Source organism: Lonsdalea britannica (assembly GCF_002111595.1).
In the GTDB taxonomy this organism is placed as follows: Bacteria; Pseudomonadota; Gammaproteobacteria; order Enterobacterales; family Enterobacteriaceae; genus Lonsdalea; species Lonsdalea britannica.
The window spans coordinates 114,470-172,140 of sequence record NZ_LUTN01000005.1 but is presented as its reverse complement, the minus strand read 5'-3'; the positions used below and the strand labels follow the sequence as shown (position 1 = coordinate 172,140).

Genomic DNA, 57,671 nt, shown 5'->3' with positions numbered 1-57,671 from the left:
AGCGGTGATGTCACTCTCGCAAAATGCACTTCCCTTTCGCATGCATTGACCTCCGTGTCGAAGAAATACCCAAGCAATATTGAACAAATCGTTTAATAAAGTTTAGGGTTATGGTCATGTGCTTCGTCGTGTCTTGCTGGCGAGAAAAATAAAAATGGTCAACTTATTGCTGGTTGATTTTTAAACTTTAAACCGCGTTTTTTTAACTTAGATCAAGAAAAAAGCACTGTAAAGCATTTTTAAGGGTGGGGGTATTAAGGATGTGGGTAGGTTTTTATTTTGAAAAATTGGTACTTTATTGGTTTATTTCACTGCGTTTCCATTGTTTGACACCGTTTTGTCAAAACAATATAACAGCCGACAATAATAAAAAGCATCAGAGTATTTCATTATGAAACTTTATGATGAATAAAGGTTTTATCTGTACTTTTTCTCGTTGTTCCAAGGCATCAACACGAAAATGACACGAAATAACATCAATAAAATTGATTAATTAAAATAAGGATTTTCTACGGTATGTAAAATCTCAAAAAGGGTTTTTTTGTTGAAAAAAGTGCGTCTTTTGGAAGCTGAATGCGCAAAAGGAGAAGTTTTGAGAATGGAGTCAGGGAGGGAGGCGGAAACGAGTTGGGAACGGAATGTGGCGCGAGAAGCGATGTGATCAAAGGAAAAAAATCCCGCATAACAACCGGCTATGCAGGATGTGTGGGTGTTGGTAAGCACTTACACTATAAGCCTTACTTGCCGATGCAGAAGCTGGAGAATATGCGTCCCAATAAGTCGTCGGAGGTAAATTCCCCTGTGATCTCGCTGAGCGCCTGCTGCGATAGCCGCAGTTCTTCCGCCAGCAACTCGCCTGCGTAAGCGCTCACCAGCTGTTCGCGGCCTTGTTCCAGGTGTTCAGCCGCACGTTCCAGCGCCTGTAGATGACGGCGGCGGGCCAGAAAGCCGCTTTCGGTATTGCTGGTAAAGCCCATACTCTCTTTCAAATGATTGCGTAGCAGGTCAACGCCTTCCCCGGTTCGCGCCGACAGTTTGATCAGCGAGTGGGTACTTACATCTTCAATACCTAGCGTCTCTCCGGTGATATCTGCTTTATTGCGCACTACGGTGATCGGCAACGTTTTTGGCAGGCGTGCCATAAACTCTGGCCAGATGGCGGCGGGTTCGCTGGCATCAGTGGTGGTGCCATCGACCATAAACAGCACCCGATCGGCCTGCTCGATTTCCTGCCAGGCGCGCTCTATACCGATCCGTTCCACCTCGTCGTTGGCATCGCGCAGACCGGCGGTATCAATGATATGCAGCGGCATGCCGTCGATATGAATATGTTCACGCAGCACGTCGCGCGTGGTGCCTGCGATATCGGTGACGATAGCCGCTTCACGGCCTGCCAGCGCATTCAACAGGCTGGATTTACCGGCATTAGGACGACCGGCAATGACCACCTTCATCCCCTCGCGCAGCAGGCTTCCTTGACGTGCCTCGGCCCTTACGCCGCTCAGATCGGCGATCACCGTGTTGAGCTGCGCTTCGATTTTGCCATCGGAAAGAAAATCGATTTCTTCATCAGGGAAATCGATAGCCGCTTCGACGTAGATACGAAGGTGCGTCAATGCTTCAACCAACTGGTGAATACGGCTGGAGAAAACCCCTTGCAGGGAATTCACGGCGGATCGCGCAGCCTGCTCGGAGCTGGCGTCAATCAGGTCGGCGATAGCCTCTGCCTGGGCTAAATCCAGCTTATCGTTCAGGAAGGCGCGCTCGGAGAACTCGCCGGGGCGGGCGATGCGTACGCCCGGCAGCGTCAGGATGCGTTTCAGTAACAGATCCAGAATCACTGGGCCGCCGTGGCCTTGTAATTCCAGCACGTCCTCGCCGGTGAATGAATTTGGATTGGGAAACCACAGGGCTATCCCCTGATCGAGCACGCTGCCGTCGGCATCCCTAAAAGGCAGGTAGTCTGCATAGCGCGGGCGCGGCAGCTTTCCCAATATGGCTTGCGCGACGGCCGATGCGACGGAACCGGAAATACGCAGGATACCTACGCCGCCGCGTCCCGGCGGAGTGGCTTGGGCGACGATGGTGTCGGTATGGCTCATGGTCATCTCTCTTAATTACATAAAAAAATAAGGCGGTCAGTGACCGCCTTACGTTAGAAATGAGGTTGGCTATCAGCCAGCGTTATTTCTTCTCACGGCTGTGTAAGCCACGCTTCTCCAGCCCGCGGTAGATCAGCTGCTGCTGAGCGATGGTCACCAGGTTGCTGACGATATAGTACAGCACCAGACCTGACGGGAACCACAGGAAGAACACCGTGAAGATAACCGGCATGTAGGTCATGATCTTCTGCTGCATCGGGTCAGTGACCGTCGTCGGCGACATCTTCTGGATGAAGAACATGGTCAGACCCATCAGGATCGGCAGCACGTAGTACGGGTCCTGAGCAGACAGGTCATGGATCCACAGCGCGAACGGCGCATGACGCAGTTCTACCGAGCCCATCAGCATGTAGTACAACGCCAGGAAGATCGGCATCTGAATCAGCAGCGGGAAGCAGCCGCCCAGTGGGTTGACCTTCTCCGCTTTGTACAGCGCCATCATTTCCTGACTCATGCGCTGTTTGTCATCACCGATGCGTTCACGCATCGCCTGCAGTTTCGGCTGCAGCATGCGCATTTTGGCCATCGAGGTGTACTGCGCTTTGGTCAGCGGGTACATGATGCCACGCACGATAAAGGTGATGGCGATAATGGAGAAGCCCCAGTTACCGATGAAGCCGTGCAGGAATTTCAGTAGTTTGAACAGCGGCTGAGAGATAAACCACAGCCAGCCGTAGTCAACGGTCAAGTCCAGGTGAGGCGCGACGGCGGCCATTTTGTCCTGAATTTCCGGTCCGACCCACAGCGTAGCCTGCAGCTGTTGCTGGCTGCCAGGCTGAACGACAACCGGCGCGGCTTTAAAGCCGATGGCCGCCTGACCGTTGCCCAGATTGGCGCTGTAGAACGTGTTGTTGCTGTTGGCCTGCGGCACCCACGCGGTGGCGAAATACTGCTGCATCATGGCGACCCAGCCGCCCTGCGTCGCGATGTTCAGCGGCTCTTTCATGTCGCTGAAGCTGTATTTTTTGTATTTCTCGTCGCTGGAAGAGAACGCCGCGCCGCGATAGGTGTGCAGCGCGAAGTTGCTGCTTCCGGTATCGCGGTGTGAAGGCAGATCGATGGACTGCTTCAACTGGCCGAACAGCGTCAGCTCTAGCGGTTGAGCGCTGGCGTTATTGACGCCGTATTCAACGCCCAGGGCATAGTCGCCGCGCTTCAGCACGAACGTTTTGGTGAAGGTCGCACCGTTGGCGTCGGTATAGGTCAGCGGAATGCGGATTTCACTCTGACCGTCGGTCAGTTCGAAGTGATCCTGAGTGGCTTGATACAGAGGACGCGCACCGTTCGCCGGGTTGTCCGGACCGTTTTTACCGGTCAGACCGCTCTGCGCCTGATAGACGAAGGCCGGTGTCGTTTCCAGCAGCAGGAAAGGCTCGGTGGAGCCCAGCGTTGCCGGATAAGACAGCAGGTTGGCCTGCTCGATATCGCCGCCGCGAGTGTTGATCGTCAGGGACAGTACGTCGGTCTTCACCGTAATCAGTTTACCCTGACCACTGGCGGGGACGCCCTGGTTGGCGGCATCGCCGACTGCATTATTCGTAGACTGTTGCGTGGTCTGTGTCGTGGCTGGCGGATTGTTGTCCGTTTCCCAGGCCTGCCAGATCATGAACGTTACGAATAGCAGAGCGATGAGAAGAAGATTGCGTTGCGAATCCATCGTTAATGTTCTCTGTTATTGTCGGTTTTTGGCGGTACGGGGTCATCACCACCAGGGTTCAAAGGGTGGCATTTTAATACGCGTTTCAGCGCCAACCAACAGCCTTTTATCATGCCGAACCTGCGTATTGCCTCAATGCCATATTGGGAACACGTCGGGTGGAAACGACAGTGCGGTCCCAGCAGTGGACTGATAAAGCGCTGATATCCGCGTATCAACCCGATCAGCAGGCGGGAGCCAATCGACAGTGCCGACGCCATAATTTTTCCAACGCTTCCGTCAGCGCACGGTTATCCAGATCGGCCACGCCTTTTTTCGCGATGATGATAAAGTCCATGGCAGGCAACTGGTGCTGATGCAGGCGGAAACTTTCGCGCGTCAGACGTTTGATGCGGTTGCGTTCATGAGCCCGTTTAACATGCTTTTTGGCGACGGTAAGACCGATGCGGGGATGCCCCAGCGTATTCAGGCGGCCGAGAATGGTGATTTGCGGCGTGCCAGCCCGTTGAGGTTGCTGGAAGACGAAAGAGAAATGGCTGGGAGTTAACAAACGTAACTCCCTGGGAAAAGCGAGCTTAACCACTCGGTGGGTTAGCTTTTATTACTTAGAAACGGACAGACGAGCACGGCCTTTCGCACGACGGCGGGCCAGAACCAGACGACCATTTTTGGTGGCCATACGAGCACGGAAACCGTGGCTACGGTTACGCTTCAGTACGGACGGTTGGAAAGTGCGTTTCATGGCGATTTCTACCTAAACTTGATTAAAACTTCATAGTTAACGCGTTTGGCTACTCGGCGTGAAGAAAATGACCGACGCCTCAATCGCATATACATATATATAAAAAGAGGCGGGATTGTAATAATTGTACAGTCCCGAGTCAATTAACATCCGCGCTTCACCCACCCGATATTTCCCGCTTGAGGAAACATCACCTGTCTAACCGAGCACAGCGTGCAGGCGCCACGCGCAGGGCGGGAATTATACGTACTCCATGATAAAGCGCAAGGATCGAGCACAGATCCTGGTAAGAAGATCATGATCTCCCTCACCGCCAATGGCGAAAAATCCGTCTATCCTTATAGACGCCTTGGGGCAGCCAGCCGGGTGTGGGTAACCTCATCACGACCTTCGTTCTTCTGCGTCCAGGCCGGTAGGGGGAATAAGAATAGCCTGTGGATAAAAAGGATCAAAACTGTGCAGAAGGGGAAGATCTCTGCGGTCGTTTAGGTTATGATCCGCCGTCCCGCTAGCGATCCTCCGTCGGGATCGTCACGGTAAGCCGCATCAATGCGCGGCGCACGCTGGCTCTTCATATCCGGGGAGCGGGTGCCAAAAATCATGAGTTACATAACTAACGATTCTGTTTCTTTTCTTTGTTTTATCTTGTTCGAGTGGAGTCCGCCGTGTCACTTTCGCTTTGGCAGCAGTGTCTTGCCCGTTTGCAGGATGAATTACCTGCCACAGAATTCAGTATGTGGATACGCCCATTGCAGGCGGAACTGAGTGACAACACTCTGGCGCTTTACGCCCCTAATCGCTTTGTGCTGGATTGGGTGCGTGACAAATACCTTAATAATATCAATGGACTGCTGAATGATTTCTGCGGTCTGGACGCTCCTCTGCTGCGTTTTGAAGTGGGCAGCAAACCGGCTATGGCAACGATCGCTCCGGCGGGCAACGCTGCCACTACCGTGATCCCGGCGGCTGCGCCGCAGGCTCGTCCAGTTTCTTCTCCTGTTCGTCCGAGCTGGGATGCGCCGTCTCTGCATGCCGAGCACACCTATCGCTCCAACGTGAATCCCAAACATACTTTCGATAATTTCGTCGAAGGTAAATCCAACCAACTGGCGCGCGCCGCTGCGCGGCAGGTGGCGGATAATCCGGGTGGCGCCTACAACCCATTGTTTCTGTATGGCGGCACCGGTCTGGGTAAAACGCACTTATTACATGCGGTAGGAAACGGCATTATGGCCCGCAAGGCCAACGCCAAAGTGGTGTACATGCACTCGGAGCGTTTTGTGCAGGATATGGTGAAAGCCCTGCAGAACAATGCCATTGAAGAGTTCAAACGGTACTACCGCTCCGTCGATGCGCTGCTGATCGATGATATTCAGTTTTTTGCCAACAAAGAGCGTTCTCAGGAAGAGTTTTTCCATACGTTCAACGCGTTGCTGGAAGGCAATCAGCAGATTATTTTGACCTCGGACCGCTATCCGAAAGAGATCAACGGCGTGGAAGATCGCCTGAAGTCCCGTTTTGGCTGGGGTCTGACGGTTGCGATCGAACCGCCCGAGCTGGAAACCCGCGTGGCGATTCTGATGAAAAAAGCAGACGAGAACGATATCCGTCTGCCCGGCGAAGTGGCCTTCTTTATTGCCAAGCGCCTGCGTTCCAACGTGCGTGAGCTGGAAGGGGCGCTGAACCGCGTCATCGCCAACGCCAACTTCACCGGACGCTCCATCACGATTGATTTTGTGCGTGAAGCGCTGCGCGACCTGCTGGCGTTGCAGGAAAAACTGGTCACCATCGACAACATTCAGAAGACCGTAGCGGAATATTATAAAATCAAAGTCGCCGATCTGTTGTCCAAACGTCGTTCGCGATCGGTGGCTCGCCCACGTCAGATGGCGATGGCGCTGGCGAAAGAATTGACGAATCACAGCCTGCCGGAAATCGGTGATGCTTTTGGCGGTCGAGACCACACCACCGTGCTGCACGCCTGTCGCAAGATTGAGCAGCTGCGCGAGGAAAGTCACGACATTAAAGAAGATTTTTCCAATTTAATCAGAACATTATCTTCCTAATATCATGAAATTTATTATTGAACGCGAGCATCTGTTAAAACCCCTACAGCAGGTTAGCAGTCCCTTGGGAGGCCGGCCGACGTTGCCGATCCTGGGCAACCTATTATTGCAGGTCAGTGAAGGTCGGCTATCGCTGACCGGTACCGATCTGGAAATGGAAATGGTGGCGCACGTGGCGCTGACCCAGCCCCACGAGGCGGGCGCGACCACCGTTCCGGCGCGCAAGCTGTTCGACATCTGTCGCGGTTTGCCGGACGGCGCGGAAATTACCATCATGCTGGACGGCGATCGTATGCTGGTGCGCTCCGGGCGCAGCCGCTTTTCGCTGTCTACGCTGCCGGCGGAAGATTTTCCCAACCTGGATGACTGGCAGAGCGAGGTGGAGTTTTCTCTGCCGCAGGCCACATTAAAGCGCCTGATTGAAGCGACCCAGTTCTCCATGGCGCATCAGGACGTACGCTATTACCTCAACGGCATGCTGTTTGAGACCGAAGGGGAAGAGCTGCGCACCGTATCGACCGACGGCCACCGTCTGGCGGTCTGTTCGATGCCGGTTGGTCAGGAACTGCCGTCCCATTCGGTGATCGTCCCGCGTAAAGGCGTGATGGAGCTGGTGCGATTGCTGGACGGCGGCGATACGCCGCTGCAACTGCAGATCGGCAGCAACAACATCCGCGCGCATGTAGGCGATTTCATCTTCACCTCCAAGCTGGTAGACGGCCGTTTCCCGGATTATCGGCGCGTATTGCCGAAGAATCCTGACAAAACGCTCGAAGCCAGCTGCGACCTGCTCAAGCAGGCGTTCTCCCGCGCGGCGATCCTCTCCAACGAGAAATTCCGCGGCGTTCGTCTGTATCTGAACAAAGATCAGCTGAAAATCACGGCGAACAACCCGGAGCAGGAAGAAGCCGAGGAAATTCTGGACGTCGAGTACGGCGGTACGGAAATGGAGATTGGTTTCAACGTCAGCTACGTTCTGGATGTGCTGAATGCACTGAAGTGCGAAGACGTGCGGATGTTGCTGATCGACTCCGTATCCAGCGTACAGATCGAAGATAGCGCCAGCCCAGCCGCCGCGTATGTCGTCATGCCGATGCGTTTGTAGTTGCGCGAAAGGTGGGAAAACGGCCTGGCGCCGTTTTTAGATATGCCAGTATGTCGGGCGTCCTTGGTTTGCGAAACGCAAACGGAGGTGTTCGACATCCGGCTGAAAGGCAGCGACGCTGAATGGTTGTAAAATGGCACTGACCCGTCTTCTCATCCGCGATTTTCGCAATATTGAATCTGCCGATCTGGCGTTGATTCCCGGTTTTAATTTTCTGGTCGGCGCCAACGGCAGCGGCAAAACCAGCGTGCTTGAAGCGATCTATACGCTGGGCCACGGCCGCGCGTTCCGCAGTATTCAGGCGGGGCGAGTGATTCGTCACGAACAGCCTGAATTTGTGCTGCATGGCAGAATTGATGGGCGTGAGCGGGAACGCTCCGTCGGACTGAGCAAGAACCGTCAGGGCGATAGCAAGGTTCGTATTGATGGCAGCGATGGCCATCGAGTCGCTGAACTGGCGCAACTGTTGCCTATTCAGCTGATTACCCCGGAAGGATTTACCCTTCTCAACGGCGGCCCGAAGTTTCGTCGGGCCTTTCTGGACTGGGGCTGCTTTCATCACGAGCCCGGTTTTTTCCACGCCTGGAACAATCTGAAACGTCTGTTGCGTCAGCGCAATGCAGCGCTGCGCCAAACCAGTCACTATGGGCAGATGCGGGCGTGGGATCAGGAATTAGTACCGCTGGCGGAGCAGATAAGCCAATGGCGAGCGGCCTACAGCGCCGCCATTGTGGACGATATCGGAGCCACCTGCGGCCAGTTTTTACCGGAGTTTTCCCTGAGCTTTTCCTTCCAGCGCGGCTGGGATCGGGAAAGTGATTACGCAGAGCTGCTGGAGCGCCATTTCGAGCGTGACAGAATGCTGGGCTATACCGCCTTAGGCCCGCACAAGGCGGATTTTCGCATTCGTGCCGGCGGCGTCGCGGTAGAGGATATGTTGTCGCGCGGTCAGTTAAAGCTGTTGATGTGCGCTCTACGATTGGCGCAGGGTGAGTTTCTCACCCGCAACAGCGGACTCAAGTGCGTCTACCTCATCGACGACTTCGCCTCGGAGCTGGATAGCACCCGACGACGCCTACTGGCGGAACGGCTGAAAGCCACGCAGGCACAGGTCTTCGTCAGCGCGATCAGCGCTGAACAGATAGGCGATATGGTCGGCGAAAATGGCAAGATGTTCAGCGTAGAACAGGGTAAAATAACCGTTCAATCACAGGACTAAAATGAGCGAGAAACGTTGATGTCGAATTCTTATGACTCCTCAAGTATCAAGGTATTAAAAGGGCTGGATGCAGTTCGTAAGCGCCCGGGTATGTATATCGGCGATACGGATGACGGAACCGGTCTGCATCATATGGTATTCGAGGTGGTGGACAACGCTATCGACGAAGCGCTCGCTGGCTACTGTAAAGACATTATCGTCACCATCCATAGCGACAACTCCGTGTCGGTAAAGGATGATGGCCGTGGGATCCCAACCGGTCTTCACGAAGAAGAAGGCGTGTCAGCCGCTGAAGTCATCATGACGGTGCTGCATGCTGGCGGTAAATTTGATGATAACTCCTACAAAGTCTCCGGCGGTTTGCACGGCGTCGGGGTTTCCGTGGTCAACGCCCTGTCGGAAAAACTGGAACTGACCATTCGCCGCGAAGGCAAAATTCACAAACAGACCTACAATCACGGTGTGCCGTTTGCGCCGCTGAACGTGGTGGGTGAAGCTGAACAGACTGGGACCATGGTCCGTTTCTGGCCGAGCACCGAAACCTTCACCAACGTGCTGGAATTCGAATATGACATTCTGGCCAAGCGTCTGCGCGAGCTGTCGTTCCTGAACTCCGGCGTTTCCATCCGTCTGCGCGACGAACGTGAAAAAGACAAGTCTGATCACTTCCACTACGATGGCGGCATCAAAGCGTTTGTCGATTACCTAAACCGCAATAAAACGCCGATCCACCCGAACGTGTTCTACTTCTCCACGATGAAAGACGATATCGGGGTGGAAGTTGCGCTGCAGTGGAACGACGGTTTCCAGGAAAACATCTATTGCTTCACCAACAACATTCCGCAGCGTGACGGCGGTACGCATCTGGCTGGCTTCCGCGCCGCCATGACTCGTACGCTGAACACCTACATGGATAAAGAAGGCTACAGCAAGAAAGCCAAAATCAGCGCGACCGGCGATGACGCCCGTGAAGGCTGATTGCTGTGGTATCGGTGAAAGTGCCCGATCCGAAATTCTCTTCTCAGACCAAAGACAAGCTGGTGTCGTCCGAAGTGAAGACCGCGGTCGAATCGTTGATGAACGAAAAACTGGTGGATTATCTGATGGAGAATCCGTCAGACGCCAAAATCGTGGTTGGCAAAATCATCGACGCCGCGCGCGCTCGCGAGGCCGCTCGTCGCGCCCGCGATATGACGCGACGCAAAGGCGCACTCGACCTGGCCGGTCTGCCGGGCAAGCTGGCGGATTGTCAGGAACGCGATCCGGCGCTGTCCGAACTGTACCTGGTGGAAGGGGACTCCGCGGGCGGCTCTGCGAAGCAGGGGCGTAACCGCAGGAACCAGGCGATTCTGCCGCTGAAGGGGAAAATCCTGAACGTGGAGAAGGCGCGTTTCGACAAAATGCTGTCGTCGCAGGAAGTCGCCACGCTGATTACGGCACTGGGTTGCGGCATTGGCCGCGATGAATACAACCCGGATAAGCTGCGCTACCACAGCATCATCATCATGACCGATGCCGACGTCGACGGTTCGCACATCCGTACGCTGCTGTTGACGTTCTTCTATCGTCAGATGCCGGAAATCATCGAGCGCGGGCATGTGTATATCGCTCAGCCGCCGCTGTACAAGGTGAAGAAAGGGAAGCAGGAGCAGTACATCAAGGATGACGAAGCGATGGATCAGTACCAGATCGCTTTGGCATTGGATGGCGCGACGCTGCACACCAACGCGCATGCGCCGGCAATGGCAGGCGAACCGCTGGAAAGACTGGTCGCCGAGCATTACGCCGTGCAGAAAATGATTGGCCGTATGGAGCGTCGCTACCCGCGTCCGCTGCTGAACGCGCTGATCTATCAGCCGTCTCTGACCGAAGCCACGCTGTCTGACCGCGAGCAGGTACAGGGCTGGATGGAAACGCTGGTGACGCTGCTGACCGAGCAGGAAAAACACGGCAGCACCTACAGCTTCGTGATCCACGATACGGAAGAAGGCCGCCACGAGCCGCAGCTGCGTGTGCGCACCCACGGTGTCGATACTGACTATCCGCTGGACACCGCCTTTGTAACGGGTAATGAATACCGCAAAATCAATCAGCTGGGCGAAAAACTGCGCGGCCTGATTGAGGAAGACGCTTTTGTTGAACGCGGCGAGCGCAAGCTGCCTATCGTCAGCTTCGAGCAGGCGCTCGAGTGGCTGGTGAAAGAGTCCCGCCGCGGTCTGGCGGTTCAGCGTTATAAAGGTCTGGGTGAAATGAACCCGGAACAGCTTTGGGAAACCACGATGGATCCGGAAGGTCGCCGCATGTTGCGCGTTACCGTGAAGGATGCGATCACGGCCGATGAGTTGTTCACCACCCTGATGGGAGATGCTGTTGAACCTCGTCGCGCCTTTATCGAAGAAAACGCCCTGAAAGCGGCGAACATCGATATCTGATAGCGCTCAGACGCGATGAATCGGTAAACGAAAAAAGCTTCGCCTTGTGCGAAGCTTTTTTATTGGCCGACGTTACCGCTACGGTGCGCGATTCAATAAATAGTCTTTCACCGGGAGCCTAACAACACGGTGATCCGCAACGTCCCCTCGTGATTTCATGGCAGCTTCCTGCTGCATATGCCGACTGCCATAAGAAAGCTCATCCCAGGTGAGTCCTGAGAATAATTTTTATCAGCGATAACAAGGAATATTAGGAAACAAAAAGGAAACTCACTCACAGAGTCTGTGATCGCTCAGCTGACTGGCGGATCCTGAAGATCGCGGCATGAAGCGTACGCGATGCGAACATGGCGTTATTCGATGTGTTATGTCCAGCCTATGGATATTAGCGACAGTTTTTTTATTGGAATAGAAAAAGTATGGCAAAGGAAAAGGGTTATTTCACGTGCGTCGCACAAGAAGCGTATCGTGGTTTTTTATTTTATTTCTGGTCGCTGTTCTGAATTAGCAAATATTAAAAGCATAATTCCACGTATTCCGGGGCATGAAATCATTATTTAATACACGTGTGATACTCTTTCGATGTAAATAATATTACAGGGACGTTATTTAATATGATTATCAAAAAACCGGCAGGTTTTATACTGTCATGCGCCATGCTGTTATTCCCCCTATCCGGCTGGTCTGCGGATACGTTCAAACATCCCGGTATGCTCAGCACTAGCGACGATCTCGCCAGAATAACGGCGCAGGTGAATCAGCAATCCGAGCCTTGGTTCAAGGGATTCCAACAGCTGAAACTTTCGCTCGGTTGGCAGCCCCGCGCCGTCGACATCGTCTATCGGGGAAGAAATAGCGAGCATAGCGAAAATTATCCCCAGCTTTACAGAGACATAGCGGTAGCGTATTCCCATGCGCTGTATTGGAAGACCACCGGAGATGAGGCCTACGCCAAAAGCGCCGTCGCGATTCTGAATGCGTGGGGCGGCACGCTAAAAGAGATCCGTGGCTCCACCGATGCCGCGCTTGCGGCGGGCATTTATGGCTATGAACTGGCGAATACGGCGGAAATTATGCGGGATTATTCGGGGTGGAACGCGAGTGATTTCGATACCTTCAAAACTATGATGGAAACGGTTTTTCTGCCCATTAATCTGGATTTTATCGCTCGTCATAATAATACGAAAATCGATCACTATTGGGCGAACTGGGATTTAGCGCAGTTAAGTTCCATTATGGCCATCGGTATTTTATTAGATAGAAAAGACCTCTACGACAGAGCCGTCGACTATTACAAAAACGGCGATGGAAATGGCGCTATTGGGAAACTCGTCTGGAAACTGTATCCTGAACAAGGGATGGGGCAGATACAGGAAAGCGGCAGGGATCAGGCCCACTCATTATTAGATATCGCGCTGGCGGGCGTCATCTGCCAAATGGCCTGGAATCAGGGCGACGATTTATTCGGTTACGACGATAACCGGCTCATGAAAGGGGCGGAATACGTGGCGGCCTATAATCTTGGCAAAACGGTGCCCTATACCACGTATACCAACAGCGACGTGACCCAAACGCAAATCTCCGCCAGTGCAAGAGGGGAGGTCAGGGCGATTTGGGCACTGATCTATAACCATTACGTTGTTTTGAAAGGCCTCAGCAGCCCCAATATTACCGAGATGGCGACCAAAATTCGGCCTGAAGGCGGTCCCTGGTCGTATGGCGCATCTCCGGGAAGCTTTGACCAGCTGGGCTACGGCACGCTCCTGTTTTCTTTGGGAGAAGAGTAACGGCTTTCCCGTCACACTCGCCAGGGCATGGTGACCCCGCCCTGGCGAACGAGAAGGTTCACGATTATCCGTCGGGAGACGATGTTTGCCCTGAGGAAATCGTGATGTCGTTATTTAAGGAAACTAGTGGGAAACGCTCAGGCTAGCGGTAGATAAAAGTCAAAGCGGTGGCTCTTCGTTTCCAGCATGGACTGGGCGGGAACGCCCGCGAGCGGCGGCGCATAGTCAGGTCGTTTGACCACGATGCGCTTTTTCGCCAGCGAGCGAGCCGGGGCCAATAGCGCGTCAGCATCGTCGTCGGCGCCGACCAGTGTCTGGAAGACCCGCATCTCCTTTTTCACCAGCGCGCTTTTCTGCCGGTGAGGAAACATGGGGTCGAGATAGACGACGTCCGGCGGTGGTTCGATATCTTTCAACGCCTCGGCGCTGGAGGCATGCAGCAGCGTCAGACGCTCTCTCAACCAACCGCCGATTTCCGCATCCTGATAACCTCGTTGCAGACCATCGTCCAACAGCGCCGCAACAACCGGATGCCGCTCCACCATGCGCACCCGACAGCCGAGCGACGCCAGCACGAAAGCGTCACGCCCCAGCCCCGCAGTGGCATCCACCACGTCAGGCAGATAGCCTTTCTTGATGCCGACGGCGCGGGCGACCGCCTCGCCGCGACCGCCGCCGAAACGGCGTCGGTGCGCCAGCGTACCACCGACGAAATCCACGCAGATGGCGCCCAGCTTCGGCTCATCCTGCTTGCGCAGCTCGAGCCGCTCGGGCGTCAATACCAGCGCGAAGGGCTGGTCGTTATCTTCTATCAATCCCCAGCGCGCGGCCAGAGCGTCGAGGGCGCCTTTATCGGCGCCCTCTTCGGTCATCAGGCCTATCTTCATCCCTTGATGCCGTAATGTTTCAGCATGGCGTCCAACTTCGGTTCACGGCCGCGGAAGCGTTTGAATAGCTCCATTGGCTCTTCGGAACCGCCGCGAGACAGGATGTTGTCGAGGAATGACTGGCCGGTCGTGCGGTTGAAAATGCCTCTTCTTCGAACCGGGAGAAGGCGTCGGCCGCCAGCACGTCCGCCCACAGGTAGCTGTAGTAGCCCGCCGCGTAGCCGCCGGCGAAGACATGGCTGAAGGCGTGCGGGAAACGGTTCCAGCTCGGGCTGGGCATGACGGCGACCTGAGCTTTGACGTCAGCCAGCGTCGGCAGAATCTGAGCGCCTTTCGCCGGGTCATATTCGGTATGCAGACGGAAGTCGAACAGACCGAACTCCAGCTGACGCAGGATGAACAACGCCGCCTGATAGTTCTTGGCCGCCAGCATTTTATCCAGCATTTCCTTCGGCAGCGGTTCGCCCGTTTCATAGTGACCGGAGATAAACGCCAGCGCCTCCGGCTCCCAGCACCAGTTTTCCATAAACTGACTTGGCAGCTCGACGGCATCCCACGGAACACCGCTGATGCCGGTGACGCCCGCGGCTTCCACCAGCGTCAGCATATGGTGCAGGCCGTGACCGAATTCGTGGAACAGCGTCGTCACTTCATCATGCGTGAACAGCGCCGGTTTGCCGTTGACCGGACGGTTGAAGTTACAGGTCAGATAGGCGACCGGTTTTTGCAGCTCGCCGTTAGCGAGGCGCATACGGCCCACGCAGTCGTTCATCCACGCGCCGCCGCGTTTGTTTTCGCGTGCGTACAGATCAAGGTAGAAGCTGCCGCGCAGCTCGCCGCTTTCATCGAACAGATCGAAGAAACGCACTTCAGGGTGCCAGACATCGACGTCTTTGCGCTCTTTCGCCGTGATGCCGTAGATCCGATTGACGACTTCAAACAGGCCGTTCAGCACGCGCTCTTCCGGGAAGTAGGGGCGCAGTTGCTCGTCGCTGATGGAGTAGAGATGCTGTTTCTGTTGTTCGCTGTAGTAGCCGACATCCCATGGATTCAGCTCGTCCACGCCGTAATGCTGCTTGGCGAAGGCGCGCAGTTCAGCCAGTTCTTGCTCGGCCTGCGGACGTGCGCGTTTGGCCAGATCGGTCAGGAAGTCCAGCACCTGCTGCGGGTTTTCCGCCATTTTGGTGACCAGCGATTTATCGGCATAGCTGGGATAGCCGAGCAGCTGAGCCTGTTCATGACGCAGCGCCATTTTCTCGGCCATTACCTCGGTGTTGTCCCACTGACCGGCGTTCGGCCCCTGATCGGAGGCGCGGGTGGCGTATGCGCGGTACATCTCTTCGCGCAACGCCGCGTTCGAGCAGTAAGTCATGACCGGCAGGTAGCTCGGCATGTCGAGCGTCAGCAGCCAGCCGTCTTGTTCTTTCGCTTCGGCCTGCGCTTTGGCGGCCGCCAATGCGCTTTCCGGCAGACCGGCCAGCTCATTGACGTCTGTGATCAGCTTGGACCAGCCCATCGTGGCGTCCAGCACGTTGTTGCTGTAGATCGAGCTCAGTTCGGAAAGGCGTGAGGAGATCTCGCCGTAGCGTTTCTGCTCCTCAGCGGGCAGGGCTATACCGGACAGTTCGAAGCCGATCAGCGCATTTTCCACGGCTTTTTTCTGCGCCGTGTCCAGGGAGGCGAAATGTTCGCCGTCGCGCAGGTTACGGTAGGCGCGATACAGGCCGGGATGCTGCCCAACCCAGGTGCCGTACTCGGACAGCAGCGGCAGGCACTGCTCGTAGGCGCCGCGCAGTTCAGCGCTATTCTGCACCGCGTTCAGGTGGCCGATAGGGGAGAAGATACGCTCCAGCCGATCGTCGCTTTCCGCCAGCGGCTGACAAAGGTTTTCCCAGGTAAACGGACCCGGTTGCGCCACAACGTGCTCCACCGCTTTGCGACAGTCATCCAACGCGCTCTTAATCGCAGGAACGATATCGTCGGTCTTGATCTGGGAAAACGGGGGCAGGGTAAACGGGGTAAGTAATGGATTTGTCATGGCACGGTCCTGAATAGTAATGATGATCGATCCCTTGTCCCGGTGGCCGACAAGGCTGACATAACTTGCAGATTACTTTCTAAGATGGGGTCTCAGGCCATGAAAATCAATGTTTGGGCAAGAATGGTGTAGTACCCGCACCCGGCGTAAGGAAACAGTGGGGAAGATTCGTGCAGAATGGTTAAAGGTCGGGCGATAAAGGCATCTCAACCCTGTCAGGGGCGCCTAAAACATGATCTCGATCAGTCCGCTGAATATCGCGTTTTTGACTTGATGATATAACGAAATAAGGTGGAGATGTAGCGCCAAAGTCTGCCCGGGATGCTCAGAATATTCCTTTTTATCATTTTGATTTTAATGTCTAATTTTATTTTTTCCTGTTGAAAAACGGGTTTATCTGCCACGCTTAATGACAAGCGCCGCCCCTTTTTCACCGGCTCCGCGTCCACAGGGTGCGCGCCGTGCCGGGTTGCCGATATCGGCCTGACGACGGGAACGGAATGCGATGATTCAGGCCTGCCGGAATATCGTGTTCGATACAATCTCGCCGTCCTCACAGGCCGTCATGCACGTCAGACAGAGTGAGAACAATGATGAATCATCCCCTCGAGCGCGCCAGCGAGGCGCAGCCGGAATACGCTAACGTTAATCACACCTTCTATCCGACCTTCCATCTGGCTCCACCGGCGGGATGGATGAACGATCCCAATGGGCTGATCTACCATCAGGGCCGCTATCACGCGTTCTATCAGCATTATCCCTATGAACCGAAATGGGGACCGATGCACTGGGGACATGCCGCCAGCGAGGACATGATCCACTGGGAGCATCAACCCATCGCGCTTTTTCCCGGCGGTGAGAACGAGCCGGATCGGGACGGCTGCTTTTCCGGTTGCGCGGTGGATGATGACGGCGTTCTGAGCTTGATTTATACCGGCCATGTCGTCCTGCCTTCCTCTCCCGAAGAGGGCGAGAAATTACGGCAGGTGCAGTGCCTCGCCATCAGCCACGATGGCCTGCATTTCGAAAAACAGGGCGCCATCCTCCTGCCGCCTCCCGGCATCATGCATTTTCGCGATCCCAAGGTGTGGCGCGAGGAGGGCGTCTGGTGGATGGTGGTGGGCGCCCGCAATGAACGGGATCAGGGACAGGTACTGCTCTATCGCGGCGAGAGCCTGCGGGAGTGGACTTTCGACCGCGTGCTGGCGGAGAGCGATGGCGATTTGGGTTACATGTGGGAGTGTCCGGACTTCTTCCCGCTGGGTGATGAGTGGCTGCTGATGTTCTCGCCGCAGGGCGTATCGCCAAACGGCTACCTCTATCGCAATTTATTCCAAAGCGGCTGTCTGCGCGGCCACTGGCGGCCGGGGGCCGACTTCGAGATCACCCAGCCGTTCGCAGAGGTGGATCTCGGTCATGACTTCTATGCGCCGCAGTCGTTCCTGGCGGCGGATGGTCGCCGTATCATCCTGGGGTGGATGGATATGTGGGAATCGCCGATGCCTTCGCAGCAAGATGGCTGGGCTGGCTGCATGACGCTGCCCCGTGAGCTGAGCCTCGAAGACGGGCAGCTGCGGGTGCGGCCGGTGCGGGAAGTCGAGTCGCTGCGGCGCGACGGACAGGTGATTGAACCGCAATGGATCGACTCGCAATCGCTGCCGCTGACGGAAAATGGCGATGCGCTGGAGCTGATATTGCGCTGGGATCTGACCGACAGCACCGCCGAACGTTTCGGTCTGATGCTCGGGGAGGGCATGCGCCTGTTTGTGGACACGCAGTCCGAACGTCTGGTGCTGGAGCGTCATTACCCTGACGATGGCCTGAGCGGCTATCGCAGCGCGCCGTTACCGGCGCAATCGGTGCTATCGCTGCGGATATTTATCGACCGCTCCTCGATCGAAGTGTTTGTCGGGGAAGGGGAGCGCTGCCTGAGCTCGCGTATTTATCCGCAGCCGGATCGGCGGGCGTTGCGGCTGTTCGCCGATCATGGCCGCGCGCATCTCATTGGGGGAGACCGCTGGTCTCTGCTTATGGAGTAGCCGCATAAAGGTCATACGGCCTCAGGACCGCGCTGCGGCTCGTTCTCCGTCTGGAAAGGGAGCCTGTTTTTCAGGTTCCCTGCGGGATTTCTGTGCCGAAGATCTCAACCAATGACCAGAAAAGGGCCAATCTGTTTTATACTCCCCCGCTGCACCCCGATGTTTTTGCCGCTCTGCGGCGAGGGTGGGGTAAAAGACGGCGCGTCTGCCCCACTCACGACTTAATCACTGGATAATCATTACCCATGCTCAGCTACCGCCACAGTTTCCACGCCGGCAACCATGCCGACGTGCTCAAGCATACCGTTCAAAGCCTGATCCTCAGCGCGTTGGCGGAGAAAGACAAACCCTTCCTGTACCTCGATACGCACGCCGGGGCGGGTCGCTACAAGTTGCAAAGCGAACACGCCGAGCGCACTGCCGAATATCAGGCGGGGATTGCCCGCATCTGGCAGCGGGACGACGTGCCTGCCGAGCTGGATGCCTACATGCAGGTGGTGCGTAACTACAACCCGCAGGGCCAGCTGCGCTACTACCCGGGTTCTCCGCTGATCGCCCGCCATCTGATGCGCGATCACGACCGACTGAACCTGAGCGAACTGCACCCGAGCGACTATCCGTTGCTGCGTCAGGAGTTTCAGCGTGATAACCGCGCCCGCGTAGTGCGTGAAGATGGCTATCAGCAGTTGAAAGCCCAGTTGCCGCCGCCGTCCCGCCGCGGACTGGTACTGATCGACCCGCCTTACGAAATGAAGAGCGATTATCAGGCGGTGGTGAAGGGGATTCACGAAGGTTACCGCCGCTTCGCGACAGGCGTCTATGCGCTGTGGTATCCGGTCGTGTTGCGTCAGCAGATTAAACGGATGCTGAAAGATCTGGAAGCGACCGGCATCCGCCGAATTTTGCAGATTGAGTTGGCCGTATTGCCGGACAGCGACCGCCACGGCATGACTGCCTCGGGCATGATCGTCATTAACCCGCCGTGGAAGCTGGAAGCCCAGATGAAAAGCGTGCTGCCGTGGCTGCATCAGGTACTGGTGCCGGAAGGCACCGGGCATACGCGCGTTGAATGGGTCGTGCCGGAGTAAATGCGGCAGCGCCCATGCCCTGCGCCGCAGGGCACTGGGAGCGCGCTACACCCTGAAGGTGGCCAGATCGGTAGCCATGTCCGTGGCCGGGAAAATGGCCCGGCACTCCGCCAGCAGCCGCTTGCTGTCTTCCTGACCATATCGTGCGCTGATATGGGTGATAATCAAACGTCCCGCCCCCGCTTCCAGAGCCAATGTCGCCGCCTGTTCCGTCGTGGAATGACCGCGCTCGCTGGCGCGATCGGCCATATTGGCCTCTACCGTCGCTTCGTGCACCATCACATCCACGCCCGCGGCCAGCAGGCGTCCCGCTTCCGACGGACGGGTATCGCCGAATATCGCGAGCGATCGGCCCGGCGTGGGCGGCCCGAGGTAATCGGCACCGTTTAAGGTCCGCCCATCTTCCAGCGTGACGGATTCGCCGCGCTTCAATGGCTGAAACCATGAACCGGGGCGAACGCCCTCTTTGGTCAGCCGCGCCACGTCCAGCGCGCCGGGTTTGGGCCGCTCTTCGATGCGATAGCCGAAGCAGGTCAGCGTGTGCGACATGGGATAGGCCGTCACGACGCGGTGCTCGTCTTCGCAAACCGGTCCGGAGGTGACTTCGACCACCTCCATCGGATAGGTGAGATAAGAGCCGCTCAGGCTCAGCGCATTGTCGATAAACGTTTTCAGTCCGGCGGGGCCGTAGAGCGTCAGCGGCGCCTGACAACCGGCCATGGAGCGAGAACATAGCAGACCGGGCAGACCAAACAGATGGTCGCCATGCAGATGCGTGATGAAAATTTTCTCGATCTTGCTGGCGCTTAAACGCGTATGCAGTATCTGATGCTGCGTGCCTTCACCGCAGTCGAACAGCCAAAAGGCAGGGCGCGGGCCTTGCAGATCCAGCGCCAGGCTAGCCACATTGCGGGCTTTCGTCGGGACACCCGCGCTGGTGCCTAAAAATATCAGTTCCATGGTGAAACTCTCCGATCAATTAACGGTGCTTGACGTCATCCCAGCATAAATTGAACCGCGCCAGATACTTGCGCAGCCGGTCCGCGTCGTTCGGCTGTTTTTTCTGCTGGCGTGAGACGGCGAAAAGCTGGCGGCCCGCTTCCGACAGGCTGCTGGCCTGACGGCACACGTTCAGCACGCTTTCTAACTGGAAACGGTCAAACAGATCGCAGTCGCCGACGCGCTCCGGCAGAGGCGCTTGCTCAGCGTCGCTGGGCGCCCACTGCCGCTGGAGGCGTAAAATCTCTTCGTCGACCAACGCGGGGGTAATGCGGCCATTATCCGCCAATGTCGCCATTCTGACGACGCTGGCGCTTAATTCTCTGAAATTCCCGCGCCACGGAGCCTGCGGCGAGCTGGCGAATATCAGAAACTGCTGGCGCGCTTCGCGATCAAAGCGGACTTGCAGCTGTTGCGTTTCGGCAAAGCGCTGTAGCTCAAAGTCGATATTGGGCTCGATATCTTCACGCCGCTCCGCCAGTCCGGGAAGAGCAAAGGTCCACATATTAATGCGCGCGTAGAGATCGTCCCGGAAATGACCTGCCGCGACCCAGCGCGGCATATCGCGATGCGTCCCCGCGATCAGTTGAAAATCACTGCTGACTTCCTTATCCGAACCGAAGGGAAAAAAGGTTTTCTCTTCAATCGCTTTCAGCAGCATGGCCTGTTCATCCAGCCCCAATTCGCCAATTTCATCCAGAAACAGGATGCCGCCGTCCGCTTCCCTCAACAGTCCGGTACGCGCCTGCTGCGCGCCGGTAAAAGCGCCCCGGGCGTGTCCGAACAACGTCGACATCGCATTATCTCCTCGCAGCGTCGCGCAGTTGACGGCGATAAAGCGCCCGTCAACCTGATGACGAGCGGCTTTTAATTCGAAGATGCGTCGCGCCAGAAAGGATTTTCCCGCGCCGGTCGGACCGGTGAGCAACAACGGCGCGGAAGAACGCAGCGCGACACGCTCGATTTGGTCGATCAAGGCATTGTATGCCGTGTTGCGCGTCGCAATGCCCGCTTTCAAAAACGAGGCCGATGCCTGTTGCTCTCGTTGAAAGCGGCTCGTCAGCCTCGCGTAGCGGCTGAGATCCAAATCGATTATCGAATAGAGGCCCGCAGGGGAAGGAGGGCCTTCCCGGCGGGAGACCGGACTGGTCTGCAACAGGCTGGCAGGCAGATAGCGCGCCTCCGTCAGCAGAAACCAACAGATCTGCGCGACGTGGGTGCCGGTGGTGATATGGACCAGATACTCTTCGTTCTCCGTGTCGAACGAATAGCGGGTGGCGAAGTCGAGGTAGGCGGTATAGACCTCTTCGAAATCCCAGGCATCCTGCAAATCGACGGCATGCAGGCGCACCTCGGTGCCGGGCGACAGCTCGGCGATGTCTGCCTGAACCTGTTCCGCCAGACCAATATTGCGCGACTGGTACAGTAACTCCAGACGATCCACCGGCATCTCCGGCTGCTGGCACAGTGCGACGGTCGGTCGCCATTTATTCCAGCGGTTGGCCCGTTTGCCGCGCTTATCAAGGACGCTGCCTAGCGTGCCAATCACCACTCTGCGCTTCATGTTTATCCTAATTTATAAAAACTTATCGATAAGGATAATTCATTCGTGTTGGCCCGAATAGCACGATGTTAGCTAAATAAAATAAAAAATGAATAATATCAATCTATTAAGATTTTTATTTTGCTATTTCTTTCCTGTTGGCACGAGTCTCGCAATACCTATCCCGTCGACACGTTGGTTTTGCGGTGGTTCAGCACCACGCCGGCATTCCGGGAGCGGCTTCTCGCCGCTTTCCTGTGGATGTTCCGTCAAGCGTCGAACACTCGATAATTGGTTAAGTCGGGTTCGAATCCCGAATATCGCACCTCGATATTGATAATGAAAAATAACCCTCCCGCCTCCGGGAAGTTGACGGTGGCCTCACGGGAGACCGACCGACGCGCCGGGCGGCAGGCAGAAGGCTAATCCGTTCCATCAGGAATCTGTGAGCCTTCCCCCTGCGGTTTCGCCCCGACGTCCGTCTCTACGTGTGTCGGAGGGACCATCAGGAGAAAAAAGTCATGTTTAAGTCTTTCACCATTCGTAAAGGTCAGTTGGGTTTAGTGAGCCAAGACGGCGATTACCTGCGGGTATTGGAAGCGGGTCGACACCGCATTCCCCGTTGGTTTAATCGGCAGAAAATCGACATAGTTTCTTTGGATGGGGCTGAAGTGCTGGCGCCTTTGGACGACTATCTGCGCCAGTACCATCCGGAGTGGGTAAAGCAGTTTTGTTTGGATGTGGTCTTGCCGGAAGAGGCGATCGGGCTTCGCTACGATCATGATGTGTTGCAGGAAATTCTGCCGCCCGCCACGCGCCGACTTTACTGGCGTAAAGACGAGCATCAGCGCGTCGAACAGGTGAAAACCGACGACATTCGGGTGCCGGATGCGCTGGTGTCCGCCCTGTTGCAGCCGACGCTGCGTCAGCGACACGTCATCGGCTATGCCGGCGTCTTGCTGGCGCAGGTTCCGGCCTGGCATCTCGGCCTCCTGAAAGTGGATGGCGCGGCGCAGGAACTGTTGCCGCCGGGCGTCAGCGGGTACTGGCGGTTTAATCACAGCGTAGAGGTGGAACTGGTCGACACCCGTCAGCAGGCGCTGGAGGTGAGCGGGCAGGAAATTTTGACGCGGGATAAGGTCAATCTTCGGCTGAATCTGGTGGCTAACTGGCGCTACAGCGACATTTTGACGGCGTTCAGCCAGTTAACGAAACCGGTGGATTCGCTGTACCGCGAGCTTCAATTCGCGCTGCGTGAAGCGGTGGGAACCCGCACGCTGGATGAACTGCTGGAAAACAAGCACACCATCGATGAACGGGTGAATGCCCAGGTCCGAGAAAAAATGGCGGGTTATGGCATCGACGTCGTTTCTCTGGGGGTGAAGGACATTGTGCTGCCGGGCGATATGAAAACCATTTTGTCTCAGGTGGTGGAAGCCGAAAAGGCGGCGCAGGCCAACGTGATACGACGCCGGGAAGAAACGTCGGCGACGCGTTCCCTGCTGAATACCGCCAAAGTGATGGAGAACAACCCGGTCGCCCTGCGTTTGAAAGAGCTGGAAACGTTGGAACGCGTGGCGGAACGCGTCGATAAGATTTCCGTGTTCGGCGGATTGGATCAGGTGTTGAACGGATTGGTGAACTTGAAAGTCGCATAGCGCGCGGCGACGTCTCAAAAAAGGAGGAGAGGAATATGACACGGGCATCTCAGGGCGTTAGCGAAAAAATGAAACAGCAGATCAAAGCGGCGCTGGACGAAGTGGAAAAGGAGTTTGATGTCCGCATTCTGTACGCCTGCGAGTCCGGCAGCCGCGGCTGGGGATTCGCCTCGCCGGACAGTGATTATGATGTCCGATTCATCTACGTTCATCCGCCGGAGTGGTATCTGCGGGTTGAACCGCAGCGTGACGTGATCGAGCGTCCGCTGACGGCGGAGTTGGACGTGTGCGGTTGGGAACTGAGAAAGGCGTTGGCGCTATTGAACCGGGGCAACCCCACGATTATCGAATGGCTGGATTCACCGGTGGTCTACCGGCAGGATGATGTCGCGACGGACCGGCTGCGTCAGTTAATCCCCGGCTGTTTCTCCGCGCTCAAGGCGAGTCATCATTACCTCTCCGTTGCGCGTAAAAACTTCCGTACCTATTTGCAGGATGAGCGCGTGCGGCTGAAAAAGTATTTTTACGTACTACGCTCGCTGCTGGCGGTGCAGTGGATTGCCGAGGGTAAGGGGGGTCCTCCCATGCAGTTCGAGGTGTTGCTGAACGCGATGGTGACGGACGCTGCGCTACTGGAAGAGGTTCGGGCGCTGCTGAAAATGAAATGCAGCGCGATAGAGACCGATGTGGTGGCGCGGCAACCGCATATCCACGCGTTTATCGCGCAGTCGCTGGAAACCGCGATAGACATCTCACCACCGGCAAAGGACAAACGCATCGATGCCGCGTTGGATCGCCTGCTGTTCGAAACCGTGCTGACCGGCGTTTAACATTGCGCGAGGCCCCGTAAGGCGGCCTCGCCTATTTCATTGATTTCAAAATTGCCGCAAGGCGCTTTGCGTTTCTGACTACAATCACGCAGCGATCTTTGCCGGAACAAGATCTCTGGCGTTACACTCTATATAACTTTTTATTCACACAACCTGGATCTCCCAATGACTAAACATTATGACTATCTCGCTATTGGCGGCGGCAGCGGCGGCATTGCCTCCATTAACCGTGCGGCCATGTACGGCAAGAAATGCGCGTTGATTGAAGCCAAATATCTGGGCGGGACCTGTGTGAACGTCGGCTGCGTGCCGAAGAAGGTGATGTGGCATGCGGCGCAGATCGCCGAGGCGATTCACAACTACGGCCCCGACTATGGTTTTGACGTCACGGTTAACGGATTCAATTGGGACACACTGGTGAAAAACCGCAGTGCCTACATCGATCGTATCCATCACTCCTACGATAACGTGCTGGGTAAGAATCAGGTTGAGGTGATTCGCGGTTTCGCCCGGTTCGTGGACGCCCACACGGTGGAAGTCAACGGCGAGAAAATCACCGCTGACCACATCCTGATCGCGACCGGCGGTCGTCCGACGCTGCCGGATGTCCCCGGTGCGGAATATGGCATTAACTCCGACGGTTTCTTTGAGCTGGATGCGCTGCCGAAGCGTGTCGCCGTGGTGGGCGCGGGTTACATCGCCGTAGAAATCGCGGGCGTGTTGAACGCGCTGGGCGCGGAGACCCACCTGTTCGTGCGTAAACATGCGCCGCTGCGCCAGTTCGATCCGCTGATTGTGGAAACGCTGGTGGAAGTGATGCAGGCGGAAGGGCCGTCGCTGCACACCGAGTCGACGCCTAAAGCGGTAGTGAAAAACGCCGACGGCAGCCTGACGCTGCAATTGGAAGACGGCAAAACGCAGACAGTGGATTGCCTGGTTTGGGCGATTGGCCGTCAACCCGCCACCGATAACCTCAACCTTGAGGCGGCGGGCGTCGCGTTGGACGATCGCGGTTATGTGAAGGTTGATAAATTCCAGAACACCAACGTTGACGGTATCTACGCCGTGGGCGACAACACGGGCGCGGTCGAGCTGACGCCGGTGGCGGTCGCGGCAGGGCGTCGCCTGTCAGAACGCCTGTTCAACAACAAGCCGAACGAGCATCTGGACTACAGCAACATTCCTACTGTGGTGTTCAGCCATCCCCCTATCGGCACCGTCGGGCTGACCGAGCCGCAGGCGCGCGAGAAGTACGGTGATGAGGAAGTTAAAGTCTACAAATCCTCCTTTACCGCCATGTATACCGCCGTCACGCAGCACCGTCAGCCGTGCCGCATGAAACTGGTGTGCGTCGGCCCGGAAGAGAAAGTGGTGGGCGTTCACGGTATCGGTTTTGGCGTGGATGAAATGCTGCAGGGCTTCGCCGTCGCGGTGAAAATGGGGGCCACCAAGCAGGACTTCGACAACACCGTCGCCATCCACCCGACCGGGGCGGAAGAGTTCGTCACGATGCGTTAATCCAACGATGCCGCGCGTCATTATTCGGCAAGCGGACGGGGCGTGTCTCGCCTCGTCTGTACCGCCGCGGTGGGGTGCGCCAAAGGTCTAGCGGTCGCGTGGTTCAGCGCTTCACCTCTCTCGCGCAGAGAGTCAGTCGCTTCGTTGCGAGGGGTGAACGAAAGCTGCAATGCGACTCATTTTTCTTGATTTTCAGGGAGTCAGAATCTTCATGCCTACGCTTTTTCTTTTCTACGTCGGCGGTAGTGCGCCGGGCGCTAATATCGAGTTACACGATGTGCAGTTCGCCGCGGTGGACCAACCGGAAGAGGCCTTTCCCCTCCTCAAAGAAATCTGGTTCGGTGACAAAAAACAGATCCACGTCGATAGCTATACCCCGATTCAGTGGCCGATGGCCATGACATCACGCTAAGCGAAACGCCCGCGGCATCCACACAGCGCCTCTGGTTCGTCAATATCGGCGGCTACCTGCCGGGCGAGCCTGCGGAGCTGCATCAGTTCGGCCTGTTTGTCGCACCGACGGCGGATGAAGCGAAGACGCAGGCTAAGAAAGTCCTGCTGCGCGACACCTTCAAACAGCACAAAGACGACCTGCGCGATGTGGACGACTGCCTGCTGCTGCAACAGCTGAACGGATGGCATATTCACCTGACGCCGAATCCAAATGGCGCACCCGCCGCTCCGCTCTGGCAGGGGTATCTGCCGATTTAAACACGGACAAACGGCCGGGCTTGAACGGCCTGCCAAGGTTTTTTTTATCGTTGAAGGTCTGCCACTCTGCCTGCGGTATGAACCCAAGGCGGGGCAACGTTGAAGTTGAAATAGTGTGGTGAGTTGGCGAAAAGCGTGACCGTTATTGGCTGAATGATAAATTTAATCAGCGGGTTAACGCGGTGGCAGAACAGAGAGGCTGGATGGCGATGATGCGCATCTTCTCTGTTGATAGTAGGGGCGATACGGACTGAAATGGTCCGCATCGCCAGCCATACGTTTAGTGGAACAGCGCAACCACATTGCCGAGAATAATCCCCACGATGCCGAAGTCAGCGTCGCCGAACGTGGTGGCCGCCAGTCCTAACGACCCCATCAGCGGCAGCAAAATTGCCGGCAGGAAGGAGATCAGCAAACCTTGTACGAAGGAGCCGATCACCGCGCCGCGGCGTCCGCCGGTGATGTTGCCGTAAATCCCCGCGGTCGCGCCGCAGAAGAAGTGCGGGACCAGTCCGGGAACGATCACGCTCAGGCCGAACAGTGGGCAAAGGAACATGCTGATCAGGCCCGCCAGGAAGCTACACAGGAAGCCGATAATCACGGCATTAGGGGCGAATGGGAACACGGTCGGACAGTCCAGCGCAGGCTTGGCGTCTTTCACCAGTTTGTCCGCAATGCCTTTGAACGCGGGCACGATTTCCGCAATCACCATCCGTACCCCGGCCAGAATGACGTAGACCCCGGCGGCGAAGGTGATGGACTGAATGATGGCGAAAATCAGGTAATTTTGTCCGCCGCTCACCTGACTTTCGGTGTACTCCTTGCCTGCGAACAGCGCCAACACGATGAACAGAATCATCATGGTCAGCGAAATCGCGACCGAAGAGTCGCGCAGGAAGTTCAGCGTTTTCGGGACTTTCAGCTCTTCCGTAGACGGGCTGCCTTTTCCAACCACCTTACCCACCAGTGCCGCCAGCAGATAACCGGCGGAGCCGAAGTGGCCGATAGCCAAATCATCCGATTGGGTGATCTTACGGGTAAAGGGTTGCAGGATGGCGGGGCTGATGACCATCAGCGCGCCGAGAATAAGAGCGCCCGTCGCGATCAGGCTGACGCCGCGCATACCGCCGGTGGACAGAATCACCGCCAGCATCGCCGCCATATACAGCGTGTGGTGGCCGGTCAGGAAGATATATTTCAGCGGCGTAATCCGCGCCAGAATAATGTTCACAATCATGCCGAAGACCATGATCATGGCGGTTTCTGTGCCGAAATTCGCCTGCGCCAGCGCCGCAACAACGTCGTTGTTGGGCACGACGCCGTGCATATTAAAGGAGTGCGTGAACAGCTGACTGAACACCGTCAGCGTGGAGGAGATGACATTGGCCCCGGCGATCAGAATCAAAAATCCCATGATGGTTTTCAGCGTGCCGGAAACCACTTCGGAGAACGGTTTCTTCTGCAGCACCAGCCCCAACAGGGAAAACAGCCCAACCAGAATGGCGGGCGTACCCAGCACATCCTTCATAATAAACTGCAACATAAGCGACTCCGTTAGCGCGACTGAGCGCGCCGTTACAGGTTGGCAGCCAGAATCTCTCTGATCTTGTTGTTATCCAGCAGGTTGGTCAGGCCGAATATCTGGGCGTCGGAGCCTGTATCTGTTCCACGATATCTTTGGCGCCCAGAATGATATCCGGGTGTTCCGACTTGGCGGAGGTCAGATCGGTATGGCTCACTTCTGCTTCCTTACCCATTTCCGCCACGAGTTTTTTGACGTTCATTTCGACAATAAAGCTGCTGCCGAGTCCGTTGCCGCACACAATAAGGATCTTTTTCATCACAAGCCTCGTCTCAATAGTTTTCAATAACCGCCTGAATGGCGGGAAGGGAAGAGGCGGTCAGCAGCTGTTGCAGACTTTCTTCGTCGCTGAACAGCGCCGCCAGCTCGGTAATCATCCTGATGTGTTCGTCTCCAGATAAGGCGCACAGCATAATCACGACCGTCACCGGGTCGTTTTCCTCCGACTCAAAATTCACCCCTTCGCGGATGCACAGCAGCGACAACCCATTTTGATGGGCACCCTGCTCGGGGCGGGCGTGGGGCAGCGCCAGTCCGGGCGCAATCACGTAGTACGGCCCCATCGACTGATGGGTGCTGATAATCGCCTCCAGATAGTCTTGAGTGATCGCGCCGTCAGCCAGCAACGGTTTCGCCGCCAGCGTGAGGGCTTCCTGCCAGTGGGAAACACGGTCCACCAGTTGGATGGTTTTGGGCATCAGCCACGTTGCGAGCATGTTGACCTCGTTACTCCGGGAAGGTGTGCCTCAATGTAGGTGAAATATCGACCGTCTTTCTGTGATAGGTTTCGCAAAGTTAGCGCTAACATTTCCCGCCAGCGGCGAATAATGTGCGGAGTGAGACGCCGACGACGAATGTGGATGACTGGCCGGTTGTCGCGCCTGTGGCAGTGTTACCATAAGCCGCCGGTTCGGATGGGACGGCGGTTGACCGTCTCAGGCGGTGGCGCATCGGGACGATGGCCCGGGCGGAAGTGGCGACAGGCGAACAGAGGGAGGCGGTGAAGCATGAAAGAAAAACGGCGGCGTAACACAGGGAAAAGTACCCTGGCCGATGTGGCTCAGCGAGTCGGCGTCAGCGCGATGACGGCCTCCCGGGCGCTGCGTATGCCGGAAAAAGTGTCGCCGGTGCTGCGTGAGAAGATCGCGGCGGCGATTGCCGAGCTGGATTACGTGCCTAATCTGGCGGCGAGCGCGCTGGCTTCCGCCTCATCGCAGCTGATCCTCATGGTGGTGCCCTCTTTTGCCACGCCGGGATGCGCGCAGGTGTCGGAAGCGCTGCAAGCGGTGCTGAAGGAAGCGGAGTACAGCATGATGCTGGTGGAAGCGAATCACTCCGCCAGCGGCGAACGGCAGCTGATTGAGCGCCTGATTGCCTATCATCCTGCCGCGATGGTGCATTTTAATTTCGATAGCACGGACGAAGGACGCCGACTGTTAATCAACGCCGGTTTGCCGGTGATGCAGGTGGGTGCCCTGCATCCGCAGCCGCTGGATGTCAGCGTCGGCGTCGACTACGCCCAGGCGGTGGCGGCGTTGGTGCACCAGCTGGCGGGAAGCGGTTATCGACATCTGGGGCTGCTGTGCAGCCAGACCAGCGGAACGATGCTCAAACAGATTATGCACGGTTGGCACAGCACGATGCTGGCCGTGAATCATTCGCCGCATCGGGTTATCGCGACGACGGAACCACCGGCGTTCGCCACCGGGCATCAGCGTCTGTCGGAAATTCGTCTGACCTGGCCGGAGCTGGACGTGCTGATCTGCACCACGGATGAGGTTGCCTGCGGCGTGATTATGGCCTGCCATGCGGAAGGGGTGGATGTGCCCAGCCAGCTGGCGGTCGCTAGCCTCGGCGGCGGCGACCTTTCCGCCGTTTGCTCGCCGCCGCTAACCACGGTTGCGCTGCCCTATCGGCAGATGGGGACGTTAGCCGGTGAACAGCTGTTGGCGGAGCTGCGGGGGCAGGAGGTCGACGCGAGGCAGTTGCTTCCGGCCCCGCTGGTGGTACGGGCTAGCACCCGCCAACGCTAGACGCTATGCCGTCTGACATTGGCGGGCGGGGTGCCGATTAGGCGACGTTGAACTCGCCGCTGCTTATCAGGAAGTCGATCAGCGCGGTGAGCTTTTTCACATCGTCGAGTGCGATGTTATGGAACAGGGCGATACGCAGCTGGTTGCGTCCCAGCGCCCGATACCCTTCGATGCCGTGCACCAGCCCCTGCTCGTCCAGATAGCGGGTCAACTGGTCGACGGAAAAGGCGTCGGCCACGTCAATCGCCGCGACGGTGGTGGAGCGGAAAGCCGGATCTTCCACGTAAGGCGTCAGATAGTCTCTGTCGGTGGCCCACTGGTAGAGGTGCTCCGCTTTGGCGGCGGCCTGACGCTGTACTTCGGCAAACCCAAGCGTGCTCATCCGTTTCACCTGTTCGGCGAACAGGAACAGGGTGACGGTCGCCGGCGTATTGTAAGTCTGCTGTTGTTCACTGTTGTTGAGCGCAATCTGCCAGTCGGCGAAGACGGGAATATAACGCGTCTTGTCGGCTGAAACTTCTGCGATCCGCGCTTTCGCCTTCGGCGACAGGATGGCGACGAACAGTCCGCCTTCGCTAGCGAAGACTTTCTGCGGGGAGAACAGGAACACGTCGACGCGCGACAGGTCGCAGGCGATCTGACCGGCGCCGCTGGTCGCATCCACGGCCAGCAGACAATCATCACCCACCTCGGGCAGCGTCGTGTTCATCACGCCGGTCGACGTTTCGTTCAGCGTACAGGTCACGACGTCAGCGTTGGCGGTGTTGAACTCGCGGTGCCCTTGTCCGTAGTCCACTTCCAGGCTGGCGGCCTCAATCCACGGAATGCGCTTGGAAGCTTTAAACCATTTCCCGGAGAACTCACCGCAGACGTGGTGAACGATACGTTTTTTCACCATTCCCAGCCCGACCATATCGAACAACAGCGTCGCGCCGCCGTTGCCCAGTACGATGCTGTAGTCGTCCGGCACGGACAGCAGAGAACGCAGGCCTTCCTGAATCTCGCCGCACAGCGCGCGTACCGGCGCTTTACGGTGGCTGGTGCCCAGCAGGTGGGGACCTTTGTCCATCAGGCGGGTTAAATCTTCCAGGTGAATGAGCGAAGGGCCGCAGCCGAAACGAGGATCGGCGGGGATAAGCGCCTCCGGAATGGTGAGCGTCATGCATATCTCCTTAGGGAATGAGCTGATTTTTCTTTTAGATGAAGATACTCAGGATGGGCGGAAAGCGATACGGAAATTTTACCGCGACGCAGCGGAGTCGGACGTATCCGGCTAGATTTGTGTCAGGGGTCGAGATAACCTTACCGAAACGTATTCCGCCGTGAAACCGGGGTCTGTTCGCGGGTCGCGGTCAGCGTCCAAGGTTCTGCCTTAAGCCGGGCGCTTCTTTTGCGGCCTAACGCCATCTCCCCGTCAGGAAAGCCCTATCCCGTTTGCCACGGGCGGTGCGCTGTCGGGCAATCGGTCGGTCATTTTGGGGTTGGGATACGCAGCCATCTAATCGGAGAACATAAAATATGCACCAGTATGCATTGGTGGGTGATGTGGGTGGAACGAATGCCCGCCTGGCGCTTTGTCAGTTGGATGACGGAGCGATTTCACGCAGCAAACAGTATTCGGTCGACGACTTTCCCAGTCTGGAAGCGGTGATCAACGCGTTTCTGTCCGAGCACAGCGAACTGACGATCAAAAGCGGCTGTATCGCCATTGCCTGTCCGGTCGTGGACGACTGGGTGGCGATGACCAATCACTACTGGGCGTTCTCCATCACCGATCTGCAACAGCGGCTGGGGTTCGACCGTCTGGACGTCATCAATGACTTTACGGCGGTCAGTATGGCGATCCCGGTGCTGCGGGAAGATGATGTGATCCAATTCGGCGGCGAGAGCGCCGAAGCGGGCAAACCCGTGGCGGTGTACGGCGCAGGAACGGGACTCGGCGTGGCGCATTTGCTGCCGGTGGCGGGCAAGTGGATCAGCCTTCCCGGCGAGGGCGGCCACGTGGACTTCGCGCCGAACAGCGGGGAGGAAGACACGATTTTGTCCGTCCTGCGTCACGATATGGGCCATGTGTCGGCGGAGCGTGTGCTTTCCGGTCCGGGGCTGGTCAATATCTATCGCGCGGTGGTGAAGGCCGACGGCCGCATGCCGGAGGATCTGAGTCCCAAAGCGGTATCGGAACGGGCGCTGGCGGATGATTGCATCGACTGCCGTCGCGCATTATCGCTGTTTTGCGTCATGCTGGGGCGCTTCGGCGGCAATCTGGCGTTGACGATGGGCACGTTCGGCGGCGTCTATATCGCGGGCGGGATCGTGCCTCGGTTTATGGAATTCTTCCGTCACTCCGGCTTCCGGGCGGCGTTCGAAGACAAGGGGCGCTTCAAAGACTATCTCGCACCCATCCCGGTCTTCATGATCTCTCATAAACAGCCCGGTCTGCTGGGCGCTGGCGCCTATCTGCGTCAGGCGTTGGGCTACACCCTCTGAAGCTCGCTGGCGGCGACATCGGGGTCGCCCAACGTGCGGAAAGTCTCCGCCAAACGGGCGATGCCCGGCGCAATCCGCGCCTCGTCGATAGCGTGAAAGCCTAACCGGAAAAAGTTGTCTGGCGCATTGGAACCCAAAAAATGCGCCTGTCCCGGTTCTATCAACACGCCCCTGTGCGCGGCCCGCCACGCCAGCTGATGCGTATCGACGCCCTCCGGTGCCTGTAGCCAAAACGCGTTGGCATGTTCGCTTCCCGCCATTCGGCGGCAGGCGGGCAGGCAGTGCTCCAACGCTTCATTCAACTTGTGCCACCGGCGCGCGGAGTCTTCGCGATAGCGGTGAAGATAGGCCTCGTAATAGCCCTGCGCCAGAAAATGGGCCATCTGATGTTGAATGTTGGTCGGCGGATGGCGATAGGACAGGCGACGCAGCGCCCGGAGCTCGTCAATCAGCTCGGCGGGGGCCACCAGAAATCCCAGCCGCAGGCCGGGGGACAGCGATTTGGACAGACTGCTGACGTAAATCACCCGGTTATGCACATCGCTGGCCTTCAGCGCGGCGCGCGGCTGTGGGTCCAGGTTGGTTTCCGAGTCGTAATCATCCTCGATAATGATCCGATCGTGCAGGCGCGCATACTCCAGCAGCGCGGTACGACGCGCGTTGCTCATCCGAATGCCGGTGGGCGCCTGATGACTGGGCGTGACGTAAAAATAGTCGCACTCGGCGGAGACGGCGTTTAACTGCAGGCCTTCGTGGTCCAGGGTATGCGGCACGATCTGCGCGCCCTGGAGCGCAAAGGTGTTCACCGCCTCGCGAAAAATAGGATTCTCCACGGCGACGCGGGTGCCGGGGTTAAACAGCAGCTGCGACAGGAGCGAAAGTGCGTTCTGCGAGCCGAGCGTGATGAGGATTTCATCGGCTTGAGCGATGATGCCGCGTTTGGGCAAAATTCGCTGTCGAACCTGTTCAATCAGCAGCGGTACGTCCTGATCGATATGGTCGTAGAGCCAGCGCTGGTCGCGATGCAGGCCGGTGATGCGGCGGGTGGTTTCACGCCACTGTTCAAGCGGAAACAGCTGGGTATTCGGCTGACCGTAGATAAACGGGAAGGGGTAGTCCATCCAGCGCGCCGGTTTCATGATGGCGAAGAAACCGCTTGGGCTGACGTTGAGTCGTTTGCCCCAGTCCGGCGGCTGCTGCGTTTCGTCAGGGATCTTTTGCTGGCGGCGGATCTCGGCGAGCGTCTCGGGCTGGTGATAGTCCGGATGCAGAAAATAGCCGCTGCGGGGACGGCTGATCAGATAGCCGTCGTTCAGCAGGCTTTCATACACCAGCGCCACGGTGTTGCGCGAAATGGCGAGCTGGTTCGATAACTTCCGACAAGACGGCAGCGGCTCTTCCGCCGGGAATACGCCCGTCAGAATGGCATCTATCAGCTTTTCGCGCAGCTGCTCCTGCAGGCTCCGGCTGGCGACAAAATCGATGTGCAGACAGCGATCGATCATCCTGTGGTCCTCATGGGTCTGAATAGCCTCAGGATGAGAGTAGCAATATCTATACCGAATCTCTTGCGGCAACGGAGCCTGCCCGGCGTTAATCGATCACGACACGGCCGTGCAGCGGCTGAGGCGGACGATTGTTGTGATGATGCATGACGGCGCTAAAGCGCTGAATCTGCTGTTCGGAGACCGTTTGCGGATGTTTCAGCACCATCCAACGCACGCCTTCGGTGCAAGGCGGGGTCGTCAGGGAGCCGCTGTAGCGGTAGTAGCTCAGATTCTGCGGGAGCAGTTTACGCAGCCGAATATGGGCGGTCAGTGCGTTCTCGTGAGCAATCTCGGTCGGCATCTGCTGCCAGATCTTGTCCAGTTCCGGGTTGGGCGCGCCGATGCGATACATAACGGCGACGACAACCGCCTCGCCCTGCGCATTGGTATGCACGAAGTGGCCTTCAAACGGAAAGGTTTTCCCATCAATTTGATTTTCACTCGGAGCGTGAAAATGAAACTGTTGCAGGGTAAATGCCTCGCCGTCGACCGTTAAGGTATCGCCTTTCTTATCTTCGACTTCGATCGTGTGACCGTTATTAATCACGCGCAGGCTGTCTTCTTGACTGAAATGCAACTGCAACGGCTTCTGATGCGTGTGCTGAACAGCGGTGATATTAATAGGCGACTGATACATGCCGTCGCCGCAGGTGTGGAAATCCGCGCCCCAATGAGCGGGATCGTGTTCCCCTTCGTAAGACCAATGGGCATGTTCTGCGCTCAATACCGGGGATGAACAGGCCAGAAATAAGCTGGCTGTAAATAATGGGATATATTTCATTAACAACTTTAACCTTAATCAGAAATCTATGGGGCTAAATTATACTGCGTTGTTAATCAGAGGTTTAGCGATAAATCCACATTGATTAAATAGGATTATGATCCTCGTCATAGGCTCGATAAATATCCTTAATAAGCTATTTTTTACGTCAATCACGGCTGAAATGGTGGATGGGAAACGGCTGGGACCCATTTGTTCCAGGTATGCGAAATAGATGAATGACAGGAGATTATGGTGTGCATGGCCTATGAGCAGATGGGAGAATACGGTTATGGTTCTTAGGGATATTCCTTTTGAATAAATATTATATATCCGATGTGAATTCTCCTCAGTGCCGTTTTTAACTTTTTATTTCCCTATATTAATACGTCATTAGCCATTGACTCTTTGTAAAAATAAACAGTATCCGAACAACAAATTTATTTTCATCGTCTCAGCATCGATGTGCAGTCATCCGATAAAGAGATATATCGTGATTAGCAGAGCTAAAAAACGTGATGAATTAATTCGTTATATAAAAAGCGCCGTTTGCGGCGCGAGAAATGAGTACTCAGTTTATCGGGGTAGGCTGATGATTAACGCTACTATTTAAATAACGACCTATCTGTTCGATATCATCGCTGTTGTAGTCATGATGAATTTCAAAATACTTAATCCCGGCCTTTCTGCACGCCTCCTTTTTGATGGCATCGCGGGAAATGGCATTGCCTGATAATGGCCGGTTCCTTGAAATTCGACTACGGCACAGGGGTCGCCATAGGCATTGATGATGACGAAATCGACACGTTTACTATTAATGGAACTATAGGCATTTTTATCTTTGGAATAGAGAATTTCGCCCAATGAAACCTGAGGGAAAATGCGAAAATAACAGTGGCGATCGTTAAGAAGCTTCTCGATTCTTTTGAATAGGCAATATTCGTCCTTATTCATCAATTTTCGTCGACCAAAATCGTTATTGGAAACGAAATATAGCTGATCGTGCGGATTGGCCGCGGTTCTTACTATTCGCTCTGATTGGTGTGTTTTTGGTTCGGATGTACGAACGCGCGGAGCCTGTGGTCTTCCTTTGCTGCGAGTGTACGACACGACGAGATAAACGCCGCCGATAAACAGAAGCCAGTCCTTGATATCCATGAATTTACCAACCCTTTCCCGATGATTGTGGTGAGTATCATTCATAAAATCATGGCGAAATCAATTTCATCGCGAGTAATGCAAGTCAGCGATAGTTTTCAGGCTTTGCTTATTTTGCTCTAACTAACTTCCCCCTCGCCACCCTTCTGACCGCAAGGGGGAAGCCCCCACCGTCAGCTGGGATCGCGGTCGATGGCGAATGCTGACCAGGCCTGACGCACCGGCATCACTTCCACGCGGTTGATATTGATATGGTCCGGCAGCGTGGCGATATAGAAGATCTGCTCGGCGATGTCCTCCGCCGTCAGCGGCGTGGTGCCGCGATAGAGCTGGTCGGAGGCGGTCTGATCGCCCTTGGTCCTGACCAGCGTGAATTCGGTTTCGGCGATGCCGGGGGCCAGATCGGTGACGCGCACGCCGGTGCCTTGCAGATCGCAGCGCAGGTTATAGCTGAACTGTTTCACAAACGCCTTAGAGGCACCGTAGACGTGGCTGCCGGGGTACGGCCATTGTCCGGCGATGGAGCCGAGATTGATAATGCTGGCCCCTTTGCCGGTGTGAATCAGCGTCGGCAGCAGCGCGTGAGTCACGTTCACCAGCCCTTTGACGTTGGTGTCGATCATGGTGTGCCAGTCTTCCAGCGCGACCGTCTGAGAAGGCTGCGGCGCCAGCGCCAGTCCGGCGTTGTTGACCAGTGCTTTCACCGCCTTGAAATCGTCGGGCAGGCTGTCCACGAGTGTCTGAACCGCCGCGGCGTCACGGACGTCAAGCGGGGCGATAAAGGTCGGCGTTTTTGGGGATAGTTCGTCATACAGCGCTTGCAGGCGTTCCGCCCGACGCCCGGTGAGGACTAACGACCAGCCCTGTGCGGCGAAGTGGCGGGCGGCGGCCTGCCCGAATCCGGAGGTAGCGCCGGTGATAAATACGATGTTTGGCATGAAACGTCTTCTCCCCTCAATCAAATGGTCCGTGGGCCTGCGGTGCGCTCCACGGTGAAAAAATGACTTTACGAATCCCGGCGGCACCGTCATAGGGCCAGTTGGGAAAAAGCGATGGGACACACCTTCTGGCCCAACGATTATCCGCAACTGGCTCTATCGCATCGGCCGGATTTGTTTTTAGTCTGCCATGACAGAGTTCGATTCCGATAGCCGCCGACCGTAAGACGGTCGTTGAGGAGGACAGAAAGATGACCGCACCATCAAACGCCACGGTCCGTCAGCTCGACAGACAGTATGTTTTTCACTCCTGGTCGGCGCAGGGCGGCTTAAATCCGCTGGTCATTGCGGGCGGCGAGGGCTGCCGTCTGTGGGACTACGACGGGAAGACCTATCTCGATTTCAGCAGTCAGCTGGTGAATACCAATATCGGCGCTCAGCATCCGAAGGTCGTGGCCGCGATCAAGGCGCAGGCAGATCAGCTGACGACGATTGCGCCCGCCACGGCGAATCTGGCGCGTGGCGAAGCGGCGAAGCGCATTGTGTCGCTGGCGCCGGAGAACTTCAGCAAGGTGTTCTTCACCAACGCGGGTGCCGACGCCAACGAGAACGCCATTCGCATGGCGCGTCTGTTCACAGGAAAGGACAAGATCCTTTCCAGCTATCGCTCCTATCACGGCAACACCGGCAGCGCTATCGGCGCCACCGGCGACTGGCGGCGGTTGCCGAACGACTATTTCCGCGGTCATATCCACTTTTTCACGCCATACCTGTACCGCAGTGAGTTTCACGCCACCACCGAGGAAGAGGAGTGCCAGGCGGCGCTGCATCATCTGCGTCGGACTATCGAGTGCGAAGGCCCCGGCACCATCGCCGCCATTCTGCTGGAAACCATTCCCGGCACGGCAGGGATTTTGATGCCGCCGCCGGGCTATCTGGCGGGCGTGTCAGCGCTGGCGCGTGAATTTGGCATTCTCCTGATTATGGATGAGGTGATGGCCGGGTTTGGGCGTACCGGTCGCTGGTTTACCTTCGAACACTACGGCATCACGCCGGATTTGATCACCTTCGCCAAGGGCGTGAACTCCGGCTATGTGCCTGCGGGCGGGGTGATCATTTCCGATCCGATTGCCCACTTCTTTGATGACCGGCTGTTCCCCGGCGGACTGACCTACTCCGGGCATCCGCTGGCGATGGCGGCGATTGTCGCGACGTTGGATGCGATGGCGGAAGAGGGAATTGTCGAGAACGCCGCGCAGGTCGGCGACAGCGTTCTGGCGCCTGGATTGCGCCAACTGGCAGAAAAATACGACATCGTCGGCGAAACGCGCGGTAAAGGCGTCTTCCACGCGCTGGAACTGGTGATCGATCCGGTTGCCAAAACGCCGATGCCCGCGGACAAAATGGCGCAACTCAAGGCCGACCTTTACGCGCGCGGCATGCTCGGTTTTCTGGCGGAGAACCGCGTCCACGTCGTACCGCCGTGCATCGTGACGGCCGACGAGGCCCGGCAGGGGTTGGCGATTATTGACGATGCGCTCGCCGCACTGACGGCAACGCTTAGCTGATCCTGACTCCTTATCCCGCTGTCCTCACGCAGCGGGATATACCCGCTTCCCACTGCGTAATTTCTTGCTCCATATCAACGCAAACGTGCCGTCATTTGCACCAATTTAGCCATAAATTATCGATATGTTGCTGACAACGTCAGTAATCCTGCGCATTTCGTAAGGTTATCCGCTCAAGCCTGAAAATGGCACGGAAATCGCATACATCAGGATGAGAAAACCTAACCACCCGGTCAAAATTGCCAGAGGGAGAACCGCAATGAGCCAATTCATGTCCGCTGAGGAACCCTCCGTCTTGACGCTGAAAACCGCGACGGCCAGACCCGCCGTGGTGGTGCGCGACGCCAACATCATTTATCCCTCGGCCGACCAGCCGGTGCATGCGCTGAAAGATATCAATCTGACCATCCGACAAGGCGAGTTTGTGTCGTTTATCGGGCCATCCGGCTGCGGGAAAACCACGCTGTTGCGCGCGATCGCCGATCTGGAGCCGTTAACTTCCGGCGAGGTGCGGGTCAACGACATGACGCCGTCCGAAGCGCGGCAGGCGGGCGCTTACGGCTACGTGTTTCAGGCGCCGGTGCTGCTGCCCTGGCGCTCGGTGCTGGCGAACGTGATGCTGCCGTTGCAGATCCAGGGGCGTCCGCCCGTCCAGAGCGAGGCCATCGCGCGCGAACAGCTGGCGCGGGTCGGGCTGGCGGGGTTCGAGAAAAAATTTCCCTGGCAGCTGTCCGGGGGGATGCAACAGCGCGTCTCCATCGCCCGCGCGTTGGGGTTCTCTCCGCAGATCCTGATGATGGATGAGCCGTTCGGCGCGCTGGATGAACTGACGCGTGACAACCTTAACCAGCAGCTACAACAGCTGTGGTATGCCGAACAGCGCACGATGGTCTTCGTCACCCATTCCATTGCGGAAGCGGTCTATCTCTCCACCCGTATCGTCATTATGTCGCCGCGCCCCGGCCGCATCGTCAAAGTGCTGACCTCGCCATTGCCGCCTGAGCGCGATCTGTCGTTGCGCGACACGCCAGAATTTATTCGTCTGGCGCAAGAGGTGCGGGAAGCGCTGGTGGAGGGGCACCATGAACACTAACGCTTTGCGCTATCACGCACTGCCGGTCGGGGTGATAGTGGTGGCCGCCGTGGTCAGTTGGTATCTGCTCGCCATCGCCCTCAACGCGCCGGGCGCGATCGAACGCACGCTGGCGCCGAAGGGTGCCTGGAGCTGGCGCGATCTGGTCAGCGTCACGCTGTCCATGCCGCGTCCGGTACTGCCCGCGCCGCACCAAATCATCGTAGATATCTGGACCAGCCTGACGCGCTGGCCGCTCACTTCACCACGCAACCTGCTGCTGCACACCTGGGTCACGGCCAGCGCCGCGCTGACGGGGTTCGCGATGGGGATCGTGCTGGGCATCTTGCTCGCGGTCTGCATCGTTCACTCCCGCACGCTTGATAAAGCGCTGCTGCCGTGGATTGTGGCGTCGCAAACCGTGCCTGTGCTGGCTATCGCGCCCATCGTGCTGATTATCTTGGGCAGCATGGGGATCACCGGGCTGCTGCCGAAAGCCACCATCGCCATGTATTTGTGCTTTTTCCCGGTGACGATCGCCGCCGTTCAAGGTTTGCGCTCGCCGCAGAAAATGGAGATGGAGCTGGTGCACACCTATGCCGCCAGCCGGGTCGACACCTTTTGGATGGTGCGGCTGCCGTCGTCATTGCCGTATCTGTTTCCCGCCTTTCGCGTCGCCATTGCCAGCGGGCTGGTGGGCACGATGGTCGCCGAACTGCCGACCGGCGCGCAGGCCGGACTGGGCGCGCGGTTGCTGACCGGCTCTTACTACGGCAACACCATCCAGATTTGGTCGGCGCTGGTCATGGCGTCCTTGTTGGGGCTGGCGCTGACGGCGCTGGTGAGCCAAACGGAGAGACTCGTGATGATGTCGCGCAAGGGGGGACGATGAAAGCAAAAGCAATCTCCGGCGTGGTGATGCTGGTTGCCGCGCTGTTGATGGTGCTGTTGGCGTTCAGCCAATGGTTAATGATCGGCGATGTCGCCGACCGTGACCTTCTGCTTGGCGTGATCGTGTTTGCCCTGGTTGCCGTGCTGCTGGGTTTTTCTCCCTCGTCGTCGCTCTGTCGTTGGCTGCTGTTGACGGTGCCTGTCGTGGGCGCGGCGGGTTGGCTGATCGTCCTCGACGGCGGCGGAGCCGCCTACTGGCTTGCCCTGACGGCGGTGGCGCTGCTGGCCTGCTTGAGTGTTCAGCGGCTGGCGGGCGTGAGCGACGTTGGCTTGCCGCCGAGTCTGGTGGCGACGCTGTTTGGCCTGTGGGTGCTGTATTTCTGGCAGCTGCTGGTGACCGTATTCGCGGTGCCGCAGGTGCTGCTGCCCACGCCGCTGGATATTGCGCGCGCGCTGTATGAGGGCGCGGGTCTGCTGGCGGGTGACGTGATGCAGACGGTGGTGAAATCGGTGCTGATTGGCTATGCGCTCGGCTGCGGACTGGGCGTCCTCGTCGCTTTGCTGATCGACAGGCTGCCGTTTTTGCAGCGCGGGCTGCTGCCGCTGGCCAATCTGACCAGCACCATTCCGCTGGTGGGCGTCGCGCCTATCGCTGTGATGTGGTTCGGATTCGACTGGCCTTCGAAGGCGGCGGTGATCGTGCTGGTCACGTTCTTCCCGGCGCTGGTCAGCACGCTGGCGGGGTTGCAGGCCAGCGGCAAAATGGAGCGCGAGCTGATGTACTGCTACGCCGCCAGCCCGCGCCAGACGCTGTTCTCATTACGTTTACCCGCCGCGCTGCCGTTCATTTTCGGCGCGCTGAAGGTGAATGCCACGCTGGCGCTGATCAGTGCGATTGTGGCGGAATTTTTCGGCTCGCCGACCGCTGGACTGGGCTTCCGCATCTCGACGGAGGCGGCGCGTATGCATATGGCGACCGTCTGGGCGGCGATTGTCGTCGCGTCGGTCATCGGGTCGCTGGCCTATGCCGCGCTGGTCAGACTGGAGAAACAAATTAACTTCTGGCATCCCGCCGTACGCGGTATGTCGTAATCGCGGTGCGGCCGCGAGACGGAAGCTTTGTGTTCACTTAACGCTGAGGATACCTCTGATGATCAAATGTTCTGCTATTCGTCGTGGGCTGTGGTTAGCCGCACTGTCTTTGTGCGGCTGTTTCTCGGCGTATGCCGCCGAGAAAGTCACGCTGCAGCTGAAGTGGGTGCCGCAGGCGCAGTTCGCGGGCTATTACGTCGCGCAGGAGAAAGGCTACTACCAGGATGAAGGGCTGGACGTGGTCATCAAGCCCGGCGGCACAGATATCTCGCCGGTGCAGGTGATCGCCGGCAAGTCGGCGGACGTTATCGTCAACTGGATGCCGGACGCGCTGGCGGCGCGTGAAGCGGGTGTGCCGTTGGTCAACATCGCCCAGATCTTCGACCGCTCGGGCATGATGCTGACCTGCAGAAAATCCAGCGGCGTGAATACGCCCGCTGACCTGAAGGGGAAAACGCTGGGCGTCTGGTTCGGCGGCAACGAGTACCCCTTCTTTAACTGGATGAACAAGCTGGGCTACAAGCCTGATGTGGATATCAAGGTGCTGAAACAGGGGTTTAACGTCGATCCGCTGCTGCAAAATCAGGCGGCCTGCATTTCCACCATGAACTATAACGAGTACTGGCAGCTGATTGATGCGGGCATGAAACCCAGCGATCTGGTGACGTTCCCGTATGAGGATCAGGGCGTTTCCACGCTGGAAGATGGCCTGTACGTGCTGGGTCCGAGCCTGAGCAATCCAGCGTTCGTCGCCAAAATGGCCAAGTTCCTGAAAGCAACGTATCGGGGCTGGAACTACGCGGTGTCGCATCCGCAGGAAGCGGCGGAAATCATCGTTGAGCAGGATGCGTCGGGCGCGGCTACGGTTGAAGTGCAACAGCGTCAGATGGAGAACGTCGCCAAGCTGATCACGCATGCCAACACGCCGCAAATCGGCTATCTCGATCCGGCCGCCTACCGTCGTACCGTGGGTGTACTGCTGAACAGCGGCGGAACGCCGGTCATCAAAAAAGATCCGGCGATGCCGCAATGAGCCACGTGGTGTGGGACGCCGCGGCAAAATAACGACGGTCGCTCAGGACAGACTCTCGTCGCCAGGGATGGCGGCAGTTTCCGCGTAACAGTGAGAACGTGAATGATGTGGAATAGCAAAGTGTCAGACGCACAGGCTTCCTCGCTCCCGAATAGCGCTCGACCCGCCGAACGTGCCGAAGAGACGGAGAAAGGGCGTATCCGGCAGGATAATGAGGCCATCATTTTGCAGGCGGCGGAGCAGATCTTCGCGCGTTACGGTTTCAAAGGGGCCACGATGGCGCTGATCGCCGAAGCGGCCGGTTTACCCAAGGCCAACCTGCATTACTACTTCGGCAACAAAGAAACGCTGTATTACACGGTGCTGGATGACATTCTGCACGACTGGCTCGCGCCGCTGGATGATTTTCAACCGCAGGCCGACCCGAAAACGGCGATTGAACGCTACGTCATTCATAAGATGTGCTTTAGTTTCGAACATCCCGAAGCATCGCAGCTGTTCGCCAATGAAATACTGCAGGGCGCACCCAGGGTGCATGCGCGTTTGCAGACGGAGCTGCGCCAGCTGGTGGACGAAAAGTCAGCCGTACTTGAAGGCTGGATCGCCGCCGGAAAAGTGAAGCCGCTGGATACCCGTCACTTCTTTTTCTCTGTCTGGTCCATGACTCAAACCTACGCGGATTTCTCGGTGCAGATCGCCGCTGTGATGGGCGAAGACGAGGGATTGGCCGTGCAGCAGCAGCGGGCTACCGATCATGTCCTGAGCTGCGTATTTCGCATTTGCGGGCTGGCGTCGTAGCCAACTCCCTCTTTCCACTGGGGCTGTGTGGATAGAGACTCGCCGCCGAGATTAACTTTACGCGGCTTGGTTCCACATATTGCCGCAACCTGTCGTGATTTCCCCTGAACATCGCTCTGCGTGATAGCGGCCCTCCGTTTTTCTTTTTCTGCCTCGAAAGATCGTGATTGATCATCTTTGCTGCAAAAATGGGGCGAATTGCACCAAATGGAGACGATTGTGTGTCCATCATGAAAAGTTATGGCTTGATAACCCCTTGTTTTACGTGGGTTCGCTATTAGGCAAAAAGATGGCACATTAATCGCATTGTTAATTTAGAAAACCTAACCAGTTGGTCAGGATTTACTCTCGCGCCGCCGCTTCGTGTGCTTGAGCATCATGATGAGCAAGAGGCACCCGGCGACATCGCGCGCCAGCTTAGATCATTGCACGCCCCTGTTTCCGACAGGGCTTGGACAGAGGAGTTCGACGCATGAAAAACCAGACCCCCGCGGGGGTAAATACTCCCGGCATCCGGGCTGAACGGCTGATGGAGGAGGAGTACGCCCGTCAGTTTAGCGACAGCGCGCCCCCCCTGACCGGCACGCAGGCCGTGATTGAAGCGGATCGCTGTTACTACTGCTTCGACGCGCCCTGTACGCGGTCATGCCCGGCGGATATCGACGTGCCGAGCTTCATTCACCGCATCGCGCAGCACAACGTGCGCGGTGCCGCCGAGGCCATTTTGCATGAGAACGTGCTGGGCGGTATGTGCGCCCGAGTTTGTCCGACGGAAACGCTGTGCGAGCAGGCGTGCGTGCGCAACGATCAGGACGGTAAACCGGTGAAAATCGGCCTGCTGCAACGCTTCGCGACCGACGCCTACTTTGCCAATCCGGGACGACCGCTGTTTATGCGGGCCGCCGCCACCGGCAAAAGCATCGCGGTAGTAGGGGCGGGACCGGCTGGATTGACCGTGGCGCACCGGCTGGCGGTGAGCGGTCATAACGTGGTGATCTTCGACGCCCGGCCCAAGCCCGGCGGCCTGAACGAATACGGGCTGGCGGCGTACAAGACGACCGATGACTTCGCCCAGAAAGAGATCGCCTGGCTGCTGTCCGTCGGCGGCATTGAGCTGCGTCTCGGTCAGCGGCTGGGGCGCGATATCACGCTGGAGCAGCTGCGGGCCGGGTTCGATGCGGTATTCCTTGGCATGGGGCTTGCAGGTGTCAATGCGCTGGGTATTCCCGAAACGCCGCTGAACGGCGTGCGGGAAGCGGTCGACTTTATCGCCGAACTGCGTCAGGCACCGGATCTCAGCCAGGTGCCTGTTGGCCGTGAGGTGGTAGTGATCGGCGGCGGAATGACCGCCGTCGATGCGGCCGTGCAGGCTAAAAAACTGGGCGCGCGCGATGTCACGCTGGTTTACCGCCGCGGCGAGGCGGAGATGAAGGCGTCGGTCCACGAACAGGAGTGGGCCAAGCAGTGCGGCGTCACGCTGCGTTTCTGGTCTGCGCCGCAGGCCATCCACGGCGAACATGGCGCGGTGACGGGCGTATCGTTCGCCGTGATCCAGAGCGAAAGCGGCAAGCGTGTCGCCAGCGGGGAAACCTACACGCTGCCGGCGGACATGGTGCTGAAGGCGATTGGGCAGACCTATGACCCACAGCCGGCGGGTGACGCTATCCGACTCCATGATCGGCGTATCGTGACGGATGAGTCGGGGCGGACTTCAGTACCGGGCGTCTGGGCGGGCGGCGACTGCTGCGCCGACGGACTGGACCTGACGGTGGATGCGGTGCGGCAGGGCAAAATCGCCGCCCGCGCTATCGATCTGGCCTTAACCGTGTCGGGACGCCAGGTCGTCAACGACGCATCGATTTCTGTATCGCTCGACCGGGGGTGTGCGCATGGCTGATCTCAGTACCGAATTTTTGGGCATCAAAAGCCCGAATCCTTTCTGGCTGGCCTCCGCGCCGCCGACGGACAAAGAGTACAACGTGGTGCGGGCGTTCGAAGCCGGCTGGGGCGGCGTGGTGTGGAAAACACTGGGGATCGATCCGCATGTGGTCAACGTCAGCGGCCCGCGCTACGGCACCTTGCTGGGCGCCGACCGACGGGTGCTCGGCCTGAATAACATTGAACTGATCACCGACCGTTCGCTGCACGTCAATCTGGAAGAGATCGCCCGCGTGAAGCGCAACTGGCCGGATCGCGCCATGATTGTGTCGATTATGGTGCCGTGCGAGGAGGAAGCCTGGAAATACATTCTGCCGCTGGTGGAGCAAACCGGCGCTGACGGCATCGAGCTGAACTTCGGCTGCCCGCATGGCATGAGCGAGCGCGGCATGGGCGCGGCGGTGGGTCAGGTGCCGGAGTATATCGAGCGGGTGACGCGCTGGTGCAAGCAGTATTGCAGCCTGCCGACCATCGTCAAACTGACGCCCAACATTACCGACATTCGCTATCCGGCCCGCGCGGCGCGTAGCGGAGGCGCTGACGCGGTATCGCTCATCAACACCATCAATTCGGTGATTGGGGTGGATCTCGATCAGATGAGCATCCATCCCAATACCGGCGGCAAAGGTTCACACGGCGGCTATTGCGGCCCGGCGGTGAAGCCGATTGCGCTCAACATGGTGGCCGAAATCGCCCGCGATCCGGACACCGTGGGATTGCCTATCTCCGGCATCGGCGGCATTTCCACCTGGCGCGACGCCGCCGAATTTATCTCGCTGGGCTGCGGCACGGTGCAGGTCTGTACGGCGGTCATGGTGCATGGCTTCCCGATTGTGCGCGACATGATCAACGGCTTGAGCAACTTCATGGACGAGAAGGGCTACCGCACGCTGGACGATTTTCGCGGACGCGCCGTGAGTAGCGTCACCGACTGGCGCTACCTCAACCTGAACCACGTCGACAAGGCGGTGATTGACCAGTCGACGTGCATCAAATGCGGGCGCTGTCATCTGGCCTGCGAAGACACCTCTCATCAGGCCATCACTCATACGAAAGATGGCGAGCGCCATTTTGAGGTGAAGGAAGAAGACTGCGTGGGCTGCAACCTGTGCGTTTCCATCTGCCCGGTGGAAAATTGCATCACGCTGCGCAGCCTGGCGCCCGGCGAGGTGGATGTGCGGACCGGCAACGTCGTCAGCGAAAAATACGCTAACTGGACCACACATCCCAACAACCCGATGGCGACCGAGGCCGACGCGCTCTGAACCGCGCGCGTTTTCACCACTGACGGTGTCGGCTTCCGCGGCAAGCGGGTGCGATCACCGGCGAAAAAGAGGGATACAACGATGAGTCACACTCTGTTGATTAAAGGCGGCACCGTCGTCAATGCCGACCGCCAGTTCCGCGCCGACGTGCTGTGCGTCGACGGCGTGATTGCGGCCGTGGGCGATGCGGCCACGTTTGATGTTCCGGCGGGTACGGAGGTGGTGGACGCAGGCGGTTTGTACGTCATGCCGGGCGGCATCGACCCCCATACGCACATGAATTTTCCGTTTATGGGCACCGTCACGGTGGACGATTTTTACAGCGGCACGGCGGCGGCGCTGGCGGGCGGTACGACGACCATCATCGACTTTGTGATCCCAAACCCTCAACAGTCGCTGATGGAGCGTATCAGCTCTGGCGCGGCTGGGCGGAAAAGTCGGCGGCCGACTACAGCTTTCACGTGGCCATCACCTGGTGGGACGAAAGCGTACACCGGGATATGGGGACGCTGGTGCGGGAAGAGGGGGTGAACAGCTTCAAGCACTTTATGGCCTACAAGAACGCCATCATGTGCGACGACGAAACGTTGATGAACAGTTTTCGTCGCGCGCTGGAACTGGGCGCCATGCCGACGGTGCATGCCGAAAACGGCGAGATGGTGCACCTGTTGCAACAGCAGGTCTTGTCGCAAGGGATCGTCGGACCGGAAGGACATCCGTTGTCGCGGCCGCCTGAGGTCGAAGGTGAAGCCGCCAATCGCGCTATCACCATCGCCAATGTGTTGGGGGTCCCGATTTACGTGGTGCACGTCTCCTGTCAGGAGTCCGCCGAGGTGATTGCCCGCGCCCGTGCTCGTGGCCAGCGGGTCTACGGCGAGGTGTTGGCCGGGCACCTAACGATCGACGACAGCGTCTATCTCGATCCGGATATTCGCAAAGCGGCGGCGCACGTCATGAGCCCGCCATTCCGACCCAAGGGGCATCAGGAGGCGCTGTGGCGCGGGCTGCAGTCCGGCCAGTTGCACACGACGGCGACGGATCACTGCACGTTCTGCGCCAGCCAGAAAGCCGCCAACGGCGGCGATTTCACCAAGATCCCCAACGGCTGTGGCGGCGTGGAAGAGCGCATGGCGGTGGTGTGGGACGGCGGCGTCAACACCGGGCGTCTGACGCCCAGTGAGTTCGTGGCCGTCACCTCCGCCAACACCGCACGGCTGTTCAACCTCTATCCGCGCAAAGGCTGTGTGACGACGGGCGCGGATGCGGATCTGGTGCTGTGGGATCCGAACGGCAGCAAAACACTCTCTGCCAAAACCCATCATTCCCGCAACGATTTCAACGTCTTTGAAGGTCGCACGGTCACCGGAATACCGGTGTATACCATCAGCCAGGGCATTGTGGTCTGGGCCGACGGCGACCTCCGGGCGCAGGAAGGGGCGGGTCGTTATATCAAGCGTCCGGCATTTGGTCCGGACTTCAGCGCGGCCGCCGCATGGGAAAAAGCCCGCGCGCCGCACAGCGTTCAGCGCTAACCGCTGAACAGAAACAGTGATGCATTGACCGTGAGGAAGCGACGATGAGTAATGACATGTTATCGGTAGCGGACACCGTGACGACGGCCGACATGCGGGTGAACGGCGAACGTCTTGGGAATCATTGATGGAACTGGCGAAGATCGGCGCAACGCCAAAAGGCGGGGTATGCCGACTGACGCTGACCGATCTCGACCGGCAAGGTCGCGATCTGCTGGTGAGCTGGGGCAAGGCCGCCGGCCTGTCGGTCGAAGTGGATAAAATCGGCAACGTCTTTATGCGCCGGCCCGGCCGCAATAATGCGCTGCCGCCGATTGTGGCGGGCAGCCATATCGATACACAGCCGACCGGCGGTAAGTTCGACGGTAACTTCGGCGTGCTGTCTGCGTTGGAGGTCATTCGTACGTTGAACGATCAGAAGATTGAAACCGAGGCCCCGGTCGAAGTGGTGTCCTGGACCAACGAAGAGGGTTCCCGTTTCGTACCGGTCATGATGGGATCCGGGGTGTTTGCCGGCGTCTTTCCGCTGGAATATGCCTACGCCGCGACGGACGTGGACGGTAAAACGGTCAAAGACGAGCTGGAGAATATTGGTTATGTCGGGCCGCAAACGCCGGGCGATCATCCCATTGGCGCCTACTTCGAAGCGCATATCGAGCAGGGGCCGATTCTGGAGGACCAGGATATCGAGATTGGCGTTGTGCAGGCGGTGCTGGGAATCCGCTGGTACGACTGCGTGGTCACCGGCATGGAGTCACACGCCGGGCCGACGCCGATGGCGATGCGTAAAGACGCGTTGCAGGTTTCCACGCGCATCATGCAGGAAGTGATCAACATCGCCGACCGCTTTTCGCCGCACGGCCGCGGCACGGTTGGGATGGTGCAGGTGCATCCTAACAGCCGTAATGTGGTGCCGGGCAGCGTGAAGTTCTCCATCGATTTTCGCAACATCGACGATGCCTCGGTCGCGCAGATGGATGAGACGCTGAAAAAGTACATCGAGGCTCTGACGCAGGAAACCGGTCTGGATATTCAGCTGGCGCAGGTCTCGGATTATCCTGCGGCGCCGTTCCATCCGGAGTGTAAAGACGCGGTGCGCAGAGCGGCGCAGGCGCTGGGGTATTCGCACATGGATATTGTTTCCGGCGCGGGCCACGACGCGGTTTACATGAGTATGCTGGCGCCGACCGGGATGATTTTCATCCCGTGCAAGGATGGCATCAGCCACAACGAAATCGAGTACTCGTCGCCAGAACAGGTGACGGCGGGGGCTAATGTGCTCTTGCATGCGGTGCTGGAAACGGCGGGTGTCGCAGGGCGAGGTTAAACGTCGGCGTGGCAGAAAGCATCCGCCCACGGCATAGCGCTGGGGGCGGATGAGTCTCTCCAATCGTGCTCAGTGGCGGGTAGGGGGCGTTCGTCGTGAAGCCTGCTATAACGCCGAGCGGACAACGCTCGGCAGCGTGCTTACACCACCGTTTCCTGCATGGCGCGTTCCACTTCCTCCGCCAGAATGGCGATCCCCTGCTCAATCTTCTCCGGCTCCGGCACATAGTTCATGCGCAGGCACTGGTAGGCGTGCGGCCACTCCTGCGCCAGTCCGGGGAAGAAGTGATGGCCGGGAACCATCAGCACGCCGCGCTGTTTCAACCGCTGATACAGCGACTCGGTGGTAATGGGCAGATCCTTGAACCACAGCCACAGGAAAATCGCGCCTTCCGGTTTGTGGATCAGGCAGCGTTCCTCCGGCAGATAACGACGGATGGTCTCGATCGTCTGCTGAACGCGTTGCTGATAAAACGGACGCACCACCTCGTTAGACAGCCTCAGCAGGTCGCCGCGCTGGATCATTTCGTGTGCGATAGCAGGACCGATAGAGCCGGGCGCCAGGTTAATGATGCCGTTCATATTGCTCATCGCTTCAATCACCTCTTCGGCCGCGATGACAATACCGCAGCGGGAGCCGGGCAGGCCCAGCTTGGAGAGGCTCATGCACAGAATGATATTCTGGTTCCACAGCGGCGTGGCGTCGCTGAAGATGATGCCGGGGAACGGGACGCCGTAGGCGTTGTCGATAATCAGCGGAATTTCATGCTGACGCGCCATGGCATCCAGCTGACGCAGCTCGTCGTCGGTCAGCACGTTGCCTGTCGGGTTGGTCGGGCGTGATACGCAGATCGCCCCGATATCATCGGTAATGTGCAGCTGTTCGAAGTCGACGTGGTATTTGAACTGCCCTTCCGGCAGCAGCTCTATCTGCGGACGCACGGAGACAAACATGTCTTCGTCCAGCCCGGAATCGGCATAGCCGATATACTCCGGCGCCAGTGGGAACATCACCTTGCTGCGGCTGCCGTCGCTTTTTTGTCCGCCGAAGAGATTAAATAAGTGGAAAAATGCACTCTGACTGCCATTTGTCAGAGCAATATTCTGTGGTCCTATCTCCCAGCCCAACGTCTCGCGCAGCAGATCAGCTAGTGCATTCAGGAACGTATCTTTCCCCTGCGGCCCATCGTAGTTGCATAGCGCATCGGTCAGTTTGCCTTGCTCCAGCAGATCGCCGCACAGGGATTTAAAGTAGTCATCCATGGCCGGAATATGTGCGGGGTTTCCACCGCCAAGCATGATGGCGCCGGGCGTGCGCAGCCCATTGTTCAGGTCGTCCATCAGTTGAGTAATACCGGAGCGGCGGGTGAATTTGTTGCCAAAGACGGAAAAGTTCATAGCTTGTCAATAAATGCTGAAACACGAATGAGGCCGCCACCTTACCCCGTGTATTATCCCGGTGCAACGCGGGATGAATATCGCTTTCTTCATTTATGCTACTGGTATTGTTTATTTCGGCATAAAATATCGTCGTGATTAGTTTCGCTTTGTGGTCGTTCCTAAACGCGCCTGCGGGAGCTGAAATCGTGTCAGCTACGACCTGCTTTACCTCCCACTTTCAGTGCAAAAAATTCAAAAACACTTAACAATTTTGTGACTTCATCGGCAAATACACGTCAAAAAAACAGCATAAATACAGGCAGTGATGGCAATCACATTTTGGCCGGTTCGGGATTTGTAGTCTTCAATGGTAATAGCTAAATCAATTCAGCCACTGAGGATACATAGCATGAAAAAGTTATTGGCTCTGGGCGTTTCCCTGGCGTTGGTTTCCTGGCAGATTTCAGCCCAAACGTTTGTGCTGACCGATGCTGAAACTAACGTGGAAAAGGGCAACTGGAAGGTCGGTAGCGACTCGTTGAAGGCGAAAGCTCCGGCATTCAGCATCGAGCAGAAAGTGCTGCACGGCGGGCGTCAGGAAGGCAGTAAGATTATTACCATCACCAGCCTGATGGATTGCAGATTACGCTGAGCCCCACGCGTGGCATGGATTTGCTGCATGTGACCGGTAAAAATATCCGCCTTGGGTGGGACTCTCCGGTGGATGAGGTGGTCAACCCGAATACCATCACGCTGGAAAGTCGCAACGGGTTGGGGTGGCTCGAAGGCTTCAACGAAATGATGGTGCGCTGCGGCTATGAATGGACCGGCCACCCGGTCACCAGCGACGGCATGCTTTATACCCTGCACGGCCGCGCTGGTAATACCCCCGCCTCTAAAGTGGTGGTGGATATTGACGACCAAGCGCCGCATACGATCGTGGTGCGCGGCCTGCTGAAAGAAAACAGCTTCAAAAAATCCAATCTGGAGACGTGGACCGAACTGCGCTACGTTCCGGGCAGCGAGTCGTTCACGATTCACGATGTGCTGACCAACAAGGCGGATTACCCGCGCGATTACCAAATCATCTATCACAGCAACTTTGGGAAGCCGATTCTGGAACAGGGCGCGCGTTTCGTCGCTCCAGTCAAAGAGATCTCACCTTTTAACGACTATGCGAAACCGGGTCTGAAAGACTGGGAGACCTATCAGGGACCGACCAAAGACTTCGATGAGATGGTATTTAACGTTGCGCCTTATGCCGATAAAGACGGCAAGACGCTGGCGGCATTGGTGAACAAAGCGGGCGATAAAGGCGTTTCGATTGCGTTTGATACCCGCCAGCTGCCGGTATTGTCCCTATGGAAAAATACGGATACCGAAAAGCAAGGTTATGTGACGGGGATCGAACCCGGCACCAGTTATGCCTATCCGGTCACCGTCGAACGCAAGATGGGGCGTGTGAAACAGTTGCAACCTGGGCAAAGTACGACGTTCGAACTGACTTATAGTCTGTTGAGCAACGCGGATGCGGTGCAGAAGACAGAACAGCGGGTGAAAGAGATTCAGGGGAGCCAGTCGACGACGGTAACGGAGACGCCGATGGCAGTGGAATAGTTTTTCTGCGGTCATGATTTTCTCTGACATCCCCGGTCAGCGAAAGCGGCCGGGGATGTTGACGTTCAGATCATGATCGTGACGGGGGCGGGTTGACGCAATTTTCTTTCACGTCGCCGGTGAGTGCGGCGATCAAGTTATCCACCGCACAGGCGGCCATGGCATAACGGGTTTCGTGGGTGGCGGATCCGATGTGCGGCAGCGCCACCACGTTGGGCAGCGTCAACAGCGGTGAGTCCGCGGGCAGCGGTTCGGTTTCGAAGACGTCCAGGCCCGCGCCCAGCAGTGGACCATTACGTAGCGCATCAATCAGTGCGGCTTCATCGATGACGGGACCGCGACCGATGTTGATCAAAATGGCGCCGGGCTTCATTTTCGCCAATCTTTCGCGATTGAGCAGATGACGCGTTTGTGGGGTCAGCGGCAGCGTGATGCAGAGGAAATCCGATTCGGCCAACAGAGTGTCTAACTCGTCGTAGTGGGCGTTGAAGCGCTGTTCGGCTTCAGGATGACGGTGGCGGGCGTGATAGCGGACAGGCATGTTGAAACCGAAGTGGGCACGTTGCGCGACCGCCATACCGATGCGGCCCATGCCGAGTATGCCGATCGTTTTGTGATGAACATCAACGCCGTACCAGTCGCGGCCGATACTGCGCTGCCACTCTCCGGCTTTGACGCGTTCTGCGGATTCGAGCGCGCGGCGGGCTGTCATCAGCATTAGCGTTATCACCGTATCCGCCACGGTATCGGTCAATACGGTAGGCGTGTGCATCAGCAGCGCATTTTTTTGATTTAACGCGGCGACGTCGATATTGTCGTACCCGACAGAAACGGTCGAGACTGCGCGCAGGCGCGGCAGGTGGGAAAGAAACGCCTGATCGATTTGACCGCCGGCCCCGATCAGCCTTCAGCTTTTGCCAGCGCAGGATCGTCGACCGGTGGGAGGCCTTGAAATTCGTTGACGGTGAAGTGAGATGACAGACGAGCGCGTAAGTCTTCGGGGATACGACCGTACAAAATAATTTCAGGTTTCATGAGTAGCTCCGCTATGACGGGGGATCGTCGATAAGATTGGAGAAATAACCCGCAGAAGGGTGACTGAGTCTAAAGAATACTGCAAATTAGTGAATCAAATTAAAAGAAATAGTGTCATATCATCAATACTGCGCGAGTCATGGTTTTACAATAGATTGACCTTTTGCCCGTTTTTTGGACGTTACGTTTGTTAGGAGGTGGGAGAGAAGTAAGGAATATACAGCTGGCTGGATAGCCATGCTTTTGAGTTACAAGGGACTATTTAACAAGGAAAGCGTCGATGACGCTTTAGCCACCATGGATACAGGAGGAAGAAATGGACACATATTCAGCCCTGGTAGAGCGGTTGCAGCACCGTTTACAGCAGAGGGACCATACGCCCCTCTACGTCAAATTCAGCGATGCGTTGCAACAGGCTGTACAAAATGGCGATCTCCGCGAGGGAGACTTTCTACCCAGCGAACGAGAGTTTTGCCGTCTGCTGGGTATTTCCCGCATCACCGTACGCAACGCATTAAAATTATTGGAATCCCGTAATGTGGTTGTGCGTACGCGAGGATACGGTACCTACATCAACTTCCAGATGGAATATCAAATCGGCAGTGCCGCCAGCTTTAGCTGTCAAGTGACGGGAAAAGGCAAAAATCCCGGCACGATGTGGCTGGAGAAGAAGGTGGTGCCGTGTCGCGAAGAGGTGGCCGAACAGCTGGCGCTACCGCCGGATACGTCGGTTTATTGCTTGCTTCGCCATCGTTTTATCGAAGATGAACCCGTTTCAATCGTGACATCCTATGTCCCTGCCACGCTGATAGGCGATCCGGACGAGATTGGGGTGTCACTCTATGCCTATTTCAAAGCTCAGAATATTTCGCCGCAACATACACGTAACTGGGTGACGGCCAAAGCCTCTGATGAACACTTCATGTCTGTGATGAATATCAAGGCATCGGTGCCGATGCTGGTGCTCAAACAGCAGGTATGTGATGAGGAGGGGGTTCCTATCGAGTTTAGTATCAACCACTGTCGCGCCGACCGATACGTCTTCGTGTCGGAACGGTAAGTACGAACCTGACGATCTGAGTTATCGTCTCTAAGCGTCGATAGCGGGATCGGTGAGATGCCGTCCCGCTATCGAATGAGCGTTAAACGTCCTTTCTCTTTTCCCGCTGCAGTCGCAGCGCCAGTAATTGGCGAGCGTAGTGGCCAATATCGCAGCGATTGACGTCATCAAGCTGCTGACGCCATAGAGGATCAATCGCCTCCACCCCATGCAGCGCTCCGCAAATCGCGGTCGCCATTGCTCCTATCGTATCGGTATCGCCTCCCAGATTGGCACATAGCACGGCACAGCGATTGGGCTGCGTTCCCGCCAGTTCCACCATGCGATGGCCGATGGGACGGAGTCCAGAATATCGCTGGTCGTTCCCAACAGCTGGTAAATGCGATCCATTGTACTTTCCGTACCGCCGGAGTGGCTGGCGATATCCAGCGCCAGTTCAATACGTGCTGACATGGACGCGTGATAGGTCGTCACTTGCCGTTCCTGGGCCGCTCTGGCGACGGCCGGGAGCTGGTCGCGCAGCCTTTCCCAACTGACGCCATCCACGGCCTGAGAGACCGCCCAGCCAATGACGGTGGCACCCGCGATAGCGACATCGGATTTATGCGTTGGGCTGGACGCGAGTTCGACGTCGGTAATGAAGCGATCGAGCGTGTGTACTGGCACCATGCATCCTAACGGGGAGATTCGCATGGCTGAGCCATTGGTGACGCCGTTGTTTTCCAGATCGCGGATAGCGGTCCCGTTTTTCAGCGCCGCCAATGCGATTTTGGAACTGGGGCCAAGCATGACTTTGCCATAGGCATCTACCCGGTCAGCCCAGGCCAGAATGTGAGCGGCGATGGTATCGGGCACCACGTCGCCCTGACATTCAATCAACGCATCCGCTAACGCCAGTGCCATGGCGGTGTCGTCGGTGTATTCACCGGCTTTAAAGTAGCGCGCGACGATATTGTCCTGCGGGCCGTCCAAAAAACGATCTATCCAGCCAAAGTGCGCCTTTACGCGCGTACGGGGCCAAAGTTCGGCAGGCATACCCATAGCATCGCCCAGCATCTGGCCGTAGAGCGCCCCTGCAATGCGATTCTCTTTTATTTGCGACATGATCATTCCTTTTGCTTCTCCCTGATCAAAACAGGATAGCGCCCTTTCGCAATGCGAAAAGACGCTATCTTCTGTGAATTCTCTCGATGTTAGCGTATGGCAAGGTTATGTCATGGTATTACCACATCCATTTTTACTTTGTTTGATCTCTATCGGTTTAACGCCTTGCGCCGGCTCTCTGAACAGGATGAGAAAGGCGATGAAAATGACGGCAATCATGACGCTTCCGAATCCCCAGATTCCAGCCCAGTGGAACGTCAGGCCCTGAACCGGTTCGGGGTAAGAAAACCATTTTTCCATCAGCTGTCCCCCAAGTCGGTAGCCGAGGAGACTGCCGATTCCCTGACATCCCAATGTAATCAGGCCTTGCGCCGCCGTGCGCATGTAGACCGGGGACTTTTTATCGACATAGATATAGGCGGTGACAAAGTAAAAGTCATAGCTGACGCCGTGAAGCAGGATGCCGATAAACAGCAGGGCGTAGGTGAACAGCTGTTCGGTGCCGCCGAAAATAAAAAGCAGGTAGCGAAGTAACGCGGTCGACAGACCAAGAATCAACACGTATTTGATGCCGAAACGCTTAATGAAGAAAGGCAGCGCCAGCATGAAAAAGATCTCTGAAAACTGTCCCAGCGTCATCCAGCCAGTGGCGTTCGACATACCGATTTCAGTGAGATAGCCGTTAGCGAAGATGTAATAAAACGATAGCGGCATACTGAACAAGAATGAGCAGATGAAGAAGACCAGAAAACTGCGATCTTTGAGCAATACGCGCGCATCCAAGCCTAACATCACGGAAAGGCTGAGTTTACCGTGTCCTTTCGGCGGGGTATGCGGCAGGCATAGGGCGAACACCCCGAGGAGGGCGGAGCTGGCGGCGGCAATCAGCAGCGGTGTTTGGGTTGCGGTGATATTACCGTAGCCCAGCAGCGAAGGGATAAATCCGCAGGCGATGCCCGCGGCAATCCACCCCAAGGTTCCCATTACGCGGATCTTCGGATAGTCACGCTCGACATCTGCAACGTTGGAAAACGCGATGCTGTTGGTTAATGCGATGGTCGGCATATAGGTCAGGCAGTAGGCCAGCAGCAGCGGGAAGAAGCTGTTGAAATGGGTTTGTTGCGCGGTGAAAAACATGAGGGCCGCCCCGACCAGCATCAGCAGCGCCAACACCTTTTGCGCCGGGAAAAAACGGTCGGTCAGCGATCCCACCACGATAGGCGAAATGATGGCTGCAATGGCGGTGCAGGAGTAGCACCAGGCAATTTGCGTGGGAGTAAATCCGTTATGATTGAGAAAAGGCCAGAGCGTGACGAACCAAGCTCCCCAGATGAACCATTCCATCATCATCATGAAGGCCAGTTTAGCCATGGTTTTATTCATACAATATTCCTTTATTGTCGTTAACGTAAAAAAACCAAACACAAGCTAGCACTATCGCAGTCCTAGTCTGTGTATCTTTCCGTTGTCGCGCTCATCGATGACGGTGATATCGCCGCAGGAAATGAGCAATATCACGCATCGTGACGGACAGCGGATAACATGCCGCGGCCAGCGCGATAAACAAATCGGTAGAATGCGAGGCAATCCTTTCCTACGCTCTTACTCTCTACATTATCACGACAGTATGACAGCAAAAGAGAGCGATTTCGCTGTTGCTGGACAGGCTCTCCCATCGTGTCGGGTGTTACCGCGGCTGCCTTGAACGTTGCCTGCGCTGTAGGTATTAACGCTTGTTCGGGTGGCAAATACAGTCAGTCGTGTGGTCGTTGACCAGCCCGACCGCCTGCATGAAGGCGTAACAAATCGTTGGGCCGATGAATTTAAAACCGCGCTTTTTCAGCGCTTTCGACAGGCTTTCCGAAGTGGCCGTCTGAGCCGGCACCTCGGCCAGCGTTACATAGGCGTGCGTGACGGGGCGGTGGTCGACAAATGACCAGATGAAGTCAGAAAAATTTTCGCCCTGGCTTCCAT

At 57.1% G+C, this 57,671-nt stretch carries 40 protein-coding genes and 9 pseudogenes (2 of these 49 running past the window's edge); 27 read left to right on the top strand and 22 right to left on the bottom strand.

The features are described from left to right. On the top strand, positions 1-49 hold the final stretch of the coding sequence (locus AU509_RS18265; protein WP_217809651.1) for a hypothetical protein. It extends 368 nt beyond the left edge of the window; the window shows 49 of its 417 coding nt (coding positions 369-417); the start codon falls outside the window, past its left edge; it ends in the stop codon at positions 47-49. Between the two features lie 688 nt (positions 50-737). Here the strand turns inward: AU509_RS18265 and mnmE are convergent. The 5 genes from mnmE to rpmH form a co-directional block, all read right to left on the bottom strand. Next, positions 738-2,102, bottom strand: coding sequence for a tRNA uridine-5-carboxymethylaminomethyl(34) synthesis GTPase MnmE (mnmE, locus tag AU509_RS06285; protein WP_094117929.1), 1,365 nt, complete (start codon positions 2,100-2,102; stop codon positions 738-740). An 82-nt stretch (positions 2,103-2,184) separates the two neighbouring features. Further along, entirely contained in the window at positions 2,185-3,819 is a 1,635-nt protein-coding gene (gene yidC / locus AU509_RS06280; protein WP_085650662.1) for a membrane protein insertase YidC, read from the bottom strand. Positions 3,820-3,821: 2 nt separating this feature from the next. Further along, on the bottom strand, positions 3,822-4,079 hold the full coding sequence (yidD, locus tag AU509_RS06275) for a membrane protein insertion efficiency factor YidD (protein WP_071999803.1): 258 nt from the start codon (positions 4,077-4,079) through the stop codon (positions 3,822-3,824). Further along, complete coding sequence (gene rnpA / locus AU509_RS06270) at positions 4,043-4,402, bottom strand: ribonuclease P protein component (RefSeq protein WP_071999804.1); 360 nt, start codon at positions 4,400-4,402, stop codon at positions 4,043-4,045. The genes yidD and rnpA overlap by 37 nt, the downstream gene beginning before the upstream one ends. An 18-nt stretch (positions 4,403-4,420) precedes the next feature. After that, a complete protein-coding gene (gene rpmH, locus AU509_RS06265; RefSeq protein WP_085650663.1) occupies positions 4,421-4,561 on the bottom strand; it encodes a 50S ribosomal protein L34 in 141 nt (46 codons plus the stop codon). A gap of 665 nt (positions 4,562-5,226) precedes the next feature. On the opposite strand from rpmH, the gene dnaA reads away from it, so the two are divergent. The 5 genes and pseudogenes from dnaA (at position 5,227) to AU509_RS06240 (ending at position 13,170) form a co-directional block, all read left to right on the top strand. Then, positions 5,227-6,627, top strand: coding sequence for a chromosomal replication initiator protein DnaA (gene dnaA / locus AU509_RS06260; RefSeq protein WP_099045340.1), 1,401 nt, complete (start codon positions 5,227-5,229; stop codon positions 6,625-6,627). Between the two features lie 4 nt (positions 6,628-6,631). Further along, on the top strand, positions 6,632-7,732 hold the full coding sequence (gene dnaN / locus AU509_RS06255) for a DNA polymerase III subunit beta (protein ID WP_085650665.1): 1,101 nt from the start codon (positions 6,632-6,634) through the stop codon (positions 7,730-7,732). 133 nt (positions 7,733-7,865) lie between these two features. Continuing rightward, entirely contained in the window at positions 7,866-8,951 is a 1,086-nt protein-coding gene (recF, locus tag AU509_RS06250) for a DNA replication/repair protein RecF (RefSeq protein WP_085650666.1), read from the top strand. 18 nt (positions 8,952-8,969) lie between these two features. Next, positions 8,970-11,383: pseudogene (gene gyrB / locus AU509_RS06245) on the top strand (DNA topoisomerase (ATP-hydrolyzing) subunit B). 614 nt (positions 11,384-11,997) lie between these two features. After that, positions 11,998-13,170, top strand: coding sequence for an alginate lyase family protein (locus AU509_RS06240; protein ID WP_085650668.1), 1,173 nt, complete (start codon positions 11,998-12,000; stop codon positions 13,168-13,170). Positions 13,171-13,307: 137 nt separating this feature from the next. Here the strand turns inward: AU509_RS06240 and rsmJ are convergent, their stop codons facing one another. Next, a complete protein-coding gene (gene rsmJ / locus AU509_RS06235) occupies positions 13,308-14,057 on the bottom strand; it encodes a 16S rRNA (guanine(1516)-N(2))-methyltransferase RsmJ (protein ID WP_094117928.1) in 750 nt (249 codons plus the stop codon). Next, positions 14,054-16,095, bottom strand: a pseudogene (gene prlC, locus AU509_RS06230) (oligopeptidase A). Before prlC ends, rsmJ begins: the two are co-directional and overlap by 4 nt. Before the next feature lie 593 nt (positions 16,096-16,688). Here prlC and AU509_RS06220 point away from each other — a divergent pair. Beyond that, positions 16,689-18,134 carry a glycoside hydrolase family 32 protein gene (locus AU509_RS06220; protein ID WP_094117959.1) on the top strand — a complete coding sequence of 482 codons (1,446 nt, stop codon included), beginning with the start codon at positions 16,689-16,691 and terminating at the stop codon, positions 18,132-18,134. Positions 18,135-18,379: 245 nt separating this feature from the next. Beyond that, positions 18,380-19,222, top strand: a complete 843-nt coding sequence (locus AU509_RS06215; protein ID WP_085650672.1) for a 23S rRNA (adenine(2030)-N(6))-methyltransferase RlmJ — start codon at positions 18,380-18,382, stop codon at positions 19,220-19,222. 45 nt (positions 19,223-19,267) lie between these two features. Here AU509_RS06215 and rnz read toward each other — a convergent pair whose 3' ends face one another. Both rnz and rtcR read right to left on the bottom strand, forming a co-directional pair. Beyond that, complete coding sequence (gene rnz, locus AU509_RS06210; protein ID WP_085650673.1) at positions 19,268-20,182, bottom strand: ribonuclease Z; 915 nt, start codon at positions 20,180-20,182, stop codon at positions 19,268-19,270. Between the two features lie 19 nt (positions 20,183-20,201). Continuing rightward, a complete protein-coding gene (gene rtcR / locus AU509_RS06205) occupies positions 20,202-21,785 on the bottom strand; it encodes an RNA repair transcriptional activator RtcR (protein WP_094117926.1) in 1,584 nt (527 codons plus the stop codon). 500 nt (positions 21,786-22,285) lie between these two features. Here rtcR and AU509_RS06200 point away from each other — a divergent pair, with 500 nt between their 5' ends. From AU509_RS06200 to AU509_RS06185, 4 genes and pseudogenes are all read left to right on the top strand, one after another. Further along, positions 22,286-23,422 carry a slipin family protein gene (locus AU509_RS06200; RefSeq protein WP_094117925.1) on the top strand — a complete coding sequence of 379 codons (1,137 nt, stop codon included), beginning with the start codon at positions 22,286-22,288 and terminating at the stop codon, positions 23,420-23,422. Positions 23,423-23,457: 35 nt separating this feature from the next. Beyond that, positions 23,458-24,252, top strand: coding sequence for a nucleotidyltransferase domain-containing protein (locus AU509_RS06195; RefSeq protein WP_094117924.1), 795 nt, complete (start codon positions 23,458-23,460; stop codon positions 24,250-24,252). A 165-nt stretch (positions 24,253-24,417) separates the two neighbouring features. Continuing rightward, entirely contained in the window at positions 24,418-25,770 is a 1,353-nt protein-coding gene (gene gorA, locus AU509_RS06190; protein ID WP_094117923.1) for a glutathione-disulfide reductase, read from the top strand. Between the two features lie 211 nt (positions 25,771-25,981). Continuing rightward, positions 25,982-26,481, top strand: a pseudogene (locus AU509_RS06185) (DUF1543 domain-containing protein). 280 nt (positions 26,482-26,761) lie between these two features. On the opposite strand, the gene AU509_RS06180 reads toward AU509_RS06185, so the two are convergent. From AU509_RS06180 to AU509_RS06170, 3 genes and pseudogenes are all read right to left on the bottom strand, one after another. Continuing rightward, entirely contained in the window at positions 26,762-28,024 is a 1,263-nt protein-coding gene (locus AU509_RS06180; RefSeq protein ID WP_085650677.1) for a PTS ascorbate transporter subunit IIC, read from the bottom strand. 32 nt (positions 28,025-28,056) lie between these two features. After that, a pseudogene (locus AU509_RS06175) lies at positions 28,057-28,322 on the bottom strand (PTS sugar transporter subunit IIB). A 13-nt stretch (positions 28,323-28,335) separates the two neighbouring features. Beyond that, complete coding sequence (locus tag AU509_RS06170) at positions 28,336-28,779, bottom strand: PTS sugar transporter subunit IIA (protein ID WP_085650679.1); 444 nt, start codon at positions 28,777-28,779, stop codon at positions 28,336-28,338. A 291-nt stretch (positions 28,780-29,070) separates the two neighbouring features. Between AU509_RS06170 and AU509_RS06165 the strand changes: the two genes are divergently transcribed. Beyond that, entirely contained in the window at positions 29,071-30,096 is a 1,026-nt protein-coding gene (locus AU509_RS06165; RefSeq protein WP_094117922.1) for a LacI family DNA-binding transcriptional regulator, read from the top strand. A 37-nt stretch (positions 30,097-30,133) separates the two neighbouring features. On the opposite strand, the gene AU509_RS06160 is transcribed toward AU509_RS06165, so the two are convergent. After that, entirely contained in the window at positions 30,134-31,258 is a 1,125-nt protein-coding gene (locus AU509_RS06160) for an aminotransferase class V-fold PLP-dependent enzyme (protein WP_094117921.1), read from the bottom strand. A gap of 356 nt (positions 31,259-31,614) precedes the next feature. Here AU509_RS06160 and glk point away from each other — a divergent pair, with 356 nt between their 5' ends. Beyond that, on the top strand, positions 31,615-32,583 hold the full coding sequence (gene glk, locus AU509_RS06155) for a glucokinase (RefSeq protein ID WP_094117920.1): 969 nt from the start codon (positions 31,615-31,617) through the stop codon (positions 32,581-32,583). On the opposite strand, the gene pdxR is transcribed toward glk, so the two are convergent. From pdxR to AU509_RS06135, 4 genes are all read right to left on the bottom strand, one after another. Continuing rightward, complete coding sequence (gene pdxR / locus AU509_RS06150) at positions 32,571-34,088, bottom strand: MocR-like pyridoxine biosynthesis transcription factor PdxR (protein WP_094117919.1); 1,518 nt, start codon at positions 34,086-34,088, stop codon at positions 32,571-32,573. The two genes, glk and pdxR, sit on opposite strands and share 13 nt — an antisense overlap. An 88-nt stretch (positions 34,089-34,176) precedes the next feature. Continuing rightward, on the bottom strand, positions 34,177-34,911 hold the full coding sequence (locus tag AU509_RS06145) for a carbonic anhydrase (RefSeq protein WP_094117918.1): 735 nt from the start codon (positions 34,909-34,911) through the stop codon (positions 34,177-34,179). A gap of 600 nt (positions 34,912-35,511) precedes the next feature. Then, positions 35,512-36,048, bottom strand: coding sequence for a DUF2726 domain-containing protein (locus tag AU509_RS06140; RefSeq protein ID WP_176223459.1), 537 nt, complete (start codon positions 36,046-36,048; stop codon positions 35,512-35,514). 173 nt (positions 36,049-36,221) lie between these two features. Further along, entirely contained in the window at positions 36,222-36,986 is a 765-nt protein-coding gene (locus tag AU509_RS06135) for an SDR family NAD(P)-dependent oxidoreductase (protein WP_094117916.1), read from the bottom strand. A gap of 251 nt (positions 36,987-37,237) precedes the next feature. On the opposite strand from AU509_RS06135, the gene AU509_RS06130 reads away from it, so the two are divergent. The 11 genes and pseudogenes from AU509_RS06130 (at position 37,238) to AU509_RS06085 (ending at position 49,502) form a co-directional block, all read left to right on the top strand. Further along, complete coding sequence (locus AU509_RS06130) at positions 37,238-38,554, top strand: aspartate aminotransferase family protein (RefSeq protein WP_094117915.1); 1,317 nt, start codon at positions 37,238-37,240, stop codon at positions 38,552-38,554. A gap of 259 nt (positions 38,555-38,813) precedes the next feature. Beyond that, positions 38,814-39,647 carry an ABC transporter ATP-binding protein gene (locus AU509_RS06125; protein ID WP_094117914.1) on the top strand — a complete coding sequence of 278 codons (834 nt, stop codon included), beginning with the start codon at positions 38,814-38,816 and terminating at the stop codon, positions 39,645-39,647. After that, the gene (locus tag AU509_RS06120; RefSeq protein WP_094117913.1) at positions 39,637-40,518 is read left to right on the top strand and encodes an ABC transporter permease; all 882 of its coding nucleotides are present in this window, start codon (positions 39,637-39,639) and stop codon (positions 40,516-40,518) included. The genes AU509_RS06125 and AU509_RS06120 overlap by 11 nt, the downstream gene beginning before the upstream one ends. Then, positions 40,515-41,609 (top strand): ABC transporter permease, encoded by a 1,095-nt coding sequence (locus tag AU509_RS06115; protein WP_094117912.1) that lies wholly within the window; start codon positions 40,515-40,517, stop codon positions 41,607-41,609. Before AU509_RS06120 ends, AU509_RS06115 begins: the two co-directional genes overlap by 4 nt. 58 nt (positions 41,610-41,667) lie before the next feature. Next, on the top strand, positions 41,668-42,642 hold the full coding sequence (locus AU509_RS06110) for an ABC transporter substrate-binding protein (protein WP_176223458.1): 975 nt from the start codon (positions 41,668-41,670) through the stop codon (positions 42,640-42,642). Positions 42,643-42,762: 120 nt separating this feature from the next. Then, a complete protein-coding gene (locus tag AU509_RS06105) occupies positions 42,763-43,440 on the top strand; it encodes a TetR family transcriptional regulator C-terminal domain-containing protein (protein WP_254901533.1) in 678 nt (225 codons plus the stop codon). 472 nt (positions 43,441-43,912) lie between these two features. Further along, on the top strand, positions 43,913-45,337 hold the full coding sequence (locus AU509_RS06100) for an NAD(P)-dependent oxidoreductase (RefSeq protein ID WP_085650692.1): 1,425 nt from the start codon (positions 43,913-43,915) through the stop codon (positions 45,335-45,337). Further along, positions 45,330-46,643 carry an NAD-dependent dihydropyrimidine dehydrogenase subunit PreA gene (gene preA, locus AU509_RS06095; RefSeq protein ID WP_094117911.1) on the top strand — a complete coding sequence of 438 codons (1,314 nt, stop codon included), beginning with the start codon at positions 45,330-45,332 and terminating at the stop codon, positions 46,641-46,643. The genes AU509_RS06100 and preA overlap by 8 nt, the downstream gene beginning before the upstream one ends. 81 nt (positions 46,644-46,724) lie before the next feature. Further along, positions 46,725-47,174 (top strand): amidohydrolase family protein, encoded by a 450-nt coding sequence (locus AU509_RS19030; RefSeq protein ID WP_254901532.1) that lies wholly within the window; start codon positions 46,725-46,727, stop codon positions 47,172-47,174. Next, a complete protein-coding gene (gene hydA, locus AU509_RS06090; RefSeq protein WP_254901531.1) occupies positions 47,105-48,175 on the top strand; it encodes a dihydropyrimidinase in 1,071 nt (356 codons plus the stop codon). The genes AU509_RS19030 and hydA overlap by 70 nt, the downstream gene beginning before the upstream one ends. A 44-nt stretch (positions 48,176-48,219) precedes the next feature. Beyond that, positions 48,220-49,502 (top strand): annotated as a pseudogene (locus tag AU509_RS06085) (Zn-dependent hydrolase). Between the two features lie 140 nt (positions 49,503-49,642). Here AU509_RS06085 and AU509_RS06080 read toward each other — a convergent pair. Continuing rightward, positions 49,643-50,899: a valine--pyruvate transaminase gene (locus AU509_RS06080; RefSeq protein WP_085650696.1), complete on the bottom strand. Its 1,257-nt coding sequence runs from the start codon at positions 50,897-50,899 to the stop codon at positions 49,643-49,645. 391 nt (positions 50,900-51,290) lie between these two features. On the opposite strand from AU509_RS06080, the pseudogene AU509_RS06075 reads away from it, so the two are divergent. Beyond that, positions 51,291-52,498, top strand: a pseudogene (locus AU509_RS06075) (aldose 1-epimerase family protein). A gap of 70 nt (positions 52,499-52,568) precedes the next feature. On the opposite strand, the pseudogene ghrB reads toward AU509_RS06075, so the two are convergent. Then, positions 52,569-53,533: pseudogene (gene ghrB / locus AU509_RS06070) on the bottom strand (glyoxylate/hydroxypyruvate reductase GhrB). A gap of 316 nt (positions 53,534-53,849) precedes the next feature. Here ghrB and AU509_RS06065 point away from each other — a divergent pair. Beyond that, positions 53,850-54,593 carry a GntR family transcriptional regulator gene (locus AU509_RS06065; RefSeq protein WP_094117910.1) on the top strand — a complete coding sequence of 248 codons (744 nt, stop codon included), beginning with the start codon at positions 53,850-53,852 and terminating at the stop codon, positions 54,591-54,593. An 82-nt stretch (positions 54,594-54,675) separates the two neighbouring features. On the opposite strand, the pseudogene AU509_RS06060 reads toward AU509_RS06065, so the two are convergent. The 3 genes and pseudogenes from AU509_RS06060 to AU509_RS06050 form a co-directional block, all read right to left on the bottom strand. After that, positions 54,676-55,688, bottom strand: a pseudogene (locus AU509_RS06060) (ADP-ribosylglycohydrolase family protein). 114 nt (positions 55,689-55,802) lie between these two features. After that, entirely contained in the window at positions 55,803-57,080 is a 1,278-nt protein-coding gene (locus tag AU509_RS06055; protein ID WP_094117909.1) for a nucleoside permease, read from the bottom strand. 343 nt (positions 57,081-57,423) lie between these two features. Then, a pseudogene (locus AU509_RS06050) lies at positions 57,424-57,671 on the bottom strand (DNA-3-methyladenine glycosylase I) (it continues 312 nt past the right edge of the window).

Bases quoted from the DNA above. Each gene is read 5' to 3' on its own strand.
- mnmE (WP_094117929.1), bottom strand. From the start codon at position 2,102: ATGAGCCATACCGACACCATCGTCGCCCAAGCCACTCCGCCGGGACGC.
- yidC (WP_085650662.1), bottom strand. From the start codon at position 3,819: ATGGATTCGCAACGCAATCTTCTTCTCATCGCTCTGCTATTCGTAACG.
- yidD (WP_071999803.1), bottom strand. From the start codon at position 4,079: ATGGCGTCGGCACTGTCGATTGGCTCCCGCCTGCTGATCGGGTTGATA.
- rpmH (WP_085650663.1), bottom strand. From the start codon at position 4,561: ATGAAACGCACTTTCCAACCGTCCGTACTGAAGCGTAACCGTAGCCAC.
- dnaN (WP_085650665.1), top strand. From the start codon at position 6,632: ATGAAATTTATTATTGAACGCGAGCATCTGTTAAAACCCCTACAGCAG.
- recF (WP_085650666.1), top strand. From the start codon at position 7,866: ATGGCACTGACCCGTCTTCTCATCCGCGATTTTCGCAATATTGAATCT.
- AU509_RS06240 (WP_085650668.1), top strand. From the start codon at position 11,998: ATGATTATCAAAAAACCGGCAGGTTTTATACTGTCATGCGCCATGCTG.
- rsmJ (WP_094117928.1), bottom strand. From the start codon at position 14,057: ATGAAGATAGGCCTGATGACCGAAGAGGGCGCCGATAAAGGCGCCCTC.
- AU509_RS06220 (WP_094117959.1), top strand. From the start codon at position 16,689: ATGAATCATCCCCTCGAGCGCGCCAGCGAGGCGCAGCCGGAATACGCT.
- AU509_RS06215 (WP_085650672.1), top strand. From the start codon at position 18,380: ATGCTCAGCTACCGCCACAGTTTCCACGCCGGCAACCATGCCGACGTG.
- rnz (WP_085650673.1), bottom strand. From the start codon at position 20,182: ATGGAACTGATATTTTTAGGCACCAGCGCGGGTGTCCCGACGAAAGCC.
- rtcR (WP_094117926.1), bottom strand. From the start codon at position 21,785: ATGAAGCGCAGAGTGGTGATTGGCACGCTAGGCAGCGTCCTTGATAAG.
- AU509_RS06200 (WP_094117925.1), top strand. From the start codon at position 22,286: ATGTTTAAGTCTTTCACCATTCGTAAAGGTCAGTTGGGTTTAGTGAGC.
- AU509_RS06195 (WP_094117924.1), top strand. From the start codon at position 23,458: ATGACACGGGCATCTCAGGGCGTTAGCGAAAAAATGAAACAGCAGATC.
- gorA (WP_094117923.1), top strand. From the start codon at position 24,418: ATGACTAAACATTATGACTATCTCGCTATTGGCGGCGGCAGCGGCGGC.
- AU509_RS06180 (WP_085650677.1), bottom strand. From the start codon at position 28,024: ATGTTGCAGTTTATTATGAAGGATGTGCTGGGTACGCCCGCCATTCTG.
- AU509_RS06170 (WP_085650679.1), bottom strand. From the start codon at position 28,779: ATGCTCGCAACGTGGCTGATGCCCAAAACCATCCAACTGGTGGACCGT.
- AU509_RS06165 (WP_094117922.1), top strand. From the start codon at position 29,071: ATGAAAGAAAAACGGCGGCGTAACACAGGGAAAAGTACCCTGGCCGAT.
- AU509_RS06160 (WP_094117921.1), bottom strand. From the start codon at position 31,258: ATGACGCTCACCATTCCGGAGGCGCTTATCCCCGCCGATCCTCGTTTC.
- glk (WP_094117920.1), top strand. From the start codon at position 31,615: ATGCACCAGTATGCATTGGTGGGTGATGTGGGTGGAACGAATGCCCGC.
- pdxR (WP_094117919.1), bottom strand. From the start codon at position 34,088: ATGATCGATCGCTGTCTGCACATCGATTTTGTCGCCAGCCGGAGCCTG.
- AU509_RS06145 (WP_094117918.1), bottom strand. From the start codon at position 34,911: ATGAAATATATCCCATTATTTACAGCCAGCTTATTTCTGGCCTGTTCA.
- AU509_RS06140 (WP_176223459.1), bottom strand. From the start codon at position 36,048: ATGGATATCAAGGACTGGCTTCTGTTTATCGGCGGCGTTTATCTCGTC.
- AU509_RS06135 (WP_094117916.1), bottom strand. From the start codon at position 36,986: ATGCCAAACATCGTATTTATCACCGGCGCTACCTCCGGATTCGGGCAG.
- AU509_RS06130 (WP_094117915.1), top strand. From the start codon at position 37,238: ATGACCGCACCATCAAACGCCACGGTCCGTCAGCTCGACAGACAGTAT.
- AU509_RS06125 (WP_094117914.1), top strand. From the start codon at position 38,814: ATGAGCCAATTCATGTCCGCTGAGGAACCCTCCGTCTTGACGCTGAAA.
- AU509_RS06120 (WP_094117913.1), top strand. From the start codon at position 39,637: ATGAACACTAACGCTTTGCGCTATCACGCACTGCCGGTCGGGGTGATA.
- AU509_RS06115 (WP_094117912.1), top strand. From the start codon at position 40,515: ATGAAAGCAAAAGCAATCTCCGGCGTGGTGATGCTGGTTGCCGCGCTG.
- AU509_RS06110 (WP_176223458.1), top strand. From the start codon at position 41,668: ATGATCAAATGTTCTGCTATTCGTCGTGGGCTGTGGTTAGCCGCACTG.
- AU509_RS06100 (WP_085650692.1), top strand. From the start codon at position 43,913: ATGAAAAACCAGACCCCCGCGGGGGTAAATACTCCCGGCATCCGGGCT.
- preA (WP_094117911.1), top strand. From the start codon at position 45,330: ATGGCTGATCTCAGTACCGAATTTTTGGGCATCAAAAGCCCGAATCCT.
- AU509_RS19030 (WP_254901532.1), top strand. From the start codon at position 46,725: ATGAGTCACACTCTGTTGATTAAAGGCGGCACCGTCGTCAATGCCGAC.
- AU509_RS06080 (WP_085650696.1), bottom strand. From the start codon at position 50,899: ATGAACTTTTCCGTCTTTGGCAACAAATTCACCCGCCGCTCCGGTATT.
- AU509_RS06065 (WP_094117910.1), top strand. From the start codon at position 53,850: ATGGACACATATTCAGCCCTGGTAGAGCGGTTGCAGCACCGTTTACAG.
- AU509_RS06055 (WP_094117909.1), bottom strand. From the start codon at position 57,080: ATGAATAAAACCATGGCTAAACTGGCCTTCATGATGATGATGGAATGG.